At 65.6% G+C, this 55,166-nt stretch carries 56 protein-coding genes and 3 tRNA genes (2 of these 59 cut by a window edge); 41 read left to right on the forward strand and 18 right to left on the reverse strand.

Annotated elements, in window-relative coordinates; translation table 11 throughout:
• Together RIC54_RS26575 and RIC54_RS26580 are read left to right on the forward strand one after the other, a co-directional pair.
• Nucleotides 1–402, forward strand: the 3' portion of a protein-coding gene (locus RIC54_RS26575) for an amino acid ABC transporter permease (RefSeq protein WP_350094442.1). 948 nt of this gene lie to the left of the window's left edge; only the last 402 of its 1,350 coding nucleotides appear in the window; its start codon lies beyond the left edge, outside the window; the stop codon is at nt 400–402.
• Between the two features lie 42 nt (nt 403–444).
• Nucleotides 445–1,236 carry an amino acid ABC transporter ATP-binding protein gene (locus RIC54_RS26580; protein ID WP_350094445.1) on the forward strand — a complete coding sequence of 264 codons (792 nt, stop codon included), beginning with the start codon at nt 445–447 and terminating at the stop codon, nt 1,234–1,236.
• A 131-nt stretch (nt 1,237–1,367) separates the two neighbouring features.
• Here RIC54_RS26580 and RIC54_RS26585 read toward each other — a convergent pair whose 3' ends face one another.
• From RIC54_RS26585 to RIC54_RS26600, 4 genes are all read right to left on the reverse strand, one after another.
• Complete coding sequence (locus RIC54_RS26585) at nt 1,368–2,420, reverse strand: GNAT family acetyltransferase (protein WP_350094448.1); 1,053 nt, start codon at nt 2,418–2,420, stop codon at nt 1,368–1,370.
• A gap of 17 nt (nt 2,421–2,437) precedes the next feature.
• Complete coding sequence (gene sseA, locus RIC54_RS26590; protein WP_350094451.1) at nt 2,438–3,298, reverse strand: 3-mercaptopyruvate sulfurtransferase; 861 nt, start codon at nt 3,296–3,298, stop codon at nt 2,438–2,440.
• The gene (locus RIC54_RS26595) at nt 3,295–4,311 is read right to left on the reverse strand and encodes a cysteine synthase A (protein ID WP_350094454.1); all 1,017 of its coding nucleotides are present in this window, start codon (nt 4,309–4,311) and stop codon (nt 3,295–3,297) included. The genes sseA and RIC54_RS26595 overlap by 4 nt, the downstream gene beginning before the upstream one ends.
• A 132-nt stretch (nt 4,312–4,443) precedes the next feature.
• Nucleotides 4,444–4,989, reverse strand: a complete 546-nt coding sequence (locus tag RIC54_RS26600; protein WP_350094457.1) for a GNAT family N-acetyltransferase — start codon at nt 4,987–4,989, stop codon at nt 4,444–4,446.
• A gap of 43 nt (nt 4,990–5,032) precedes the next feature.
• On the opposite strand from RIC54_RS26600, the gene RIC54_RS26605 reads away from it, so the two are divergent.
• The 3 genes from RIC54_RS26605 to RIC54_RS26615 are packed head-to-tail and all read left to right on the forward strand — an operon-like array spanning nt 5,033 to nt 7,450.
• Nucleotides 5,033–6,259: a bifunctional alpha/beta hydrolase/OsmC family protein gene (locus RIC54_RS26605; RefSeq protein WP_350094460.1), complete on the forward strand. Its 1,227-nt coding sequence runs from the start codon at nt 5,033–5,035 to the stop codon at nt 6,257–6,259.
• A gap of 4 nt (nt 6,260–6,263) precedes the next feature.
• The gene (locus RIC54_RS26610; RefSeq protein WP_350094463.1) at nt 6,264–6,779 is read left to right on the forward strand and encodes a SixA phosphatase family protein; all 516 of its coding nucleotides are present in this window, start codon (nt 6,264–6,266) and stop codon (nt 6,777–6,779) included.
• A 41-nt stretch (nt 6,780–6,820) separates the two neighbouring features.
• Nucleotides 6,821–7,450: a class I SAM-dependent DNA methyltransferase gene (locus tag RIC54_RS26615; RefSeq protein ID WP_350094466.1), complete on the forward strand. Its 630-nt coding sequence runs from the start codon at nt 6,821–6,823 to the stop codon at nt 7,448–7,450.
• A 48-nt stretch (nt 7,451–7,498) separates the two neighbouring features.
• On the opposite strand, the gene RIC54_RS26620 is transcribed toward RIC54_RS26615, so the two are convergent.
• Together RIC54_RS26620 and RIC54_RS26625 are read right to left on the reverse strand one after the other, a co-directional pair.
• Nucleotides 7,499–7,573 (reverse strand) — tRNA-Asn (locus RIC54_RS26620).
• 83 nt (nt 7,574–7,656) lie between these two features.
• Nucleotides 7,657–7,730: transfer RNA gene (locus RIC54_RS26625), tRNA-Cys, on the reverse strand.
• Nucleotides 7,731–7,964: 234 nt separating this feature from the next.
• Between RIC54_RS26625 and RIC54_RS26630 the strand changes: the two genes are divergently transcribed.
• The 4 genes from RIC54_RS26630 (at nt 7,965) to RIC54_RS26645 (ending at nt 13,642) form a co-directional block, all read left to right on the forward strand.
• Complete coding sequence (locus RIC54_RS26630) at nt 7,965–8,621, forward strand: protein-L-isoaspartate O-methyltransferase family protein (RefSeq protein WP_350094469.1); 657 nt, start codon at nt 7,965–7,967, stop codon at nt 8,619–8,621.
• 138 nt (nt 8,622–8,759) lie between these two features.
• Nucleotides 8,760–10,067 (forward strand): TolC family outer membrane protein, encoded by a 1,308-nt coding sequence (locus tag RIC54_RS26635; RefSeq protein ID WP_350094472.1) that lies wholly within the window; start codon nt 8,760–8,762, stop codon nt 10,065–10,067.
• 97 nt (nt 10,068–10,164) lie between these two features.
• Entirely contained in the window at nt 10,165–10,863 is a 699-nt protein-coding gene (locus RIC54_RS26640) for a DUF2497 domain-containing protein (protein WP_350094475.1), read from the forward strand.
• A gap of 112 nt (nt 10,864–10,975) precedes the next feature.
• Nucleotides 10,976–13,642: a valine--tRNA ligase gene (locus tag RIC54_RS26645; protein ID WP_350094477.1), complete on the forward strand. Its 2,667-nt coding sequence runs from the start codon at nt 10,976–10,978 to the stop codon at nt 13,640–13,642.
• 14 nt (nt 13,643–13,656) lie between these two features.
• Here RIC54_RS26645 and RIC54_RS26650 read toward each other — a convergent pair whose 3' ends face one another.
• Nucleotides 13,657–14,271: a LysE family translocator gene (locus RIC54_RS26650; protein ID WP_350094480.1), complete on the reverse strand. Its 615-nt coding sequence runs from the start codon at nt 14,269–14,271 to the stop codon at nt 13,657–13,659.
• A gap of 140 nt (nt 14,272–14,411) precedes the next feature.
• Here RIC54_RS26650 and RIC54_RS26655 point away from each other — a divergent pair, with 140 nt between their 5' ends.
• Both RIC54_RS26655 and RIC54_RS26660 read left to right on the forward strand, forming a co-directional pair.
• Nucleotides 14,412–14,621 (forward strand): hypothetical protein, encoded by a 210-nt coding sequence (locus RIC54_RS26655; RefSeq protein ID WP_350094483.1) that lies wholly within the window; start codon nt 14,412–14,414, stop codon nt 14,619–14,621.
• Between the two features lie 7 nt (nt 14,622–14,628).
• Complete coding sequence (locus RIC54_RS26660) at nt 14,629–16,149, forward strand: M81 family metallopeptidase (protein WP_350094486.1); 1,521 nt, start codon at nt 14,629–14,631, stop codon at nt 16,147–16,149.
• 8 nt (nt 16,150–16,157) lie between these two features.
• On the opposite strand, the gene RIC54_RS26665 is transcribed toward RIC54_RS26660, so the two are convergent.
• From RIC54_RS26665 to erpA, 4 genes are all read right to left on the reverse strand, one after another.
• Nucleotides 16,158–16,598, reverse strand: a complete 441-nt coding sequence (locus tag RIC54_RS26665; protein WP_350094489.1) for a GFA family protein — start codon at nt 16,596–16,598, stop codon at nt 16,158–16,160.
• Nucleotides 16,570–17,448 carry a GFA family protein gene (locus RIC54_RS26670; protein ID WP_350094492.1) on the reverse strand — a complete coding sequence of 293 codons (879 nt, stop codon included), beginning with the start codon at nt 17,446–17,448 and terminating at the stop codon, nt 16,570–16,572. The genes RIC54_RS26665 and RIC54_RS26670 overlap by 29 nt, the downstream gene beginning before the upstream one ends.
• On the reverse strand, nt 17,438–18,217 hold the full coding sequence (locus RIC54_RS26675; RefSeq protein WP_350151594.1) for an exodeoxyribonuclease III: 780 nt from the start codon (nt 18,215–18,217) through the stop codon (nt 17,438–17,440). Before RIC54_RS26675 ends, RIC54_RS26670 begins: the two co-directional genes overlap by 11 nt.
• Nucleotides 18,218–18,298: 81 nt before the next feature.
• Nucleotides 18,299–18,655 carry an iron-sulfur cluster insertion protein ErpA gene (gene erpA / locus RIC54_RS26680; RefSeq protein WP_350094498.1) on the reverse strand — a complete coding sequence of 119 codons (357 nt, stop codon included), beginning with the start codon at nt 18,653–18,655 and terminating at the stop codon, nt 18,299–18,301.
• 239 nt (nt 18,656–18,894) lie between these two features.
• Between erpA and argS the strand changes: the two genes are divergently transcribed.
• The 15 genes from argS (at nt 18,895) to RIC54_RS26755 (ending at nt 32,736) form a co-directional block, all read left to right on the forward strand.
• Complete coding sequence (gene argS / locus RIC54_RS26685) at nt 18,895–20,652, forward strand: arginine--tRNA ligase (protein ID WP_350094501.1); 1,758 nt, start codon at nt 18,895–18,897, stop codon at nt 20,650–20,652.
• Complete coding sequence (locus RIC54_RS26690) at nt 20,649–21,614, forward strand: SPOR domain-containing protein (RefSeq protein ID WP_350094504.1); 966 nt, start codon at nt 20,649–20,651, stop codon at nt 21,612–21,614. Before argS ends, RIC54_RS26690 begins: the two co-directional genes overlap by 4 nt.
• 1 nt (nt 21,615) lies before the next feature.
• The gene (nagZ, locus tag RIC54_RS26695) at nt 21,616–22,644 is read left to right on the forward strand and encodes a beta-N-acetylhexosaminidase (RefSeq protein ID WP_350094507.1); all 1,029 of its coding nucleotides are present in this window, start codon (nt 21,616–21,618) and stop codon (nt 22,642–22,644) included.
• Nucleotides 22,644–23,336, forward strand: a complete 693-nt coding sequence (locus tag RIC54_RS26700; protein ID WP_350094510.1) for a site-2 protease family protein — start codon at nt 22,644–22,646, stop codon at nt 23,334–23,336. The genes nagZ and RIC54_RS26700 overlap by 1 nt, the downstream gene beginning before the upstream one ends.
• 16 nt (nt 23,337–23,352) lie before the next feature.
• On the forward strand, nt 23,353–24,153 hold the full coding sequence (locus RIC54_RS26705) for a segregation and condensation protein A (protein ID WP_350094513.1): 801 nt from the start codon (nt 23,353–23,355) through the stop codon (nt 24,151–24,153).
• Entirely contained in the window at nt 24,150–24,827 is a 678-nt protein-coding gene (scpB, locus tag RIC54_RS26710; protein ID WP_350094516.1) for an SMC-Scp complex subunit ScpB, read from the forward strand. The genes RIC54_RS26705 and scpB overlap by 4 nt, the downstream gene beginning before the upstream one ends.
• A 54-nt stretch (nt 24,828–24,881) precedes the next feature.
• The gene (locus RIC54_RS26715) at nt 24,882–25,997 is read left to right on the forward strand and encodes an ABC transporter ATP-binding protein (RefSeq protein ID WP_350094519.1); all 1,116 of its coding nucleotides are present in this window, start codon (nt 24,882–24,884) and stop codon (nt 25,995–25,997) included.
• A 100-nt stretch (nt 25,998–26,097) separates the two neighbouring features.
• A complete protein-coding gene (locus tag RIC54_RS26720; protein ID WP_350094522.1) occupies nt 26,098–26,340 on the forward strand; it encodes a twin-arginine translocase TatA/TatE family subunit in 243 nt (80 codons plus the stop codon).
• A gap of 60 nt (nt 26,341–26,400) precedes the next feature.
• Entirely contained in the window at nt 26,401–27,033 is a 633-nt protein-coding gene (gene tatB / locus RIC54_RS26725) for a Sec-independent protein translocase protein TatB (protein WP_350094525.1), read from the forward strand.
• Nucleotides 27,034–27,036: 3 nt separating this feature from the next.
• Nucleotides 27,037–27,840, forward strand: coding sequence for a twin-arginine translocase subunit TatC (gene tatC / locus RIC54_RS26730; RefSeq protein ID WP_350094528.1), 804 nt, complete (start codon nt 27,037–27,039; stop codon nt 27,838–27,840).
• A 93-nt stretch (nt 27,841–27,933) separates the two neighbouring features.
• A complete protein-coding gene (serS, locus tag RIC54_RS26735) occupies nt 27,934–29,223 on the forward strand; it encodes a serine--tRNA ligase (RefSeq protein WP_350094531.1) in 1,290 nt (429 codons plus the stop codon).
• Complete coding sequence (gene surE / locus RIC54_RS26740; protein WP_350094534.1) at nt 29,220–30,002, forward strand: 5'/3'-nucleotidase SurE; 783 nt, start codon at nt 29,220–29,222, stop codon at nt 30,000–30,002. Before serS ends, surE begins: the two co-directional genes overlap by 4 nt.
• Before the next feature lie 32 nt (nt 30,003–30,034).
• Nucleotides 30,035–30,652, forward strand: coding sequence for a protein-L-isoaspartate(D-aspartate) O-methyltransferase (locus RIC54_RS26745; RefSeq protein WP_502989695.1), 618 nt, complete (start codon nt 30,035–30,037; stop codon nt 30,650–30,652).
• A gap of 42 nt (nt 30,653–30,694) precedes the next feature.
• Nucleotides 30,695–31,885 carry a peptidoglycan DD-metalloendopeptidase family protein gene (locus tag RIC54_RS26750; protein WP_350094540.1) on the forward strand — a complete coding sequence of 397 codons (1,191 nt, stop codon included), beginning with the start codon at nt 30,695–30,697 and terminating at the stop codon, nt 31,883–31,885.
• The gene (locus RIC54_RS26755; protein WP_350094543.1) at nt 31,882–32,736 is read left to right on the forward strand and encodes an FkbM family methyltransferase; all 855 of its coding nucleotides are present in this window, start codon (nt 31,882–31,884) and stop codon (nt 32,734–32,736) included. Before RIC54_RS26750 ends, RIC54_RS26755 begins: the two co-directional genes overlap by 4 nt.
• Nucleotide 32,737: 1 nt before the next feature.
• Here RIC54_RS26755 and RIC54_RS26760 read toward each other — a convergent pair whose 3' ends face one another.
• Genes RIC54_RS26760 through RIC54_RS26770 form a run of 3 tightly spaced genes read right to left on the reverse strand, consistent with a single transcriptional unit; the run spans nt 32,738 to nt 34,726 of the window.
• Nucleotides 32,738–33,454: an LrgB family protein gene (locus RIC54_RS26760; RefSeq protein ID WP_350094546.1), complete on the reverse strand. Its 717-nt coding sequence runs from the start codon at nt 33,452–33,454 to the stop codon at nt 32,738–32,740.
• Nucleotides 33,451–33,819: a CidA/LrgA family protein gene (locus RIC54_RS26765; RefSeq protein ID WP_350094549.1), complete on the reverse strand. Its 369-nt coding sequence runs from the start codon at nt 33,817–33,819 to the stop codon at nt 33,451–33,453. Before RIC54_RS26765 ends, RIC54_RS26760 begins: the two co-directional genes overlap by 4 nt.
• A gap of 28 nt (nt 33,820–33,847) precedes the next feature.
• Nucleotides 33,848–34,726 carry an ATP-binding protein gene (locus RIC54_RS26770; protein ID WP_350094552.1) on the reverse strand — a complete coding sequence of 293 codons (879 nt, stop codon included), beginning with the start codon at nt 34,724–34,726 and terminating at the stop codon, nt 33,848–33,850.
• A 210-nt stretch (nt 34,727–34,936) separates the two neighbouring features.
• Between RIC54_RS26770 and yajC the strand changes: the two genes are divergently transcribed.
• The 7 genes from yajC to RIC54_RS26805 are packed head-to-tail and all read left to right on the forward strand — an operon-like array spanning nt 34,937 to nt 41,296.
• Nucleotides 34,937–35,359 carry a preprotein translocase subunit YajC gene (yajC, locus tag RIC54_RS26775; protein WP_350094555.1) on the forward strand — a complete coding sequence of 141 codons (423 nt, stop codon included), beginning with the start codon at nt 34,937–34,939 and terminating at the stop codon, nt 35,357–35,359.
• Nucleotides 35,360–35,392: 33 nt separating this feature from the next.
• Nucleotides 35,393–36,955, forward strand: coding sequence for a protein translocase subunit SecD (secD, locus tag RIC54_RS26780; protein ID WP_350094558.1), 1,563 nt, complete (start codon nt 35,393–35,395; stop codon nt 36,953–36,955).
• Nucleotides 36,956–36,970: 15 nt separating this feature from the next.
• The gene (secF, locus tag RIC54_RS26785; protein WP_350151597.1) at nt 36,971–37,924 is read left to right on the forward strand and encodes a protein translocase subunit SecF; all 954 of its coding nucleotides are present in this window, start codon (nt 36,971–36,973) and stop codon (nt 37,922–37,924) included.
• A 4-nt stretch (nt 37,925–37,928) separates the two neighbouring features.
• Complete coding sequence (locus tag RIC54_RS26790; protein ID WP_350094564.1) at nt 37,929–38,315, forward strand: Mth938-like domain-containing protein; 387 nt, start codon at nt 37,929–37,931, stop codon at nt 38,313–38,315.
• A 41-nt stretch (nt 38,316–38,356) separates the two neighbouring features.
• Nucleotides 38,357–39,505: a 2'-deoxycytidine 5'-triphosphate deaminase gene (locus tag RIC54_RS26795; RefSeq protein WP_350094567.1), complete on the forward strand. Its 1,149-nt coding sequence runs from the start codon at nt 38,357–38,359 to the stop codon at nt 39,503–39,505.
• On the forward strand, nt 39,502–40,437 hold the full coding sequence (locus RIC54_RS26800; RefSeq protein ID WP_350094570.1) for a squalene/phytoene synthase family protein: 936 nt from the start codon (nt 39,502–39,504) through the stop codon (nt 40,435–40,437). Before RIC54_RS26795 ends, RIC54_RS26800 begins: the two co-directional genes overlap by 4 nt.
• A gap of 4 nt (nt 40,438–40,441) precedes the next feature.
• Entirely contained in the window at nt 40,442–41,296 is an 855-nt protein-coding gene (locus tag RIC54_RS26805) for a phytoene/squalene synthase family protein (RefSeq protein WP_350094573.1), read from the forward strand.
• Between the two features lie 2 nt (nt 41,297–41,298).
• Here RIC54_RS26805 and trmFO read toward each other — a convergent pair whose 3' ends face one another.
• Complete coding sequence (gene trmFO / locus RIC54_RS26810) at nt 41,299–42,690, reverse strand: methylenetetrahydrofolate--tRNA-(uracil(54)-C(5))-methyltransferase (FADH(2)-oxidizing) TrmFO (protein ID WP_350094575.1); 1,392 nt, start codon at nt 42,688–42,690, stop codon at nt 41,299–41,301.
• 235 nt (nt 42,691–42,925) lie between these two features.
• On the opposite strand from trmFO, the gene RIC54_RS26815 reads away from it, so the two are divergent.
• Nucleotides 42,926–44,191, forward strand: a complete 1,266-nt coding sequence (locus tag RIC54_RS26815) for a hypothetical protein (RefSeq protein ID WP_350094578.1) — start codon at nt 42,926–42,928, stop codon at nt 44,189–44,191.
• Between the two features lie 21 nt (nt 44,192–44,212).
• On the opposite strand, the gene uvrA is transcribed toward RIC54_RS26815, so the two are convergent.
• Nucleotides 44,213–47,095: an excinuclease ABC subunit UvrA gene (gene uvrA, locus RIC54_RS26820; RefSeq protein WP_350151599.1), complete on the reverse strand. Its 2,883-nt coding sequence runs from the start codon at nt 47,093–47,095 to the stop codon at nt 44,213–44,215.
• A gap of 364 nt (nt 47,096–47,459) precedes the next feature.
• Between uvrA and ssb the strand changes: the two genes are divergently transcribed.
• Both ssb and RIC54_RS26830 read left to right on the forward strand, forming a co-directional pair.
• Entirely contained in the window at nt 47,460–48,002 is a 543-nt protein-coding gene (ssb, locus tag RIC54_RS26825; protein WP_350094581.1) for a single-stranded DNA-binding protein, read from the forward strand.
• 11 nt (nt 48,003–48,013) lie between these two features.
• On the forward strand, nt 48,014–48,859 hold the full coding sequence (locus RIC54_RS26830; protein ID WP_350151601.1) for a class I SAM-dependent methyltransferase: 846 nt from the start codon (nt 48,014–48,016) through the stop codon (nt 48,857–48,859).
• Between the two features lie 13 nt (nt 48,860–48,872).
• Here the strand turns inward: RIC54_RS26830 and RIC54_RS26835 are convergent, their stop codons facing one another.
• Entirely contained in the window at nt 48,873–49,589 is a 717-nt protein-coding gene (locus RIC54_RS26835; RefSeq protein ID WP_350094587.1) for a Fe2+-dependent dioxygenase, read from the reverse strand.
• 387 nt (nt 49,590–49,976) lie between these two features.
• Between RIC54_RS26835 and gyrA the strand changes: the two genes are divergently transcribed.
• The 5 genes from gyrA to RIC54_RS26860 all read left to right on the forward strand — a co-directional run bounded on the left by gyrA (nt 49,977) and on the right by RIC54_RS26860 (nt 54,321).
• Nucleotides 49,977–52,757, forward strand: coding sequence for a DNA gyrase subunit A (gene gyrA, locus RIC54_RS26840; protein WP_350094590.1), 2,781 nt, complete (start codon nt 49,977–49,979; stop codon nt 52,755–52,757).
• Nucleotides 52,754–53,338, forward strand: a complete 585-nt coding sequence (gene coaD, locus RIC54_RS26845; protein ID WP_350094594.1) for a pantetheine-phosphate adenylyltransferase — start codon at nt 52,754–52,756, stop codon at nt 53,336–53,338. The genes gyrA and coaD overlap by 4 nt, the downstream gene beginning before the upstream one ends.
• A 72-nt stretch (nt 53,339–53,410) precedes the next feature.
• A tRNA-Lys gene (locus RIC54_RS26850) sits at nt 53,411–53,486 on the forward strand.
• Nucleotides 53,487–53,729: 243 nt separating this feature from the next.
• A complete protein-coding gene (locus RIC54_RS26855) occupies nt 53,730–54,038 on the forward strand; it encodes a hypothetical protein (RefSeq protein ID WP_350094597.1) in 309 nt (102 codons plus the stop codon).
• A gap of 43 nt (nt 54,039–54,081) precedes the next feature.
• Nucleotides 54,082–54,321: a hypothetical protein gene (locus RIC54_RS26860; protein WP_350094600.1), complete on the forward strand. Its 240-nt coding sequence runs from the start codon at nt 54,082–54,084 to the stop codon at nt 54,319–54,321.
• Nucleotides 54,322–54,345: 24 nt separating this feature from the next.
• Here the strand turns inward: RIC54_RS26860 and RIC54_RS26865 are convergent, their stop codons facing one another.
• On the reverse strand, nt 54,346–55,166 hold the 3' portion of the coding sequence (locus tag RIC54_RS26865; RefSeq protein WP_350094603.1) for an aminotransferase class V-fold PLP-dependent enzyme. Its footprint extends 349 nt past the window's final position; only the last 821 of its 1,170 coding nucleotides appear in the window; the start codon falls outside the window, past its right edge; its stop codon occupies nt 54,346–54,348.

Here is a 55,166-nt window from a genome sequence, read left to right on the forward strand (position 1 = left end):
ATCGTAGCGGTGTGCATCTTCGCCGCCGCCTACATGGCAGAGATTGTTCGTGGCGGATTGCAGGCGATCAACAACGGGCAGTACGAAGCGGCGCAGGCCATGGGCCTGAACTACTGGAAGATGATGACGCTGATCGTCATGCCGCAGGCACTCAAGCTCATGATTCCGAACATCGTGGGCAACTTCATCGGCCTGCTCAAGGATACGACGCTGGTCTCGATCATCGGCCTCTATGACATTCTGCTGATGGTTCGGGCATCCGGCCAGGATCCAAAGTGGCTGGGCATGCACACTGAGCCGATGCTGTTTGCGGCAGCGGTGTTCTTCGTAATCTGCTTCGTCATGTCGAAGTACAGCCAGCATCTCGAGCGCACGATCGGTGGCGGCTATGGCCGGCGATAAGCGCGCAGGTATCGAACATCAAAAGGGCATTGGAGACCGGTCATGAGCCTTGAGACTGTCGACTCCGAAGGACAACACATTGCCTCGGCGGTTTCCGATGAGGTGGTGATCAACCTGAGCCAGGTGAACAAGTGGTACGGCGACTTCCATGTCCTCAAGGACATTGATCTCACGGTCTACAAGGGCGAGCGGATTGTGATCTGCGGGCCGTCGGGATCGGGGAAGTCGACATTGATCCGCTGCATCAACCGTCTGGAGGAGCACCAGCGCGGCGACATTCAGGTCAACGGTGTGACGATGGACACCAACCTGAAGAACATCGACGCGATCCGCCGTGACGTCGGGATGGTGTTTCAGCAGTTCAATCTGTTTCCCCACCTGACAGTGCTGGAGAACTGCACCTTGGCACCGATCTGGGTCAAGAACATGGCCAAGTCGGAAGCTGAGAGCGTTGCCATGACCCTGCTGGAACGCGTGCAGATTCCCGAGCAGGCTGCCAAGTATCCGGGACAGCTTTCCGGCGGTCAGCAGCAACGCGTGGCGATCGCCCGGTCGTTGGCCATGAACCCGAACATCATGCTGTTCGATGAGCCGACCTCGGCGCTTGACCCGGAAATGATCTCCGAAGTGCTGGATGTCATGGTGGGGCTCGCCGAATCCGGCATGACGATGCTGGTCGTGACCCACGAAATGGGCTTCGCCAAGCGTGTAGCCGACCGGGTCATCTTCATGGATCAGGGCGAAATCGTCGAGCAGAACACACCCGGCGAGTTCTTCAACAACCCGAAGTCCGACCGCACCAAGCTGTTCTTGAGCCAGATCCTGGCGCACTGACGGGGCTTACGGTTGACCGCACCGCGGGGGCGGGGGGCGGTCCGGGAGAGGCGCGCAGGCTCAGGCCGGCGCGCCTCTCTCTCGTTCTGGAACCCAGTGGCAAGCGCCGCCATTGGCAGCGGCGCCCGCGGCTACGTCACCGGTCGAACGAGCGGGGTGACAGACGCCCCGGACGTTGGCTTGGCATCGCCGGTTGGAGCAGTCCGGTTGGGAAGCGGAAGACCGACGAGCCGTGGATCACCAAGCGTGACGGTATGCTGCCGGAATGGCCGGAAGCCGGCTTTCTGGTACGCTCCGAGCGCCCGCGGATGATCGAGGTTGCAGGTGCGGACCCACAACCGCTCGCACGGCCCGGTCGTCCAGGCGAGGTTGATGACAGCGTCAAGCAGGTAGCGGCCGTATCCCCGACCGATGAACTCCGGCAACAGCCCCAGATAGCTGAGTTCAACCGACTCGGCACCGTTGCGCCGGTCGACCTCACCGTAGCCGGCAGGTACGCCTGCGACGTGAAGGATGTAGATCCCCACCGCCGGATCGGTGATTACCGCCTGCAGGGCGGAATCGGATATCAGGCGTCGGGTGATCCAGGTCGACGACGCCCCGACGCGCTCGTAGAGCCAGCGATAGAACGGCACCGTCGGCGGATTCGCCCGGATCAGGGCGACCGGATGCCCGACAGGTGGATGCAGCGACGGCCGAGACGGACGTTCCAGCATCTCGAGGGACGTCACGGTGGTATCGACCACGCCCAATCCGATTGCCGGAGCATCGTCGAACCGCTTAGCGTGAACCACCACCGGCTCTTCGGTCCAGCCGATGGCTTCGTAGAACCCGCGAACGCCCTCATTGCTCCGACGGATCAACAGTTCGGCCTTGGGTACACCGCGTTGCTTCATCCAGGCTTCGGACTCGGCCATCGCCATCCGGCCCAGGCCTTTGCCACGCCGGTCCGGGTCGGCGGCGACGTAGTAGATCCAGCCGCGGTGCCCATCGTGCCCGACCATGACGCTGGCCACGATCGAACCGTCATCGTCGCCGACAATGACGTCGGCGTTGGTCACCGAGCGGGCGAACGCGATGTCCCGGTGCGGATCGTTCCACGCGACGGTCAGGCCGCAACGCCGCCACAGATCGACCACCGCGTCGACGTCGGCGTCTTGAATGGAGCGAAAGACGACAGCCACGGTGCTGCCCGGAGGCCCTACGCCGGCCCAGTATCGATCGGCGTATCGTCGCGCCCGCCCCAGTCGGACCAGGACCCGTCATAGACGGCCACGCCCGACTGACCCAGGCGATGCGCTGCGAGAGCAATCACGCAGGCCGTCACGCCGGAGCCGCATGAGGCGATCGTCGGCTTCGACAGGTCGAGCCCGGCGGTGTCAAAAGCGGCGCGCAAACTCTCGTTCGGCAGAACCGTCTTGCTGGACGGGTCGAGCAGGTTGGTGAACGGAAGCGATCGGGAGCCCGGAATGTGGCCGGATCGCATGCCCGCCCGTGGCTCGGGATCGACACCGGTGAACCGGCCGGCGGCCCGGGCGTCGACTACCTGCTCGGCGCGCGCAGCGACATTCTTCAAGACGTCGTCGCGGGAACGAACCAGTTCAGGACGGAAGGAAGCAATGAACGTGGCCGGTACAGGGCTGGCAACACCGCTTGCGAGCGGATGATCACCAGCCATCCACCCGGGCAGGCCGCCGTCGAGGACCGCAACGGAATCGTGGCCGAACAACCGGAACATCCACCATGTCCGGGCAGCGCTCTGCAGCCCGTAGACGTCGTAGACGACGACGGTATCGGCGTTGGAGATACCGAGTGCCGAGACCTTCTCGGCAAAACGCTCCGGCGACGGGATCATGTGCGGCAATGGGTCAACGGGATCGCAGACGTCGTCGATATCGAAGCGGACTGCGCCCGGAATGTGCCGCTCGGCGAACTCGGCGTCGGCGTCACGCGGAACCGTCGGCAGGTGATAGGTCCCGTCGAGGATCTTGACCTTCGGATCGTCGAGATGCGCCGCCAACCAAGCGGCAGACACCAAGCCGTCGCGCGCGGGATCGGTCATGCGGCGTCTCCATTGTCGAGCCAGACCGGCACCGGCAGGTCCTTGCTCTTCAGGAATGTGGGATTGAACAGCTTCGACTGGTAGCGGGTACCGCCGTCGCACAGAATGGTCACGATCGTATGTCCCGGGCCAAGCTTCTCCGCCAGCTTGATCGCCCCCATCACGTTGATGCCGGTGGACCCGCCCAGGCAGAGGCCTTCGTTCTTCAACAGATCGAAGATCACCGGCAGCATTTCCTCGTCGGTCACCTGCAGCGGCACGTCGACCGGCGCGCCGTCGAGGTTCTTGGTGACCCGGCCCTGGCCGATGCCTTCGGTGATCGAGTTGCCTTCGGATTTCAGTTCGCCGTTGGCGAAGTGGCTGTAAATGGCCGAGCCCATTGGATCGGCCACGCCGATGACGATGTCACGGTTGCGTTCCTTCAACGCCATGCTGGTGCCCGCGAGGGTGCCGCCGGTGCCGACGGAGCAGATGAAGGCGTCGACCTTGCCGTCGGTCTGCTCCCAGATCTCCGGACCGGTGGTGCGGTAGTGGCCGTCGCGGTTGGCGGTGTTGTCGAACTGGTTGGCCCAGATCGCGCCGTTCGGTTCGGTCTTGGCGAGTTCCTCGGCAGTGCGCTGGGAGACGTGGATGTAGTTGCCAGGGTCGCGGTACGGCAGGGCCGGGACCAGCCGCAGGTCGGCCCCGCACAGCCGCAGCATGTCCTTCTTTTCCTGGCTCTGCGTCTCCGGCATCACGATGACGGTACGATAGCCGCGGGCGTTGCCGACAAGTGCCAGCCCGATGCCCGTATTGCCGGCGGTGCCTTCGACGATGACACCGCCCGGCCGCAGCAACCCCTTCTCCTCGGCATCGGTGATGATGGCGAGGGCAGCGCGGTCCTTCACCGATCCACCCGGGTTCAGGAACTCAGCTTTGCCGAGGATCGTGCAACCGGTGCGTTCGGACGCCGCCAGCAGCTTGATCAGGGGGGTGTTGCCGACGGTGCCGACGAAGCCGTTACGTACGTGCATTTTCGGTCTCCAAGCCTCGCAAGGGGGCATCGTGCGCGGTGCGAGGGCAGGAGACTAACCGGGCCGGTGCCGGGGATAAAGCGCGGTGCCGGGAACGATGCCGTTCCTCCGGCGCGGTTGAAGTGACCGGCCTCAGCGCCGGTAGTCGGGCGGCGGAGCGCCGGCGGCGAGTTCGGCAAGCCGGGGCGACAGGATCCGATAGTAGGTCTTGTCGCTGCGCAACAGTGGACCCATCGCCTCGTAGAATGCCCGCGCCTTCTCGTTCCAGGGGTCGGCTGTCCAGTCCAACTGCCCTATGCCCTGTTCTACGCAGTGCCGGGCCAGTTCCGCCATCATCAGCCGGCCGATGCCGTTGGCGCGCGCCTTGCGGGTGACGAACAGGTCCTGGATGAAAATACTGGTCTGGCAATTCGCCACGGCAAAACTGTGCGAGAATGCCAGGAAACCACGCGGCTGGCCGCGTTCGAGCGCCATCAGGATACGGATGGATGGCGGATCGGTGAACGCCTTTTCGGCGATCACATGGGCCATGTAGGAGCGCTGGTAGCGAACCGGCAGGCCGTAGAAGGCGAGGAGTTCCTGGGACAGCAGCGCCAGCGCTTCGGCATCGGCGGGCGTCGCGTAGCGGATCTCGACCGCGGGCGCCACGGCCGCGGCAGCGTGGTCCTGGACCGCCATGTGCTAGTAACCCGCCCCAACCCGCAAGATCATGAGGTCGACCATGGCTGTGCGCAGTGAAAGTGTCAACTTTACCGGGGCCTTGGGCGATTCGCTCGCCGCCCGGATCGACCGGCCGATCGGGCCGACACGCGGATTCGCGCTGTTCGCCCATTGTTTCACCTGCTCGAAGGATCTGGCCGCGGCGCGTCGTATCTCCGACGGACTGGCCGAACGTGGTATCGCAGTCCTGCGATTCGACTTCACCGGGCTCGGTCACAGTGACGGCGAGTTCGCCAACACGACCTTTGCGTCGAACATCGAGGACCTGGTGGCGGCTGCCGACTGGATGCGCGCCGAGTTGGAGGCACCGACCATCCTGATCGGCCACTCGCTCGGTGGCGCGGCCGTGCTGGCGGCGGCGGAACGGATCCCCGAGGCCAAGGGCGTTGCCACGATCGGAGCGCCGGCTGATCCGGGCCATGTGGTGCATAATTTCGGTGATCGGGTTGCCGAGATCGAGCGCGACGGCGAAGCCGAGGTCGTGCTGGGCGGTCGTCCGTTCCGGGTGCGCAAGGCGTTCCTGGACGCACTGAAGGACCATGGTCTGGAGGCTACGATCGGCCGTCTGCGGCGTGACCTGCTGATCTTCCATGCGCCGCTGGACCAGACGGTGGGGATCGACAACGCGGGCAAGCTGTTCGCGGCCGCCCGACACCCCAAGAGTTTCGTGTCGCTTGACCAGGCCGATCATCTGCTGACCCGGACAGCCGACGCCGCCTATGTGGCGGCCGTGCTGTCCGGCTGGGCGGAACGCTTCCTGCCGACGGCGCGACCCGCTTCGATAGCGGTATCCGAGGGTGAGGTGGCCGTGATTGATGCCGCGGAAGGCGTGTTCCCCCAGTGGGTGGCGGCTGGGTCCCACCGGTTGCGTGCCGACGAGCCGGCATCGGTAGGCGGCGGCGACAGCGGTCCGGCGCCGTACGACTTCCTGCTGGCAGCGCTCGGCGCCTGCACCAACATGACCTTGAAGATGTACGCGAAGCGCAAGGGCTGGCGGATCGAGCAATTGGAGACCCGGCTGCGGCACGACCGGGTGCACGCGGAAGACTGTGCCGATTGTGAAACCAAGGAGGGCATGGTCGACCGTATCGACCGGCGCATCATTATCGAAGGGCCGCTTGACGCCGATCAGCGGGCGCGGCTCGCCGAAATTGCCGACAAGTGCCCGGTGCACCGCACTTTGCACAACGAGATCACGGTGGTGACCGAAATCACCGGAGGAGGTTGAGACAGTGCTGACCCTGCACCTGCTGCGCCACGCCAAATCGAGCTGGGATGACCTCGGCATCCGAGACCATGACCGGCCGCTGACCGCTCGCGGCGAACGGGCAGCAGTCGCCATGGCCGCGTACCTGCGGCAGGAAGGAATCGCTCCCGACCTGGTCCTGTGCTCGACCGCACGGCGGACGGTGGACACGCTTGCCGCGCTTCGGTCCGTGCTGTCGAAGAGCGCGCGCACGAAGATCACCAGGGATCTATACGAGGTCGGATCGGAGGCATTGTTGGATCGGCTGAGAGGTGTCTCGGACGACGTCGATGTCCTGATGGTGGTGGGGCACAATCCCGGGCTTGAAGACTTGGCGAGCCGTTTGGCCGGTGATGGCAGCGATTCCGGTGCCCGCAAAGCGCTCAATCGGAAGTTTCCCACCGGTGCGGTCGCGACTCTGGAGGCCGATGGTTCCTGGGGGTCTCTTGACTGGGGCGGTGCCAGACTCACCCGGTTCGTTACCCCCAAGGAGTTGGTGTAGGGTGCCGCGCTCGGTTCCATGTCATCTGAAGGAAGAGAGCGATGACCGACTGGCTGGAGCGGGTCTATTCCGCCGGCAACGACACCGCAAAACTCGCTGAAGTCTACGACACCTGGGCAGCGGAGTACGATGGCAGCGTCGGAGGATTGGGGTACACCAATCCCTCGGTGGTCTCAGCGCTGTTCGCGCGTCTGATGCCCGACACCGCCGCACCCGTACTGGATGCAGGCTGCGGGACTGGGCTGATCGGCTGGATGCTGAGCGTCGTCGGGTACGAGAACATCTCGGGAATTGATCTGTCTGCCGGAATGTTGCGGCAAGCTGAGAGCCGAGGATGCTACCGGACGCTGGCACCTGCGGTTCTTGGTCAACCGCTGGCGTTGCCGGATGCCGCGTTTGCCGGTGTCGTGGCGTCGGGCGTATTCACCGTGGGTCATGCACCGGCGTCCGCATTCAACGAGATTGCACGGGTGCTGCAGCCGGGCGGCGTGTTCGTGGTCTCGATCACCGACCCGGTCTACGAGTCGGGCGGGTTTCGGAATGCGATCGACGCGTTGGTGAAAGTCGGCGAATGGGAGCGGGCGGCGGTCAGCGGTCCGTATACTCCGCTGCCGGGCGCCGACGACGGCCACCGTCATCCCGGCCGAGTGTATGCGATGCGCCGACTGTAGGCCAAAATGCGAACGGCCCACCTCCGGCGAGGCGAGCCGTTTCGAGAATGGCTCCCGGGGAGGGATTCGAACCCCCGACCAAGCGGTTAACAGCCGCTCGCTCTACCACTGAGCTACCCGGGACCAGTAAGGCGGCCTCTATAGCGCTGCCGATGGGCGTCGCGCAACCGCGAATGTCACTTTGCGGTCACGCAGATTGCGCTCGCTGGAGGCCCCGACCGGAATCGAACCGATGTACAAGGATTTGCAGTCCTCTGCATAACCACTCTGCCACGGGGCCGCCGCCGAGCGAGCCGACCTATTAGCGAACCGGGGGGCGAGGGGCAAGCGCCGATGCGGATCGCGTTCTCACGGGCCGCCACGAAAGCTGCTATACGGGTTGAGTCTATACCGCCAGTTGGCGGTGGATGAAGCGAGAAATTACCGAGCCGCTAATTGTGCCCGGCGGCTGCAATGCCTATAAATCCGGTGCTGGCCGGATCGGCTTGACCCGGGTTTGCTGCCGAGGAATGCGATGGACTATGCCCTTGCCCGCCTTAACATGGTGGAGAGCCAGATCCGGACCAACAAGGTTACGGACGCTGGGCTGATCGATGCTTTCGAGAGCGTCCCGCGCGAACAGTTCGTGCCCAAGGCCAAGCGCGGCATCGCCTATATCGACGAAGCGCTGGAGATCGGTCCCGGCCGTTATATGCTTGAGCCGATGGTGCTCGCCCGCCTCCTGCAGGCGGCGCTACCGGGCCCTGAGGATGTGGCGCTCGACGTCGCGTGCGGCAGCGGGTACGCGACGGCGCTCCTGTCGCGGATGGTCTCGACGGTTGTCGGAATTGACGACATTGCCGAGTTGATCGAACTGGGCAACGGCATTTTGTCGGGTTTGGAGATAGACAACGCAGCCCTGGTCGCTGGAGATTTGTCGACCGGCTATCGCAAGCAGGCACCGTACAACGTCATTCTGGTTGAAGGAGCCGTGGAGGTGCTGCCCTCCCAGCTGTTTGATCAACTCGCCGAGGGCGGTCGGCTGGTGGCGATAGAAGGTGGAACCGCAGTCGGTCCCGGCGTCGCCGTGCTCTACGAGAAGCGCGACGGCCATGTCGGCCGGCGGATACTGTTCGATGCGGGTACCCCGGCGCTTCCCGGGTTTCGCCGTGAACCGGGGTTTGTATTTTGACGATCCGTACAGTCGATTGTCGCTGAGTCCATTATCAAAGGTCTTCCAGCCATGCCGATCAAACGTTGCCGATCCGTCATCGTCGCTGCGCTAACTGCCGGGTGGTTGTGCGGAACAGTGCTTGTCCCAGCGCAGGCGATGACCCTCGAAGAGGCATTGGCGCTGACCTACAGCACAAATCCGACGCTGCTCGCCGCCCGGGCCCAGCTGCGGGCAAGCGATGAGAATGTGTCTCAGGCAATGGCGGGATGGCGGCCGACGGTAACGTCATCCTTCAGCGCGGGGGTTTCCGACACTGAGGGCAAGACCAGCGGCGTGAAGACGACGGATGCGACGAAATTTCCGCGCACCGGTCGGGTATCCGTTACTCAGCCGATCTACACGGGCGGTTCGATCAGCGCGACCATTGCTGGATCGGAGGCTGATGTTCAGGCGCAGCGGGCGTCGATGTTCAACAGCGAGCAGACCGTGCTTCTCCAGGGCGTGGTTGCGTACGTCAACGTGCTTCGTGAGGAAGCCACCCTGGAACTTCAGCTCAACAACCTGACCCGCCTGCAGAAGCAACTGGAAGCGACCCGAGACCGTTTTCGCGTGGGCGAGGTGACGCGAACCGATGTGGCACAGGCCGAAGCGCGGGTGTCGCGCGCGCGCGCCGACCGAACCCAGGCTGAGGGCAACCTGGTCACGGCGCGGGTGACGTTTGAGCGGGTTGTCGGACAGGTGCCCGACGGCGTGACGCGGCCTGGCGAGCCGGGCGGGCTGCCGGTCAACCGCTCCGAAGCGGTGGACATCGCGCTGCGGGACAACTTCACGTTGGTTCAGGCCAAGTTCACCGAGCTGTCGGCCCGCCATGCGATCGACGAATCGGAATCGGCCTTGTATCCGAAGGTCAGCCTGGTTGGACAGGCGCAGCGAACCTACGACACCTCCGGTGGCGACAACGAAGGCACGTCGCTGTCTGCCGAACTGCAGTTGACCATCCCGATCTATCAGAAGGGCTCCGAGTATTCGGTGATTCGCCAATCCAAGGAGTCGGCGAACCGGTCACGTTTGCTGGTCGACAGCACCCGGCGGGAGGTGGTCGATTCGGCGGCAAGTGCGTTTGAATCCTACCAGACCGCCCTGGCGCGAATCGATTCGCTGCTCGCCGAGGTGAAGTCGTCAGAGATCGCCCTTGACGGTGTCCAGCAGGAAGCAACCGTGGGCGCACGAACGGTTCTCGATGTCCTCGATGCCGAACAGGAACTGCTCGATGGTCAGGTGTCCCTGGTCCAGGCCCAACGCGATGCAATCGTTGCCAGTTATCAGCTTTTGCAAGCGATGGGGCGCTTGACCGCCCAGGACCTCGGACTGCCGGTCGAAATCTACGACTACGACTCGCACTACCGGGAGGTTTCAGGCAAGCTCTGGGGCACCGAACCAACAGGGCGGATGCCGGGTAATTGACATACCGCGTGACTACTTGCTGGCCTGACAGGGACTTGTCCGGTAATCTTCAGATTCGAAATCGGCCGTTCCGGGCGAGTCGACGGGGCTTTCGAGCATGAGTGACACCGCGCAAGAACCATCCATGGAAGAGATCCTGGCGTCCATTCGCCGGATCATTTCAGAGGATGGTGACGAAGCGGAAGACGACGCCGCTGCGCCAGAGCCGGCGGCGGAGCCCGAGCCGGAACCAGAACCGGAGCCTGAACCCGATCCTGAACCTGAACCTGAACCGGAGGAAGAGCCGGAAGAGGAAGAGGAGGAGGAAGAAGAAGAGGAAGAGGAAGACGTTCTCGATCTGTCGGACATGGACGACGACGAGGACGATGAGGAAGAAGAAGACGCCGAGCCGCTGTTCGATGAGCAGCGCTATAAGATTCCCGAGCCCGATCCCGAGCCGGAGTACGAGCCGGAACCGGCAATGCCTCCCCCGGCCCGTGAACCGGCGCCTGCCCCGGCCTATGCGCCACCGCCTCCGCGACCAGCGCGCCCTGCTGCACCCGAAGGCTTGGTGTCGCCACCGCAGGCCCAGGAGACAGTCCATTCCTTCGCCGAGCTTCAGGCCAAGCTCAACGAGGACTATCAGGAACTGCCACTCGGCAACGGCGCGGTAACCCTGGAGCGTCTGACTCGCGAGTTGATGCGACCGATGCTGAAGGACTGGCTTGACCAGCACCTGCCGTCGATGGTGGAGCGCCTGGTCCGCGAGGAGATCGAGCGGCTGGTCATGCTCTCCCAGCGCCGCGACCGCTGGTAGGCGGCTTCACGATCCAACTGTAGCCTTTCTGGGCGTCATGCCCTAAACAACCGGGCCGTCGTCCGCGGTCGCGCGGGCGTGCGCGAGCTCCGGAAGTCGAGGACGTGGCGTCATGCTGGACAAGACCTATACCCCCGCCGAGGTCGAGGCGAAGCTGTACGATCGCTGGGAGAAGTCCGGCGCGTTCGCTTGCGACGTCGCCTCGAACGCAGCGCCATACACCATCATGATGCCGCCGCCGAACGTGACCGGCAGCCTGCACATGGGTCACGCCCTGACCTTCACGGTGCAGGATATCCTGACCCGCTACCATCGCATGACCGGCCGCGATGCCCTGTGGCAACCCGGTACCGACCATGCCGGCATTGCCACGCAGATGGTGGTGGAGCGCAACCTGGCGGCGGACGGCGTCGACCGGCGCGACCTGGGCCGTGATGCCTTCATCGAGAAGGTCTGGGAGTGGAAGGCAGAGTCCGGCGGCACCATCGTCAACCAGCTGCGTCGTCTCGGCGCCAGCCCGGATTGGGTGCGCGAACGCTTCACGATGGACGAGGGGCTGTCGGCTGCGGTGCGGCGGGTGTTCGTCCAGCTCTACAAGGAAGGCCTGATCTACCGCGACAAGCGGCTGGTCAATTGGGACCCGAAGTTCCAGACGGCGATCTCCGACCTGGAGGTTGAGGCCAAGGAGGTTGACGGCAACCTCTGGCATTTCCGCTACCCGATCGAGGGCAGCGAGGGTCGCTACATCGTCGTCGCCACAACCCGGCCCGAGACCATGTTGGGCGACACCGGCGTGGCGGTGCACCCGGATGACGAACGCTACAAGGACCTGGTCGGGCGGCACGCGATCCTTCCGCTGGTCGGCCGGCGAATCCCGATCGTCGCCGACGAGTATGCCGATCCGGAGCAGGGCTCGGGCGCGGTGAAGATGACACCGGCCCATGATTTCAACGACTTCGAAGTCGGGAAGCGCCGGAACCTGGAGATCATCAACATCTTCGACGCGCATGCCCACCTGAACGAGAACGTTCCCGATGCGTATCGAGGGCTGGAGCGGTTCGAGGCGCGCAAGCGCGTGATCGCCGATCTCGAGGCGCTCGAGCTGATCGAGAAGATCGAGCCGCACAAGCACACTGTGCCGCACGGCGACCGGTCGGGCGTGCCTGTCGAGCCGTGGTTGACCGACCAGTGGTACGCTGACGCCGCCACCCTGGCGAAGCCGGCGATCGAGGCGGTTGAGACCGGCAAGACGGTGTTTGTCCCGAAGAACTGGGAGAAGACCTATTTCGAATGGATGCGCAACATCCAGCCCTGGTGCATTTCGCGCCAGCTGTGGTGGGGGCATCAGATTCCGGCCTGGTACGGCCCCGACGGTACCGTGTTCGTCGAGGAGACCGAGGAGGCCGCCGCCGCCGCTGCTGCCACTCATTACGGCAAGACGGTCGAGCTGACCCGCGAGCCAGACGTGCTCGACACCTGGTTCTCGTCTGCGCTGTGGCCGTTTTCGACACTCGGCTGGCCGGAAGAAACCCCGGAGCTTGCTCGCTACTATCCGGGCGACGTGCTGGTCACCGGTTTTGACATCATCTTCTTCTGGGTCGCCCGGATGATGATGATGGGGCTGCACTTCAAGAAGGAAGTGCCGTTCCGCACGGTCTACATCCACGCCCTGGTCCGCGACGCCAAGGGCCAGAAGATGTCGAAGTCGAAGAACAACGTCATCGACCCCCTTGAACTGATCGACCGCTACGGGACCGATGCCCTGCGGTTCACGCTGACGGCGATGGCCGCCCAGGGCCGCGATATCAAGCTGGCCGAGGGCCGGGTCGAAGGCTACCGCAACTTCGTGACCAAGATCTGGAACGCCGCCCGGTTCTGCGAGATGAACGGCTGCGCGGTCGATCCGGCGTTCGATCCCGCGGCCTGCACCGCGACCGTCAACCGCTGGATCGTCGGCGAGGTCCGCAAGACCAGCGTGGCGGTCGCCGAGGCGATCGAGGCCTATAAGTTCAACGAGGCGGCGGGTGCGCTGTACCAGTTTTTCTGGGGCTCGTTCTGCGACTGGTACCTGGAGTTCACCAAGCCGATCCTGCAGACCCCGGAAGGGGGCACGGAGCATCCGGACGCGGCCGAGACCCGTGCCGCCACCGCCTGGGCGCTGAACCGGGCGCTGCACCTGCTGCACCCGATCATGCCTTACGTGACCGAAGAGTTGTGGGCCAGCTTCGGCGAAGAAGCCGATACGATGCTGATCCGCCGGGGATGGCCGGCCCTGGCGGCCGAGTTGGTCGATCCGGCTGTCGAGTCCGAGATGAGCTGGCTGATCCGCCTGATCTCTGAGGTCCGGTCGATTCGAAGCGAGATGAATGTACCGCCGGCCGCCCAGATCCCGCTGATCCTGACGGGAGCGGGGCCGGCGACCGAGGCTCGGGTCGAGCGCTACCGGGAGCTGATCCTGCGCCTCGCGCGGCTGTCCGAGGTTCGGTTGGGCTCAGACGTTCCGACCGGTGCGGTTCAAGGCGTCCTCGACGAGGCGACCCTGGTGCTGCCGATCGCCGACGTGATCGACGTTGCACAGGAACGCGCCCGGCTGACCAAGGAAGTCGGCAAGGTCGATGGCGAAATCGCCAAGATCGACAAGAAGCTGTCGAACGAAGCGTTCATCGCCAAGGCGCCGGAAGAGGTGATCGAGGAGAACCGGGAGCGCCGGGCAGACGAGGTCGAGCGCCGTGACCGACTGTCGGCTGCCCTGAAGCGGCTGGAGGCGGTCGCAGGCTGACCGCCTCCAGCCGGCTAGGAACGGGCGGCGATTGCCGCGGCAGCGCTGCCCATGGCGACAGCACCGACCCGGTTGGCGGTCCGCCGCCGTGCCGGATCGGTGATGAACCGGCGCAGCCGGTGGGCCAGCCCAAGATAGAAGAAGTCGATGCCGGCCAGAACCACCAGCATCGTACCAATCAGTTGCGCCCAGGCACTCCACGAAACGTTTGCCAGATCGACGATCGCCGGAAGCAGGGCGAGATAGAACATCATGATTTTCGGGTTGCCCAGGGTAACCGCCAGTCCGGCCGCGAACATCCGCCACGGCCTGTCGCCGGAAGTCACGGGCAGGGAAGGCGCCTCCGTCGGAGCGGTCCACATCTTCCAGGCAAGGTAGCCCAGATAGGCGACACCGGCGTATTTCACGACGACGAACAGCCCGTGCAGCGTCTCGGCGATCAGCGCCAGCCCGAAGACGGCGAAAGACAGCCACACCGCTTCGCCGACCCACATGGCAGCGAGGAATGGCAGAACCGATCGCGCGCCCCGCGCCAGAACCTGCGCCATCAAAGCGGCAATGCTGGGGCCCGGCGAGCCGGCAGCCAGGATCAGGGCGCCAGCAAACACCAGCAGGACGGACAATTCCATCGTACGCTCCACATATCGGGTCGCTCGATCGACGGCCCACACCATGCCGCTCCCGCCGGCCTGCGAAAACCAAAATATGATCAGTAGAACGGTCACGGCTCAGCGTTGCGTCCACTGACCACGGGTGGCTAAACTCCTGCATGCGGATGTCTGAACGCCGCAAGGCACACGGCAAACGACCCGGGCCCGCACCGTCCGCCGGACCCGGCCTCCTCGACGCCCGTGCGACACTGGTCGCCCTGGCTCTTATCCTCCTGCTCGGCCTGGCGGCGTTCCCGCTGCTCAAGGATGGCCGGGTTCTCGACAACCTCGGCGCCGGCCTGCGCTATTGGGCGGGCGCGAACCGATAGGTCCACCATGGCCCGCATTGCGATCGGCGGCTTTCAGCACGAGACCAACACCTTTGCCCCGACCAAGGCGGAGTACGAAGCGTTCACCCGGGGTGGTGGCTGGCCGGCACTGGTGAGCGGCGAAGCGATGTTCGAGGCGGTAGCTGGCATCAACATCTCGGTTGCCGGCTTCATCGAGGGTGCGCGAGCATCCGGGCACGATCTGGTGCCGACCACCTGGGCGGCGGCCTCGCCGTCGGCCGAGGTTACCGACGACGCCTTCGAGCGGATCAGCGGATTGATCGTGGAGGGCCTGCGGGCGGCCCTGGCGGCCGGAAAGCTCGATGCGGTCTATCTCTGCCTGCACGGGGCGATGGTCACCGAGAGCCACGAGGACGGCGAGGGCGAGTTGCTGCGCCGGGTCCGCGCGGTCGTCGGGCCGGATCTGCCGGTGGTGGCGTCGCTGGACCTGCACGGCAACATCACGCGCGCCTGCTTCGACGCTGCGACCGCGATGGTGGCGTACAAGACCTATCCACACATCGACATGGCCGATACCGGTCGCCGTACCGCGGCAATACTTGATAAGATTTTAGTTGAAGGAGTGCCATTCAAAGCATTCCGACAATTGGATTTTCTTATCCCGTTGTCCTGGCAATGCACGATGGCGGAACCGTCAGGGCCGATTTACCAGCGAATGGCTGCGCTGGAAACCGGCGGGGTGTGGACGGCATCCTATCTGCCCGGATTCCCGGCCGCCGACATCGCCGATTGCGGTCCGACGATCCTGGCCTACGGCACGACCCAGGCGGATGCCGATCGGGCGGCGGACGCCGTTGCCGCCGATGTCGCCGGGCACGAGGCGGCGTTCGCCGGCAAGATCTACGATCCAGACGAAGCCGTGGCCGAGGCGCGCCGTCTGTCGGCGGGAGCTTCGAAGCCGGTTGTGATCGCCGACACCCAGGACAATCCGGGCGCCGGTGGAAACAGCGACACCACCGGCATGCTGCGCGCCCTGGTATCCTCGGGTGTCGACCGGGCGGCCATCGGCCTGATCATCGACCCGGAAGCCGCCAAGGCGGCGCACGCGGCGGGGGTGGGGGCGACGATCACGGTGGCCCTTGGGGGGCATTCGAACATCCCCGGCGATTCGCCGTTCCAGGGCAGCTTCGTGGTCGAGGCCCTGCACGACGGCAACACCACCGGGACCGGGCCGTTCTACAGGAATGCCCGCATGGCCCTGGGACCGTCCGCTGCCCTGCGGATCGGCGGGGTGCGGATCGCGGTGGCGTCGCGCAAGGTGCAGATGGCGGATCAGGCGCTGTACCGGTTCGTCGGGATCGAGCCGACCGAGCAGGCGATACTGGTCAACAAGTCATCCGTTCACTTCCGTGCCGACTTCACGCCGATAGCCTACGCGATCCTGGTCGCGGCCGCCCCGGGCCCGATGATTGCCGATCCGGCGCAACTGCCGTGGAGCCGCTTGCGGCCCGGTGTCCGCCTGTCGCCGAATGGTCCGGTCTGGAAAGGTCGGGCCGGCGCGCTGTAGCGGACCGGTCAGGGCAGCTTGGCGCCCTTTGGATGGCCCGGCAGGTCGTCGAGCCGGCAAACCCAGCCCGGCCGGCTGTCGGTCCAGATCTGGCCGGTTGGAACCAGGGTGGATGGATCGTCGAACAGGCCGCGCCACACCGTTATTCGGTCGCGGCTCGGGTCGTCGTAGTGGAATCCGACCGGCGTGCCGCATTGTCGGCAGAAGCTGCGGCGGGTTTCGGGGCCGGACTGCCAGAACGTCAGGGCACCGCTCGGGTCGTCCAGGCGCAGCTGCGACGGTAGGCTGCCGACGGCGACGGCGAAGGCTCCGCCGCTGGTCTTCTGGCAGGTCGTGCAGTGGCACAGCGTCACATCGGACGGGGCGCCCGTCAGCGTTACGCGAACGCCGCCGCACAGGCAGGATCCGGTCAAGACGCTGTCAGCCGCGTCCGCGGAGGAGGGTGTCATCGGGCAATCCTTCGTTCGGCGGCCCCGGCCAGCGGGGCCTCCGGTCGTCCATAGCCAGCCAGGAGGGGGCGTCGGCGGCGAAACCGTGGGCCTCCGGCGCCAGCGCGTGCGGGTCGTCGAGCCCGCCGAGCAGAACCTCGATCAATTCGGGCTGGGCGGTCGAACTGCAGATCACACTTGCGCCGCACGTCGGACAGAACAACCGGTCGCCATACGCCGACGCGGCCCACGCGGCGGTCGGCCCGTCATTGTCACGGTAGCGGTCGCGGGGCCAAATCGCCCAACCCATTGCCAGCCCGCCGGTGGCTCGCCGGCACATGCTGCAATGACAGAGCCCGCTCTCCAGCGGCGGGCCGGTGACAGCGTAGCGGAACGCTCCGCACAGACAACCGCCCTCAAGCCGCTCATCCCGGGTCAGCGGCTGCGGGTTGGCGGTGGGCCGCGTCGGCGCATGGCCGGAGCGGAACGGCAGGTTCGGATCGACCGCCAGCCAGGCCACACGGCTTTCGCCGTGGATCTGGTCGAGCGGGTAGCCGGCCTCGACATCATCCAGCGAGCCCAGGGCCAAGTCGATGTGATCGGGCGAATCGTCGTGTGTGAAGGTCAGCTTTGTGCCGCAGACCGGGCAGAAACTCCGCTCACCCTTGGCGGAAGAGCGGTAGAATGCCGGGCGTTCCCCGGTCCAGGCGAACTCTGCCCGCTCGACGGTGAGCCAGGGAACCAGGATGGCACCCGACCCCTTGCGGCACAGCACGCAGTGGCAATGAACGCGGTGCAGGACCGGTCCCTTGGCGCGCCAGCGCACACGGCCGCACCCGCAGCCGCCCGTCAGTTCGCCGTCACGCGGCATCCCGAATCTCGCACCACACCGGCGTGTGGTCGCTGGCTTTGGGCTTGGCGCGAGGGGCCGTGTCGATGCCGGAGGCGGTCAGACGGTCGGCCGCCTGCGGGGACAGCAGCAGGTGATCGATCCGGACACCCTCGTCGCGCTGCCAGGCGCCGCCCTGGTAATCCCAGAACGTGTATTTGTGAACGGTCTGGTCCAGGGCCCGGAACGCGTCGGTGTAGCCAAGCCACAGGATTTCCCGAAACGCCGCCCGGGTCTCGGGCCGGAACAGCGCGTCGTCGACCCAGGCCGCCGGGTCGTGAACGTCGTCATCGGTCGGGATGACGTTGTAGTCACCGCCGAGAACGACGACACCCTCGGTGCGCAGAAGCTCGGCGGCGCGGGCCTTCAGGCGCTTCATCCAGGCCAGTTTGTAGGGGTATTTCTCGCTGGCGACCGGATTGCCGTTCGGCAGGTAAATGGTGGCCACCCTGACATCGTTGCCGACGGTAGCTTCGAGATACCGTGCCTGCTCGTCGGTATCGTCGCCGAACAGGCGCGGCTGCACGTCCGATAGCCCGACTTTGGACAGGATGGCGACGCCGTTGTAGCTCTTCTGACCGTGAATCGCGCACTGGTATCCCAGCGCTTCAATCTCCAGGCGCGGGAACCCGTCGTCGACGGTCTTGATCTCCTGCAGTAGGACCACGTCGGGGGCGGCTGTCTTCAGCCAGTCCAGGACGTTGTCCAGGCGCGCCTTGACCGAATTGACGTTCCAACTGGCGATCTTCACAAGGCTACCTCCGGTGACGAGGCCCGCATCGTGCCACGCCGTCGTTCCCGGTCAACCGCGGAGGACGCGCCGAACCGGCGTTCAGCCGATTGCGAAGGAGGTGCCGCAGCCACAGGAGGAGGTGGCGTTCGGATTCTCGACCGCGAAGTACGAGCCGATCAACTCGTCCTTGTAATCAAGCTGGGCTCCGGCCAGCAGATCAAGCGACACGTCGTCGACCACGACCTTGACCCCGTCACGCTCGAACACGTGGTCGTCGTCGTTGACGGCATCATCGAAATCGAACTGGTACTGGAAGCCGGAGCAACCGCCACCGAGCACCGCGACGCGCATCATCAGACCGTCGCCTTTCGCCTCGTCCTGCCGCAGCTTGGCAATACGGCGCGCCGCGCTCTCGGTGAACGAGAAGCGGGCCTCTTGGATCCCTGCATCAGGCATATCCAGGCTCCGTTCGGTGGTGTCCCAGCAGCAGCCATACGATATAGGGCGCCGATGCCGGGCATTCAACGCGCTTTCGCGTTGCCGTGGCAAGGCCCAGCAGGTAGGGTCCGCGCGCTTTCCGCTGCCTCCAGGCGTGCGCGTCCGACCGGATTCCCGATGTCCGGGTTTGACCGTGGCCGTGTCGGCGATTCAGACAGGACAGCACCCCGACACCGTGGTATGATCGCTGCACTACGATGAACGTATTCAATCAGTTCCGTGAGAAAATTCAGGCGGCGCTAGAGGAATTGGCGCGCCGCCAGGGTTGGCCGGATGGGCTGCCGTTCGATCGCGTAACGGTGGAGCCGCCGCGCGACCTGAGCCACGGCGACATTTCGACCAACGCCGCGATGCTGCTGGCCAAGCCGGTCGGCACCAACCCACGGGCCATCGCCGCGCCGTTGGCGGAGACGTTGGCCGGGCTGCCCGAAGTCGAGTCGGCGGAGGTCGCCGGCCCCGGTTTTATCAATCTGCGCCTGGCGGCGTCGGTCTGGCTCGCCGAGGTGTCGGCGATCCTGCGGGAGGGGACCGCCTACGGCAGTTCCGCGACCGGCAAGGGCCGGCGGGTCAACGTCGAGTATGTGTCGGCCAACCCGACGGGACCGTTGCACGCCGCTCACGCGCGCGGCGCGGTGTTCGGCGACGCGTTGGCGGCCCTGCTTGTGAAGGCCGGGTTCACGGTCACGCGCGAGTACTACATCAACGACGCCGGTGCCCAGGTCGAGACCTTGGCCCGTTCCGCGCATCTGCGTTACCGCGAGGCGCTGGGCGAGGACATCGGCGCGATCCCGGAAGGCCACTACCCGGGCGAATACCTGAAGGATGTCGGGCAGGCGATCGCCGACAGCGACGGCGACCGCTGGGTCGGCAAGCCCGAAGGCGAATGGCTTGAGGTGTTCCGAGCCCGCGCCGTCGAGCTGATGATGGCCGAGGTCAAGCGCGACCTGCTGGCCATGGGGATCCAGTTCGACACGTTCTCGTCGGAGCGGGCGCTGGTCGAGGCCGGCGCGGTGCAGCGCGCGCTCGATACGCTGGAGGGGCGCGGGCTGGTCTACACCGGCGTTCTGGAGCCGCCGAAGGGCAAGACGCCGGACGACTGGGAACCGCGTCCGCAGCTGCTGTTCAAGGCCAGCCAGTTCGGCGACGACGTCGACCGCCCGCTCAAGAAGTCCGACGGTTCGTGGACCTATTTCGCCAACGACATCGCCTACCACCTGGACAAGTTCCTTCGAGGATCGCCGGAGCTGATCGACGTCCTGGGGGCCGACCACGGCGGCTATGTCAAGCGGATGAAGGCCGCCGTGACGGCGATCAGCGGCGGCGAGGGCAACCTGGACGTCAAGCTGTGCCAGCTTGTCCACCTGTTCGACGGCGGCAAGCCGGTGCGGATGTCGAAGCGGGCCGGAACGTTCGTGACCCTACGCGATGTCATCGATTCCGTCGGCTCGGATTCCGTGCGCTTCATCATGCTGACCCGCCGCAACGACCAGACCCTGGAGTTCGACTACCAGAAGGTCAAGGAACAGAGCCGAGACAACCCGGTGTTCTATGTGCAGTACGCGCACGCCCGGGCGACCTCGGTGATTCGCCACGCCGGCGAGGCATTGCCTGGACAGGACCTGTCGGATGCCGCGCTGGCCAAGGTGTCCCTGGGTTCCTTGACCGACCCGGACGAGCTTGGTCTGATCAGGCTTCTGGCGGGCTGGCCGCGCCTGGTGGAGAGCGCGGCCGACGCGCATGAGCCGCATCGTGTTGCGTTCTATCTGGGCGAGGTGGCGGCGGCGTTTCACAGCCTGTGGAACAAAGGCAAGGACGAGGCGCACTTGCGGTTCATTCTTCCCGACAATACCGAGACCACCCTGGCCCGTATGGCGCTGGTGCGTGCAACCGCGACCGTGATTGCCTCCGGTCTAGGGGTGATGGGCGTGCAGCCGGTCGAGGAGCTTCGGGAATGAGCGACCGTCGGGACGAGGAACTCTATGCCGACCGCGGGTTCCGGCCCGGCCCCCCTCCGGAACTGCGCGAGCCGCCACGACGCCGTTCGCGCGCGCTCGGCGTGTTCGTCGCGACCTTCGCGCTGGCGGCGTTCGCCGGTGTGGTCTGGTACGCCTATGACCAGGGTCTGCAGCGCGGGTCCGAAACCACGGCTCCGCTGATCAAGGCTGATCCGCGTCCGGCCAAGGTCCGTCCCGAGCAGCCGGGAGGGCTGCAGGTCCCCAACCAGGACAAGCTGGTGTACGAGGCGATGCGTCCCGGTGATGGCGGATCGGCGAAGGTCGAACGCCTGCTGCCGCCACCGGAGAAGCCGGTGGATCCTCCGGCACCGCCTCCACCACCGCCGGTGTTGCCGCGAACGAGCCAGACTGTCCCGCCTTCGGCGGAAGTTCCAGTGCCGCCTGCCACCACATCCGAGCCGGCCGACACCGGCATTCCGCCGGCCCGTATCGTGACACCGGCGCCGGTGCCTGTTGTTCCCCAGCAGGAGGCCTCCGCACCTCCGCCTCCGCCGCCACCCGCGCTGGCACCGGCACCAGTTCCGCTGGCGCCCGCACCGCCGCCGGCGGCACCGGCACCGACAACCGTTCAACCCGCCGCTGAGCCTCAGGCTCCGGCACCGACCCAGGCTCCGGCATCGCAGCCGGCGCCTGTCAAAGCCACTCCGTCGGCCGGCAGTTTCCGGATTCAGCTTGGCGCCCTGCGTGACGAGGCGGCGGCCGAGGGCGAGTGGACGCGACTGAAGAAACGCTATGCCGAAGAACTTGGTACGCTGGATCGCCGCATCCAGCGGGTCGATCTCGGCGCGAGCAAGGGTGTTTTCTTCCGGATCCAGTCGAGCGGCGTCTCTGAAGCGTCTGCCGAATCGATCTGCGCCGCGCTGAAGCCCAAGGGGCAGCCGTGCATCGTGGTCCGACCCTAGAATGGCCCAGGCGGCGATCTTCGGCTGTGCCGGTCCGCAGCTTGCGGCCGATGAGGCGGCGTTTTTCCGGGATTTCGACCCTTACGGCTTCATCCTGTTCAAACGCAATGTCGACACGCCGGAGCAGGTGCGTTTGCTGGTCGATGCCCTGCGCCACACGGTGGGTCGGGACGCACCGGTACTGATCGACCAGGAAGGCGGCCGGGTTCAGCGGCTCGGTCCGCCGCATTGGCGCCGTTACCCGGCGGCGGATGTGTTCGTCCGGCTGGACAAGGTCGACCCGGAAGCGGCGGAGGCGGCGCTCCGCCTGTCGGCGGCACTGATGGCGGCGGATCTGATCGATCTTGGCATCGACGTTGATTGCCTGCCGCTTGCGGACGTGCGCCAGGCCGGCGCTCATGACGTGATCGGCGACCGCGCGTTCGGAGGCGACCCGGTAACCGTGGCTCGGTTGGCGAGGATCCAGGTCGACGCGCTGGCATCGGTCGGCGTCACCGGCGTGTTGAAGCACCTGCCGGGGCACGGGCGTTCGATGGTCGACAGCCACGCGGAACTGCCGCGGGTGGACGCTGACCGGGATACGCTGGAGGCGGTCGATTTCGCCCCGTTCAAGGCGTTGGCGGACGTGGTGCCTTACGGCATGACCGGACACCTGCTGTTCCCGGCCTTCGACGCGGACCGCCCGTCAACGCAGTCACCGGTGGTGGTCAACGAGGTTATCCGGGGGGCGATCGGCTTCGACGGACTGCTGATGACCGACGACCTGTCGATGGAAGCCCTTGGCGGGGCGATTGAAAGCCGGGCCTCCGCCTCGCTGAAGGCCGGGTGCGACCTGGTTCTGCATTGCAACGGGCGGATGGACGAGATGGTCGCGATCGCAGGCGAAGTCGGGACGTTGATCGGTCCGGCCGCCGCCCGCGCAGCCCGTGCGGACGCTGAGAGGATGCGGGCGAGGGCGGCGGCGATACCGCCGTCGAAGGACGCGGCCTATCGGCTCGAAACGCTGCTGGCCGGGCTGGGAACTGCCTGATGGACGCTGATTACTTCGTCGGTCTCATCCAAGGCGCAACGGTTTGGATCATCCCGGTCATTCTGGCGATCACCCTGCATGAAGCGGCGCACGGCTGGGCGGCCTCCAGACTGGGGGATCCGACCGCTAGGCTGTTGGGGCGGGTTACACTGAACCCGCTGGCGCACATCGACCCGTTCGGAACGCTGATCCTGCCGGCCATGCTGCTGATCATGAAGGCGCCGTTCCTGTTCGGCTACGCCAAGCCAGTGCCGGTGAACTTCTCCCGGCTGAACAACCCACGCCGGGACATGGCGTTGGTCGCGCTGGCGGGGCCGGCATCGAACATCCTGCTGGCGATTGTGGCAGCGCTGCTGTTCCACACGGTCGACCTCATGCCTTCGGTGGTCGATGAATGGTTCGTGGAGAACCTGCGCAACCTGTTCCTGCTTAATCTGGTCCTGGCGGTCTTCAACATGCTGCCGATCCCGCCGCTGGACGGTGGACGGGTCCTGGTTGCGGTGCTGCCGGACGCGTTGGCGTGGCGGGTGGCCCGGCTGGAACGTGCCGGTCTGGTCGTTGTTATCCTGGTGCTTTTCCTGGTGCCCTTCATCGCCGGCCAGTTGGGCTTTACACTGGACATAGCGAGCGTACTGATCTGGGGACCGGTCGACGCGCTTGCCTCGGTGATCAAAGCGATCACCGGTCACTGAGCTGACGGACGGCGATTTGGCTAACCACGACGCGTTCGAGAGCCCGGATCCGGAATACCGTCGGCGCGAGCCGGTGCAGCTGTCGCTGTTCCTGAACCTGGATGGGTTCGAGGGGCCGATCGACGTGCTGCTGACCTTGGCGCGCGACCAGAAAGTCGACCTGACCCAGATCTCGATCCTTCAGCTCGCCGAGCAGTACATCGTGTTCATCCGCGAGGCCCAGGTTCTCAACCTCGAGCTGGCGGCCGACTATTTGGTGATGGCGGCGTGGCTCGCCTACCTCAAGTCGCGCCTGCTGCTGCCGGTGGACGCAACCGAGGAGGAGGAACAGGACCCGGCCGCACTCGCCGAGGCACTGCGGTTCCAACTGCTCAGGCTGGAGGCCATGCAGGAAGCCGGTGGCCGACTGATGGCCCTGCCGCAGCTCGGCGTCGACCTCCACGCCCGCGGGGCGCCGGAGAACCTGTCGATTCGATACCGGCCGGTCTATGACGTGACGCTGTACGATCTGCTGAGGGCCTATGCCGATCACAAGGTTCGCGAACAGGGGCACACGCTGACCATTGCCGCGACCGAGCTGTATGCCGTCGAGGACGCGATCGAGCGACTGCGCGGGCTGGTCGGAAAGGTGCCGGAGTGGCGCACGCTGTTCAGCTTCCTGCCGGAGTTCCTGAAGGGCTCTTTGATCCTCCGTTCAGCGATGGCATCGACCCTGGTTGCCAGCCTCCAGCTCGTGAAGGACGGCCAGGCCCAGATCCGGCAGGAGGGCACCTTCGGCCCGATCTGGCTACGCTCGCCGACCGGGAACGCGTCATGACCGAAGCCGCGGCCGATTTGCCCGATCTGCTGGCCGATGAGGATTGGCGGCGCTGGCGGCGTTTCGTCGAGGCCGTGCTGTTCGCCAGTGCCGAGCCGATTGATGAAACCCTGCTGCGCCAGCGGGTACCGGAAACCGTCGATCTGACGAAACTGCTGCTCGAACTGGCTGATGCCTACGCCGAGCGGGGAGTGAACCTAGTGCGGCTCGGCACTAGGTGGAGCTTCCGGACCGCGCCGGACCTGGGCGCCATGCTGCGCAGCGACAAGCCGGTGCAGCGCAAATTGTCGCGGGCCGCAGTCGAGACACTGTCGATCATCGCCTACCACCAGCCGGTCACCCGTGCAGAGGTCGAGGAGATCCGGGGCGTTGCCCTGTCGCGCGGGACACTCGACACCCTGCTGGAGGCCAGCTGGATCAAGCCGCGCGGCCGGCGCGACACGCCGGGGCGTCCGTTGCAGTGGGGGACCACCGACGCGTTCCTCGATCACTTCGGCCTCGCCGACATCAAGGAACTTCCAGGCCTCGAAGACCTGAAGGCCATGGGGCTGCTGGAGAAGCGCGCCGGCGTTACCAGCATCGCCATGCAGCAGGACGACTTGTTGGAGGACGACCCCGAGGAACAGGCCGAGCAGCTGGATTTTCTTCCCGATGAGAACATCACGGATGACTGATCACCCAGGGCAGGTGGCTTGCCGTGCTGGATCCATGCCGGTATCTCAACCGGCATGACAATCATCGACCTCGAATCGCGCCAGGGTGCCGAGAGAGCGCCGAATCCCCCCGCGCTTGAGCTGCAGGGGGTGCGGCACAGCTATGGTCGGAGCGTGGCCGTGGATGGCGTGTCGGTCTCGGTAGCGCCGGGCGAGGTGGTCTGCCTGTTGGGACCGTCCGGTTGCGGCAAGACCACGGTGCTGCGGATCGCCGCCGGCCTTGAGGCGCTGCAGGATGGCGAAATCCGGCTTGCCGGTACCGTGGTGGCCGGATCGGGCGTCGACGTCCCGCCGGAGCGTCGCGGCGTCGGGCTGGTGTTTCAGGACTATGCCCTGTTCCCGCATCTCGACGTTCTCGACAATGTCGCGTTCGGCCTGACCGGCTGGACCGCAGCCGACCGCCGGGCGCGAGCAGAAGCGGTGCTGGCATTGGTCGGTATGAACGGCTACTCGGCGGCGTTCCCCCACGAGCTGTCCGGCGGCCAGCAGCAACGGGTTGCCCTGGCGCGCGCCCTGGCACCGCGGCCACGGGTCATGCTTCTGGACGAGCCGTATTCGGGGCTGGATGCCCGATTGCGCGACCGGGTGCGCGACGAAGTGCTGCACATCCTGAAGGCCAGCGGGTCGGCCTGCCTGATGGTGACCCATGATTCGGAAGAGGCCATGTTCATGGCAGACCGGATCGCCGTCATGCGCGCCGGCCGGATCGTACAGGAGGGCACGCCGGTCGAACTGTACTGCGAACCGGCCGATGCGTTCGTGGCATCGTTCTTCGGCGAGGTGAACCGCATCGAAGGTGTGGTGCAGGCCGGGGCCGTCGATACCCCGATCGGCACCATTCCGGCACGCGGTCTGCCGGACGGTGCGCCGGCGACCGTGGTGGTCCGGCCGGAAGCGGTTGCCATTCAGAACTGGTCCCCGCTGTTCTCCGACGATCCCAGCGGTGTGGTCGAGCAGGCCCGGTTGCTGGGGCGCACCAGCTTGATCCACATGACTGTTTCGGCGCCGGCCCGGCCTGACCGGACGGTGCACTTGCACGCCCGGGTGCCCGGCGTGCATCTTCCAAAGCCGGGCGCGCGCGTCAGGATCCAGATCGATCATGCGCAGGCGTTCGTGTTCGCGGGTGAGTAGCGTAATTTAGTCCTTACGGTGTTGGCGTTGCGGCGCGCGGCTATGGTCGCGTATAGTCCGCGGCATCAAACGGGGGCGTAACCGGAATTCGGAGCATACGATGGGTAGCTTCAGCATTTGGCACTGGCTGGTGGTTCTCGCCGTCGTGCTTCTTCTGTTCGGCGGCGGTGGCAAGATTTCCCGGTTGATGGGCGATTTTGGTAAAGGCCTGAAGAACTTCAAGCAGGGTATCAAGGACGGCGGCGATGCCGAACCGGAGGGCGATCAGGCCAACCGTTCGGTCACGGATGACAGCACGCCTGCCAAGCCCGCGTCCAAGTCCGACCAGGCCGTCAACGGCTAAAGGGGCTTCGGCACTTCATTCCGTTTGGTCTGAGGCGCCCTGTCGGGCGCGGGGAATCTGATGTTCGATATCGGCTGGCAGGAATTCATCCTGGTTGCACTGGTGGCTGTAGTCGTGGTCGGCCCGAAGGATCTTCCGCGGGTGATCCGGTCGGTCGGACAATGGATTCGCAAGGCACGTTCGCTGGCATCCGAATTCCAGGGCAGCCTGGAGGAGATGGCACGCGAGTCCGAACTGGACGATGTGCGCCGTGAGATCCAGCAGGTGTCGAGCGGCGGGATCGGGGCATCGATCGAGAAGCACATCGACCCGGACGGCGAAATCCGAAAGAGCGTCGAGAGCGCGAAAGCGTCCAGCGGCGTTGACGAGATCAAGGGTACCCTGGACGAGGCCCACCAGGAGGCCCGCGCACTGACCCGGGAAGGCGACACGCCGAAGGGCGGCAAAGATCCTGTCCAGGACTACGCGTCACTGGCGGAGAGTTCGAAGGCCCCAGGCAACTCAGTGACGCCCCCGCCACCGGCCGCCCCGAAGGCTGCTGATCCGGCCCCGGCTGCCAAAGCTCCGGCCAAGAAGACGGCACCGAAGCGGTCGACAAAGGCGTCGGGTGCCGCCGACACGCCGAGCAAGCCACCTGCCAAGCCGCGGCGCGCACCCAAGAAGCCGACCGACACCGACTCGAAGAAGGCCTGATCGATGGCGGACGGTACTCACGATCCCGATCAGGATCTCGAAGGCGGCAAGATGCCGTTGCTCGACCACCTGGTCGAGTTGCGGCGCCGGCTGGTCATCTCGGCAGGGGCGTTCATCGTCTGCTTCTTTGTCGGCTACGCATTGGCCGAGCCGATCTTCACCTTCCTGGTCCAGCCGCTGGCCGACATCACCGCGGGCCAGGCCGGCCGTCGGATGATCTACACCGCGCTGCACGAGGCATTCTTCACCTACATCAAGGTCGGCTTCTTCTTTGCCGCCTGCGTGTCGTTTCCGATCGTGTCGATGCAGCTGTGGCTGTTCGTGGCACCCGGTCTGTACAAGCACGAGCGCCGGGCGCTGATGCCGTTCCTGGCGGCGACCCCGGTGCTGTTCACGCTGGGCGCGGCGATGGTCTATTACATCGTGGTTCCGCTCGCCTGGCAGTTCTTTCTCGGATTCGAACACCCCGGCGGCAACGGTGATCTGCCGCTCGTCCTGGAGCCGAAGGTCGACCAGTATCTATCGCTGGTCATGCGCCTGATCTTCGCGTTCGGCGTGGCATTCGAACTGCCGGTGCTGATCATCCTCATGGCCAAGGTCGGGATCGTCAGCGTGGAGGGTCTGCGCTCCAAGCGGAAATACGCGATTGTCATCGCGTTCGTTGCCGCGGCGATTCTCACTCCGCCGGACGTGATCAGCCAGGTGCTGCTCGCGGTGCCGATCATCGTGCTGTACGAGATTTCGATCCTGTTCGCGGTGATGATCGAGAAGAAGCGCGCCGAAGCGGAGGCTGCCGCGGAAGACTGACCTCCGGAGGTCGACCGCTGGAGCGTTGCTGGACCCCGGCCGGACGGCTCCGTATAAGGGCGTTCAGCGACAACGGGACCAGACGATCCGGCCATGCATGATATCCGACGCCTTCGAGAGGACGGTGCCGCCTTTGACGCCGCGCTAGCCAAGCGCGGTCTCGCCCCGGTGGCGGAAACGATCCTTGCCCGCGACGCCGACTGGCGGCGGGTCACGACCGAGTTGCAGCTCGCGCAGCAGCGCCGCAACGAAGCCTCCAAGCTGATTGGCACGGCCAAGCGCAATGGTGAGCCGGCGGACGCCCTGATGGCCGAAGTCGCCGAGCTGAAGGACCGCATGGCCCAGCTGGAAGCGGACGAGCGACGCCTCGGCGGCGAGGTCGAGGAACTGCTGGCCGGCATCCCGAACCTGCCGGCCGACGACACGCCGGTGGGCGCCGACGAGGATGCCAATGTCGAGCTGCGCAGGGTCGGGAGCCCGCGGGAGCGGAACTTCCGGGCTCAGGACCACGTCGCGATCGGTGAGGGCCTGGGTCTTATGGATTTCGAGGCCGCGGCCCGGCTGACCGGCGCGCGCTTCGTGGTATTGAAGGCCGAACTGGCGCGCATGGAACGGGCGCTGGCGGCGTTCATGCTGGATATCCACACCGGGGAGTTCGGCTACACCGAGATCGCTCCGCCGGTCCTGGTGCGCGACCAGGCGCTCTACGGTACCGGGCAATTGCCGAAGTTCGCCGAAGATCAGTTCCGCACCACCGATGGCTATTGGCTGATCCCGACCGCCGAGGTTCCGCTGACGAATCTGGTGGCTGACCAGATCCTCGACGAGGCCGAGCTGCCGCTGCGGTTCACCGCCTACACCCCGTGTTTCCGCTCGGAGGCAGGCTCGGCGGGCCGGGATACCCGTGGGATGATCCGTCAGCACCAGTTCGGCAAGGTCGAACTGGTGTCGATCACCCATCCGGAGCGCTCCGACGAGGAGCATGAGCGCATGACAAGCTGCGCCGAGACAGTGCTGAAGCGCCTCGATCTGCCGTACCGCGTGATGGCCTTGTCGACCGGCGACATGGGTTTCGCGGCGCGTCGCACCTATGACATCGAAGTCTGGTTGCCGGGTCAGGACGACGGTGCCGGGCGGTACCGCGAGATCTCGTCGTGTTCGGTTTGCGGCGACTTCCAGGCGCGCCGCATGAAGGCTCGGTTCCGCCGCAAGGGCGAGAAGGCGACCGAGTTCGTCCATACGCTCAACGGCTCGGGGCTGGCGATCGGCCGGACCCTGATCGCGATCCTGGAGAACTACCAGGAGGCGGACGGCTCGGTGACGATCCCGGACGCGCTCAAACCGTATCTCAAGGGCTTGGATCGGATTGAGGCGAAGACATGACGACTTGGCCGATGGAACTCGCCGACGCCCGTATCCTGGTGTCGAACGACGACGGGATCGAGGCGCCGGGAATCAAGGTCCTGGCCCGGATCGCGGCGACGCTGTCCGATGACGTATGGATCGTCGCACCGGAGGTCGAGCAGAGCGGGGCAGGGCACTCGCTGACGCTGCGCCGGCCGCTGCGCATCCGCAAGGTCGAGGAACGGCGCTACGGGGTGGACGGCACGCCGACCGACTGCGTGCTGCTGGCGATCAATGAGATCCTGAAGGATCACAAGCCGACGCTGGTGCTGTCGGGAGTCAATCGCGGGGGAAACCTCGGCGAGGACGTCACCTACTCGGGCACCGTGGCTGCCGCGATGGAAGGCACGGTGCTCGGCGTTCCGTCGATCGCGCTCAGCCAGGAGTATCCCGAGGGCGGGCCGGTGCCATGGGACACCGTCGAGACCTTGGCGCCGGATCTGATTCGCCGGCTGTGCTCGATCGGTTGGCCGCGCAACTCGCTGATCAGCATAAATTTCCCGGCCGTCGGTCCGGACTCGGTGACCGGCGTTCTGGCCGCGGCCCAGGGCCGACGCAAGATCGGCGACCAGATCACCACCGCGCGTGATCCACGCGGCGTGCCGTATTACTGGATCGGCAGCATGCGCACCGAGGATCCGACCGTTGCCGGTACCGATATCAACGCGGTCTACAAGAACGCCGTGGCGGTCACGCCAATCGACATGAACATGACCGACCGCCCAACCCTGACGAAGCTGGCCGAGACCTTCCATTGAGTCACGACGAGGCCCGCAAGATCCGCCTGATCATGAGCCTGCGCGGTCGGGGCATCACCGACCGGGCGGTTCTCGGCGCGCTGGAGCGTGTGCCGCGCGAGATGTTCGTCGACCCGGCGTTCCTCGACCAGGCCTGGGAAGACCGGGCCTTGCCGATCGCCGCCGGCCAGACCGTTAGCCAGCCGTTCATCGTCGCGTTCATGACCCAGGCGCTGGAACTGACGGATCGTACCAAAGTCCTGGAGATCGGTACCGGTTCCGGCTACCAGGCGGCCGTCCTCGCGCGGATCGCCCGGCGGGTCTATACGGTCGAGCGGCATCCCGAATTGCTGCTGGTTGCGGAGAAGCGATTCGCCGCCCTGAAGCTTCACAATCTGCACAGCCGCCACGGCGACGGCTGGAAGGGCTGGGCGGAGCAGGCGCCGTTTGAGGCGATCATCGTTACTGCCGCGGCATCCGAGCCGCCGGCGGCATTGCTCGACCAGTTGGCAGAGGGCGGCCGCATGGTGGCGCCGATCGGCGGGTCCAGCGACGTTCAGCGGCTGGTGCGCTACCGCCGCCGCGACGGCGCGATCGAGGAGGAGAAGTTGCTGGACGTCCGGTTCGTGCCGCTGGTGCGCGGTGCCGCCCGCGCCAGCGAGACGCACTGACCAGATCGCGTTGAGCCCGAGTCCGCTGCCTCGTACACTGTGATGATGATCAGATCGTTCCTCGTTCCGGCCACGTTCGGGTTGCTGCTGTCAGTGGTGCTGACAGCCTGCAGCATGAGCCCGTCGCAGCCGCGACTGGCGAACCCGGACCCCAACGCCAACCCGCCCTCTACCTCGCGTGGATCGGCCTTGCCGTCGGACGGCGTGGTCACTGTCCGGCCGGGCGACACGATCTACGCTTTGGCGCGGCGCTACGGGATCAGCCCGCGCACCATCATCGAGACCAACCGACTGGCACCGCCTTACCTGCTGCATGTCGGAGATCGACTGATGTTGCCGGTACCGCGGGTGCATGTGGTCAAGGCGGGTGACACGGTGTCAGAGATTGCCCGGGACCGCCGGATCAGCATGGAGCAACTGGTTTCGCTCAACGGTCTGCGGCCGCCCTATGCGATCCGGGTTGGCCAGCGTCTCAATCTGCCGTCGGCAGGCGCCGGGTCCGACGGCACGGTCGTGGCGGCCCGCGAGCCGCAGAGGGCGCCGATCGTCAGCCAGCCAGTGCCGCCGCCGCGCGATCCGACCCAGCCATGGTCGTCGGACGGCACCCTCAACTTCCCGGTCTCCGGTTCGGCGCCCGGTCCGGTCGCTGAAGGCGGACCACCGTTGCCGACGGCGCGCCCATCCGGCAGCGCTTCATCCAACCGGGTGACGTTCGTTCAGACACCCGCCCCGCCACCGCCACCGGTGAGCACTCCGGCCGAGACCGCGGCGCGGATGGCGGTTCTGACCCCGGCGCCACGATCCGCGGGGCGTTTCCTGTGGCCGGTGAAAGGCCGGGTGATCGCCGCCTTCGGCCCCCGCGAGGGGGGGCTGCACAACGACGGGATCAACATTGCTGCGAACAAGGGCGAGCAGATCAGGGCCGCCGAGAATGGCGTGGTGGTGTACGCCGGCAACGAGTTGCGCGGCTTCGGCAACCTGCTGCTGATCAAGCATGCCGACGGCTGGACGACAGCCTACGCCCATGCCGACACCCTGCTGGTTCGTCGCGGCGACCGGGTGGCACGCGGGCAGCCGATTGCCACGGTCGGCGAAACCGGCAACGTGGACCGTCCGCAGCTTCATTTCGAGATACGCAAGGGCCAGCGCGCGGTGGATCCGCGCGATGAACTTGCCGCATCCCAAGCGGCGTTGCCGGTGACCTCGAACCAGCGGATGCGGCTGGCCGGATGATCGGCTCGATCGAACTGGAGTGGCGGTTCGGCACGATCGAAGTGCCGGCACCCGATCGCTACATCCGCCAGGCGATCCAGACCACTGGGGAATACAGCGGCGCCGAGATCGACCTGTACCAGTCGCTGTTGCGGCCGGACGACGTGGCGATCGACGTCGGTGCCAATGTCGGCGTGTTCTCCATTGCAATTGGATTGTCCGTCGGCCCGGCCGGCCGGGTGCTGGCGTTTGAGCCGCAGCCCCCGATCTACGAGCTTCTGAAGCGGAACCTCTCGCGTCCGGAACTGAAGCAGGTCCAGGCGGTGCGGGCCATCGTTGCCCGACGGGATGGCGTCGCGGAGTTCATCGAGGTGCAGACGCTTCCCGAGGGCGAGGAAGTGAACTTCGGTGGGCTCGGCGTACACTCGTCGATCCGACGGCGGTATGGCCGGTTCGTGCCGACCGATGTTCGCTGCATCGACGGCCTTGCCCTGAATCGCTGCGACTTCATCAAGATCGACGCGGAAGGCACCGAAGGGGCCGTCGTCGTGGGAGCAACGGCGACCATTGCCAGATGCAGGCCGGTCGTGAGTTTCGAGTGCGATCGACCGGACGTCGCCGGGCCACTTGTGGATACCTTCCTGGATGCCGGCTATCGGCTGTGGCGTTTTCGGGGTTCGAACATGCGGGTGCCGAATCCCAAGGGGGCGACCCTGGAGGGGGTTCCGAACATCTCGATCCTGATGCTGCTGGCTGTTCCGGAGGAGCGGCTCGACCGCTTGGCGGCGGCGGATATGTCAGCGCTTCGAGTTGTGGACAGCAGACGGACCTTCGAGCGGCTTTCGCAAGGGATCGTCAAAGACACGATCTGAGTCAGAAGATCCAGGACCAGAGCAGCGGCAGCAGGATCGCCGTCGCGAGCGCGTTCAGCCCCATGGCGAGCCCGGAGAACGCTCCCGCCACTTCGTTGACCTGCATGGCCCGGGCCGTGCCGATACCGTGGGCCGCAACGCCGATGGCGAGGCCGCGCGCCCGCCAGTCGCGGATGCGAAGCAACGTGAGCAGTGGCGGCCCGAGCATTGCGCCAACCACGCCGGTAAGAATCACCAGAACGGCGGTCAGCGAGGGCAGGCCGCCGAGTTGTTCGGCAATGCCCATGGCAATCGGGGTCGTCACCGACTTCGGCGCGATCGAGGCTACGATTTCAGGCGCAGCGCCAAGCAGAAACGAGATTCCGACCGCGCTGAGGGATGCCGACAGCGACCCCATGACGATCGCCGCCAGCAGTGGACCGGCGGAGCGGCGAACCCGGGCGAACTGGTTGTACAGCGGCACCGCCAGCGCAACCGTCGCCGGCCCGAGCAGGAAGTGCACGAACTGGGCGCCTTCGAAATACCGTTCGTAGGAGGTGCCGGTGGCGACCAGCAATCCGACCAGGATCACGATGGCGATGACCACCGGGTTCAACAGCGGGTTCATACCGAACCGACGGTAGAGCCGGTTGCCGATCAGGTACGCGACCAGGGTCAGCGTCAGATGCAGCAGAGGATTGGTCGCCAGATAGACCCAGAGCTCGTCGACCGGCTTCATGGCTGGTGATCCATGTCCGGTCCCCGCCCCGCCAACCGCTCCAGCCCGAGCATGGTCAGCGCGGTCACGGCTATGGCGATCGCCGTGCTGCCTATCAGCGCCACACCGATGGCGAGCCAAGCGTCCTCAAGCAGCCCGATGTGCAGCATGATCCCGACGCCCGCCGGAACGAACAGCAGCGAGAAGTGCGACAGTAGGGTGGTCGCGGTCGTCTGCATTACCGGCGGGACGCCGCGTCGGGCCAGCAAGCCGATGAACAGCAGGAGCATGCCGAGCACCGGGCCGGGAACGGGCAGGCCGAACAGCCCGACCAGAACTTCACCGACCAACTGGCAGATCAGCAGGAGGGTCAGGCTCTCGATCATGCCGACACCTCCCGTTGTCGCGTCCAGGCTAGCTTACGGTCTTGCCGTGCCGTCCGGCCAGATCCTGGATGTACTGCCACGCGACCCGCCCGGAGCGCGACCCACGCGTCACCGACCACTCGCGGGCTTCGGCATGCAGCTGTTCGCGCGGGATATCGATCCCGAACGCTTGGGCGTAGCCTTCGATCATCGCGAAGAAGGTGTCCTGGTCGCAGCTGTGGAAACCGAGCCAGAGGCCGAAGCGATCGGACAGCGAGACCTTTTCCTCGACGGCTTCAGAAGGGTTGATTGCAGTCGAACGCTCGTTCTCGATCATGTCGCGGGCCATCAGATGGCGGCGGTTTGAGGTTGCGTAGAACAGCACGCTCTCCGGTCGTCCTTCGATACCGCCTTCCAGCACCGCCTTCAGGGACTTGTAGCTGTTGTCGGAATGGTCGAACGACAGATCGTCGCAGTAGACCACCGAGCGACGGTCGGCATCGCGCAGGATGTGCAGGAGTTTCGGCAGGGTCTCGAGATCCTCGCGGTGGATTTCGATCAGCGCCAGCGAGCCTGGATGCTTGGCGTTGATCTCGGCGTGGACCGCCTTGACCAGCGAGGACTTGCCCATGCCGCGCGCACCCCACAGCAGGGCGTTGTTGGCGGGCAGGCCGAGGGCGAACCGCTCGGTGTTCTCGAACAGGGTGCGGCGCTGCAACTCGATGCCTTGCAGCAGTTCGATCGGGATCCGGTTGATCTTGGCGATCGGCTCAAGACGTCCGTGAGCCGCGTCCCAGATGAAGCCGTCGGCGGCGTGCACGTCGGACGCGGCGGTCGGCGGGGGCGCAAGCCGCTCCAGCGCATCGGCTATCCGGGTGAGAACGGCAAGGTTCAGGGCGTCGTTCGGCATGGATGGATCGGCGGTCATGACGTGGGTCTCGGCGCGGCGGAGAGGGGGATCGGCGGATGAGGCCGCGGACGTTACCGGCGCTCCCGCGGAGGGTCAACGCCGCGGCGTAGTGCAAGGCGGGCTGTCGTTGCATTTCGTGGGTGCGTCGCTATAGTCCCGCCACTTCGCGCCGGCCATAGCCGGCACGCATTAAAGCGTAGGGCGGAACCCCTCGGGAGACGGAACGGCATGTTGATTTCACCAGCCTATGCACAGGCAGCGGGCGGACTGGGCGGCGGTAGCGACATGATCATGTCGTTGGCCCCGCTTGTCCTGATCTTTGCGGTTTTCTACTTCCTGCTGATTCGACCGCAGCAGAAGAAGGCCAAGGAGCATCGCGAGATGCTGAACAACGTGCGTCGCAACGACAAAGTCGTCACCAATGGCGGCTTGGTCGGCACTGTGACCAAGGTCAGCGACACCGACGACCTTCTGACCGTCGAAATCGCCAGCGGCGTAAAGGTTCAGGTCGTGCGCAGCATGATCGCTGACGTGCGTACCAAGGGCCAGCCGGTCAGCAACAAGGCGCCGTCGAAGGGCAAGGCTGCCAAGACCGCCGAAGCCGACAACGACGACGAAGACGACGCGGAAGCACCGAAGTCGGCCACTTAAGCCGCCGGACCACCCGACGCAAGGCAACGCACTATGCTTCAGTTTCCGATGTGGAAGATTGCGCTGGTGGCATTGGTGTGCCTGCTCGGCATCGTCTACGCAGCACCTAACATGTTCGCCCGCAACACCTTCGGCGAGGTGCCCAGCGGTGTCCCCGGGCGGCAGATCAATCTGGGTCTCGACCTGCAGGGCGGCTCTTATCTGCTTCTGCAGGTCGATACGGCTGTGGTGGTCCAGGAGCGTCTGGAGTCGATCGTGGAGAGTGCGCGGCGTGAGTTGCGCGATGCCAAGATCGGCTATCTCGGGCTCGGCGTGCACGGCAAGGCCGCGGCGTTCGACGTCCGCGAGGCAGGCGACCTGGAAAAGGCGCGTCAGTTGGCGCGCGGACTCGATACCGGCATTACGGTCAACACCGAAGGCGACCGGGTCACCGTCGAGTTGACCGAGGACGCGGTGGCGGACCTCAGCCGCAACGCCGTGCAGCAGTCCATCGAGATCGTGCGCCGCCGTGTCGACGAGACCGGCACCCGCGAACCTCTGATTCAGCGGCAGGGCAACAACCGCATCCTGATCCAGCTTCCGGGCATCGACAATCCGGAACGGATCAAGGCGCTGATCGGCCAGACCGCGAAACTGACGTTCCATCTCGTCGACACCACCGCTTCGGTTTCCGACGCGATGAACGGTCGGGTGCCGCCGGGTTCCAAGGTGTTGCCGTCGGTCGATAACCAGGGTCCCAGCCACTATGTGGTGAAGCGCCGCGTGATGATCAGCGGCGAGAACCTCGTCGATTCCCAGCCGTCCTTTCAGGACAACCGGCCGGTCGTAAGCTTCCGGTTCGACTCGATCGGCGGGCGGCGCTTCGGGCAGGCCACGACCGAGAATGTCGGTCGGCCGTTCGCGATCGTGCTCGACGACAAGGTGATCTCGGCGCCGGTGATCCGCGAGCCGATCCTGGGCGGGACCGGCATCATCTCGGGTAGTTTCTCGGTTCAGGAAGCCCAGGATCTGGCGCTGCTGCTGCGTGCCGGCGCGCTGCCGGCCCCGCTGACGGTTCTGGAGGAGCGCTCGGTCGGTCCGGGGCTGGGGGCCGACTCGATCGCGGCCGGCAAGGTCGCGTCGATCGTCGGCCTCGTCCTGGTCATCTGCTTCATGGTGGTGGCGTATGGCCTGTTCGGGATCTTCGCCAACATGGCGTTGCTGCTGAACATCGGCCTGATCCTCGGTGCGCTGTCGGCGCTGCAGGCGACCCTGACCCTGCCGGGCATCGCCGGCATCGTCCTGACCATCGGCATGGCGGTCGACGCAAACGTGCTGGTCTTCGAACGCGTGCGCGAAGAGATCGACAACGGTCGTTCCCCGATCAACGCGCTGGATGCCGGCTACCGCCGTGCTTTCACGACGATCGTCGACTCCAACCTGACGACGCTGTTTGCCGCGGTATTCCTGTTTGCGCTGGGGGCGGGCCCGGTGAAGGGCTTCGCGGTCACCTTGGGCATCGGGATCATGACTTCCATGTTCACTGCCGTGATGGTCACCCGTTTGTTCGTGGCGATGTGGGTGCGCTATCGCCGCCCAGCCACCTTGCCGATCTGAACCAAGGAACCCGTGATGCTGAAACCGATCCGGTTCGTTCCTCGGAACCCCAAGCTGCCGATCATCAAGAGTCGGCTGGCTGCGCTGGTGTTTTCGGCGTTGCTGATCCTCGGCTCGCTGGCGGCCGTTGCCACCGTCGGCTTGAATTTCGGGATCGACTTCAAGGGTGGCATCCTGATGGAGGTGCGCACCCCGGGTGTCGCTGATATCTCCGCCATGCGGTCCACGTTGAACAGCCTGAATCTCGGAGACGTCAGCCTCCAGGAGTTTGGCGATGAACGCGAAGTGCTGATCCGCATCCAGCGCCAGGATGGCGACGAATCGGCTCAGATCAAGGCCACCAATGCGGTCCGCACGGCGCTTGGCGACGGCGTCGAGTACCGCCGGACAGAGTTCGTAGGTCCGACCGTTGGCCAGGAACTGATCGAGGCAGGGGTGCTGGCGGTTGGGCTCGCCCTGCTCTCGATCCTGCTTTACGTCTGGTTCCGGTTCGAGTGGCAGTTCGGCGTTGGCGCGTTGGTGGCGCTGGCCCATGACATCATCTCGACGATGGGCCTGTTCGCTATCATCCAGCACGAATTCAACCTGGCGACCGTGGCCGCGGTGCTGACCATCGCCGGGTATTCGATCAACGATACCGTCGTGATCTACGACCGGGTTCGCGAGAAATTGCGCAAGTACAAGAAGATGACTCTCCCCGAGCTATTCGAACTGTCGGTGAACGAGACCCTGTCGCGCACCACGCTGACCTCCGGCACGACCCTGTTGGCGCTGTTCGCTATCTATCTGTTCGGCGGCGCCGTCCTGGCCGATTTCGCGCTGGCAATGATCTGGGGCATCGTGATCGGTACCTACTCGTCGATCCTGATCGCGGTTCCGTTGCTGCTGTACACCGGTGTGCGCCGGGGTGACGACCATCTCGATCCGTCCCAGGTCCCCGAGTACGAGCGGGCCGAGCGCGAGAGCTGAGCCGATGGACGTCACGCCGCTCGTCCCGGAAGGCGTCCAGATCATCCACGGGTACGGCGACGGCGCCTTCCGGATCGCCCAGGTCGTGCACCAGGGACCGGTCCTGGTGATGCCGGAGATGACGGTTCCATGGGCGGTCGAAGTCGGCACCGCGCTTGATCCGTTTGACTTGGCGACGCTTGAGCCGATCCTTTCCGCCGACCGCCGGTTCGACATCCTGCTGATCGGGACGGGCCCCAAGCAGGTGTTCGTGCCGCCGGCGGTGCGCCAGGCCATACGGGACCGCGGGCCGGTCGCGGAAATGATGGACACAGGTGCCGCCTGCCGTACCTTCAACGTGCTGCTGACCGAGGGCCGCCGCGTCGCCGCGGCACTGCTGCCGGTCGGCTGATCGCAACCGGGTTTCGTTTACGGAGAGGTTTGCGTCCGACGATGTCCGCCGACACGACCATCAACGATCACGGCATCCTGCCGATCCAGAGCCTGCGGGCCGGGATCCGCGATGGCTGGATAGCGGCTGATCCCGGAATCATCGACGCCCAGTTGCAGCCCGCCAGCCTGGATTTGCGTCTGGGGTCCACGGCGTATCGCGTCGTGTCGAGCTTCCTGCCTGGTCCGGACCGCACGGTGGAGCAGAAGCTGGCCGAGTTCGACCGGTACCAGGAGATGTACGAACTCGACCTGTCCAAGCCCACGGTGCTGGAGCGGGGCTGCGTCTACATCGTTCCCTTGGCGGAACGGCTGTCGCTGCCGGCGGGCGTATCTGCCGTTGCCTCGCCGAAAAGCAGCACCGGCCGGCTCGACGTGTTCACCCGCTTGATCGTGGACCGGGCATCCGGATTTGAAAAGGTAGCGGCGGGCTACTCCGGGCCAATGTATCTGGAGATTGCACCGCGGACGTTCTCGATCGTGGTGCGGGCCGGGGACCGGTTGAACCAGATCCGTTTCCGGGTAGGGGCCACGGACACCAGCGATGTCCAGCTGCAGGCTGCGCATGACATCGACCCGGTGATCTTCGCCGGCGGGGCTTCGGCCGAGGCGGTGATTGCCGACGGGTTGTGGGTGTCGGTCGATCTGGCGGACCGGGGCGGAGAGCCGATCGCCTACCGGGCCCGGCGGCACGCGCCGCTGCTCGACCTGTCCAAGGTCGCTCATTACGATCCGCTCGACTTCTGGGAGCCGATCGCAGGCGACGGTAACGGCCGGCTGATCCTGAACCCTGACGACTTCTACCTGCTGGCTTCGCGCGAGGGTGTTCGGGTGCCGCCGGGGTCCAGCGCCGAGATGGTGCCGTATGACACGGCCGCCGGTGAGTTCCGGGTGCATTACGCCGGGTTCTTCGACCCCGGTTTCGGCCACCGTGCCGACGGGTCGGGCGGCACCCCCGCGGTTCTGGAGGTACGCTCGCACGAGGTGCCCTTCGCATTGGAGCACGGCCAGCGGGTCGCACGGCTGAAGTACGAGCAACTGCTGGCGGTACCCGACGTGCTGTACGGTAGTGGGCTTGGGTCCAACTACGCCGAACAGCGGCTGACCCTGGCAAAATTCTTCAAGCCGTTCGTTCGGCGTGGAGCGGCGTGACCGATCGGGGTCCCGCGGTCCGGGCCGCGCTCGCCGATTGCGCCGCCATTGCCGAGCGCAACGATTCAACGTTGTTCCACGCCACCCGTCTGCTACCGCGATTCCGCCAGGACCTGTTCGCCGGGGCCTACGCCGCGATGCGGGTGATCGACGACGCGGTCGATGAAGATTTTCTGGTCCGGCCGGAGCGGGATCGGCACGCCGGCCGTACGGCCATGGCGGCAGTGGTCGAGGCTTGGCGACGGCAGACCGCGGAGGGCGCAATCGCCGGGCCGCTGTCGTCGTCGGTTGCGCTCGGGTTCCAAGCCACGGTTGGGTGCAGCGACCTGGGGCCGGAACCCTGGAACGGGCTGGCGGCCGCGATGACCGAGGATGTCGCAGAGGCCGACATGCCGGATTGGGAGGCGTTCGATCGCTACGCCGATGGCGCCACCGTGGCCCCGGCGACCGTGTTCATCTACCTGCTGGCGTGCCGCTTCTCGGATGGGCACTACCGCTGTGACCTGCCGGAGCGTCCGCGTTATTATGCGAGTGATCTCGCAGTGTTCTGTTACTTGGTTCACATACTGCGTGATCTTGCCAAGGACGCGGGATCAAGAGGGCGGCTGGTCACGATTCCCCGAACCGTGCTGGCCGGGTTCGGCCTCGACCGCGATACCCTGGCGGATGCTCTTGCTACGGGCGACCACGCGAAGGTCGACAGGTTGGCCGATGTTCTGTTGAACCGCGCCGACCTCCACCGGTCCCGGGGGCGGGAGCGGTTGACAGAACTCATGCCGCACCTGGATCTTCGGGAGAAGGTGGCTCTCGAGGGGCTGGTACGGGTCTACGAGGGGCTGCACACCGATTTCCGCCAGCGCTATGCCGCCCGCCTGGCGGGCTTGCCGGATCTGGAAGCCGGTCACCGGGTGGCGGCATTCGATCGGTCCTGACACAATGACGGCGACAGATCGGACGATGTTCCACGCCGCCTGTGCGGCAATCGCCCGGGAGCATGACCGGGAGCGTTATCTGGCATGCCTGTATGCACCCGTTGATCGACGCGATGCCCTGTTCGCGCTGTTGGCAGCCAATCATGAGATCGCCAAGACTGCCGAGGTGGTGAGCGAGCCGGCAATTGGCCAGATCCGGTTGCAGTGGTGGCGGGAGACGGTCGAGGGCATCGAGACTGGCCAGCCGCGGACACACGAAGTGGCAATACCGTTGGCCGAAGCGGTGGAACGTGGCGGGCTGCGGCCACAGCGGCTGTACGCGATCATCGAGGCTCGCGAAGCCGATCTGGACGAGGTTCCGCCAGCGGATCTCGACGATCTGGAGCGCTACGCAGGCGCCACGGCGGGCGGGTTGCATGCCGCGATGGCGGAAATACTGTCCGCGGACCCGGCCACGGCATCGCTCACCGGAACCGCCTGGGGGTTGATCGGCCTGATGCGGGCGACCCCGGCGCTTATTGCGATCGGCCGCCGTCCGCTACCTGATGCACTACTTCAGGCGTGCGGCCAATCCCACCAGAAGATAAGGGATCTGGGACGATCAAGCAGGCTTGCCGACGCGGTCCGGCCGGTAGTGGAGAGGGCGCGGCTGCATCTCGTCGCGGCACGCGACTCGGCCGGGTTCCGCGCTCCTGCCTTCCGGCCGCTACGCCTGCTGGCGGATCGTGCTCTGGATCACGCGAACGAACTGGAACGCGCCCGGTTCGAGCCGTTCGATCTGCCTCAGCCTCCACAGCCGTCAGGCGGTCTCGTCTGGCGCCACGGGGCTCGCATGCTGCGGTACCGCCTGGGCTTCTGACGTTACTCGGCAGCTGCGCGGGTCCGGCCGAGCCACAGGTCAAGGTCGCTCAGTGCCCGGCGTGCCTGCACTTTCTTGCGGTCGAGACCCTTCAGCTTGCGGCGCTTGCCGTTGACGGTGATCGTCTCGGCCTCGTCGGGCGGCGGCAGCAGGCCGAAGTTGACGTTCATCGGCTGGAAGGTCTCGGGGTTTGCCTCGCCGGTGATGTGCGCCAACAGGCCGCCCAGCGCGGTGGTGCGCGGTGGCTGCTCGGGCGGCCGTCCAAGTCTCTCGGCCGCGGCGAATCGCCCCGCCAGAAGCCCGATGGCCGAGCTCTCCACATAGCCCTCCACACCGGTGATCTGCCCGGCGAAGCGCAGTCGCGGCTCGACCTTGAGGCGCAACGATCCGTCGAGCAGCCGGGGCGAGTTGATGAACGTGTTGCGGTGCAGGCCGCCCAGCCGCGCGAACTCGGCGTTCTCCAGACCCGGAATCGTGCGGAACACCCGGACCTGCTCGCCATGTCGCATCTTGGTCTGGAAGCCGACGATATTGAACAGGGAGGCGAGCGCGTTGTCCTGGCGCAGTTGAACAACCGCGTGCGCCCGACGTCCGGTGCGCGGGTCGGTCAGGCCGATCGGCTTCATGGGGCCGTAGCGCAAGGTATCCAGGCCGCGGCTGGCCATCACTTCGATGGGCATGCAGCCCTCGAAGTACGGCGTGGTGGCCTCCCACTCGTGGAAATCCATCTTCTCGCTGTCCAGCAGGGCCTGGACGAAAGTCTCGTACTGGTCTTGGTCCAGCGGGCAGTTGATGTAGTCCTTGCCGGTCCCGCCCGGGCCGGGCTTGTCGTAGCGGGACTGGTACCAGGCCACATCGAAGTTGATGGAGTCGGTGTGCACGATCGGTGCGATCGCATCGAAGAACGCCAGGGAGTCCGATCCGGTGCGGCTCTGGATGGCCTCGGCCAGTGCGGGTGAGGTCAGCGGACCGGTCGCGATGATCACGCTGTCCCAATTGGCCGGCGGAAGACCTTCGATCTCGCCGCGTTCGATGGTGACCAGGGGATGGGCCTCGAGTCGCGCCTGGACCATCGCCGAGAAGCCGTCCCGGTCGACCGCCAGTGCCGATCCCGCCGGTACCTTGTGGGCATCGCCCGCTTCGAGGATCAGCGAGCCGCAACGCCGCAGTTCCTCGTGCAGGACTCCGACGGCGTTAGCCTCGTGATCGTCCGAGCGGAACGAGTTCGAGCACACCAGTTCGGCAAGTCCGTCGGTCTTGTGGGCATCGGTGCCACGGACCGGCCGCATCTCGTGCAGGATCACCGGGACGCCGGAATTTGCTAGCGTCCATGCGGCTTCCGACCCGGCAAGGCCGCCGCCGATCACATGGACGGGCACAATGGTCGACGGCATCACAGGTCTCCGGCGTCGGTTAACGGAAGTTTCATTATGTGGCGTTCAGATAGCGGTGGCGAACCCCCGGCGCAACCGCGCGACCATGGCCGCGGACGGTATCGGTTTTGTGCGGCAAGGGTGCCCGGCTCGTCGGCGCGGCTGGATGTGTTTCGGTTTTGCCTAAAAGTTCAGGGTTTTGAGAGCTATCATGATGGGCGCGGGCAGGCGGGGTGCCGCCACCACCGGAGCAGGCATGGACGAGCGATACCAGGACGGAATACCCCGGGAGACCCGCAAGTCCGGCTTCCTTCAGTCATTCGACCGTCAGAAGCTCGACACGGCTGACCCCGCCGATTTCTCGTCCAAGCTGCTGTCGTTCGTGCGGACCAACAAGGTCGCCGCCGACGCGCTCATCGCGGGCAACGTCCAGATGCTGGGATTCGAGGCCCTGAAGGAACGCTTCGGGGATCATTGGCACGGCATCAAGGACAAGGTGCACCTGCTGACCGAAGGCGTGATCAAGAAGCACATATCGGCCGACGATGTCTTCTGCCTTATGAACGACGAGAAGTTCATCGTGCTGTTCGGCAAGGCCAGCAAGGCCGATGCCAGCAAGACGGCGGTCGCGATCGGCAAGGAAGTGAACGCCAAGCTGTCGGGAGCGGGTGCCGGGGGCGACGCGATCTCGGTGCGGCCGATGGTGTTCGAGGTGCCGCGCGAGGATCCGGCGGCCCTGCGGTCGCCGGCCGCGATGGAGGAGACCGTCGAGGAAGCGCAGAAGCGGGCGCAGGCCGCCGAGGCTGCGGCGGTCGAAGCTGCCAAGGATCAGATGAAGATGCGGTTCTGGCCCGTGGCCAACGTCCGCAAGCGTCTGATTTCCTGCTATCATGCCGACCTGTACATTCCCGCCGGCGCCGGGCTGGGATTTGATCCGGATGAGCCGTCCGACACCGGATCGGTTGAGGCAACGATCGATCGCATGGTGCTGCAGAAGGCCGGTGCCGGTCTGGTCGAGGCCGGGTCGCAGCATTGGCGCGCCCTGCTGATCGTGCCGGTGCATTACGAGACATTGGCTGCCAAGGGCTATCGCACTCAGTACATCGAGGTTTGCAAGCTGTTGCCGCGGATCGCCGAGAAGCGGTTGTTTCTGCTGGTGCGGGGGATGGATGACGACGTTCCTCAGGGCCGGTTGCACACCCTGTTCTCGTATCTGGCGCCGTTCGTGGCAGGCTTCATCGGCGATTTCAGCCTGGCGTTCCATCGGGCTGAAAAGCTTGGCGGCGTGCGGATGGTGGCGATCGGCGTTAACGGCCAAGGCATCACCACGCCAAACGCCAAGGATCTTGTCGCACTGAAGAATTTCGCTGCGGCCAACAAGGAGATCCGGATGCGTCGGTACTTCTATGGCGCGACGACCGTTGAAGCCGCCACCGCGGCCCGCAAGGCCCGGTTCGACTATGTCCAGGGCACCGGGGTGGCCCCGGCGATGCCAATGCCGGGCAAAGTGTTTCGCATCTGAATGATAACTCGGGGCGCTGCCCTACGCCGACTTGCGGGTGGGGGCGGCAGCCGGCTTGAGGTAACGCGCGAGATACTGACCGGTGTAGCTGCCGCGGGTCGATGCGACTTCTTCCGGGGTGCCGCTTGCAACGATGTAGCCGCCGCCGTCACCGCCTTCCGGTCCCAGGTCGATGATGTGGTCTGCGGTCTTGATGACCTCCAGATTGTGCTCGATCACGATCACCGTGTTGCCCTGTTCGACCAGAGCCTGCAGCACTTCCAGAAGCTTGCGGACGTCCTCGAAATGCAGGCCGGTGGTCGGCTCGTCCAAAATGTAGACGGTGCGCCCGGTGGCCCGGCGCGACAGCTCCTTGGCCAGCTTTACGCGCTGTGCCTCACCGCCGGACAGGGTGGTCGCCGGCTGGCCGACCTTGACGTAGCCGAGACCGACACGCTCCAGGGTTTCCAGCTTGTCGCGGATCGACGGGACCGCCTTGAAGAACTTCGCACCTTCCTCGACCGTCATGTCCAGGACGTCGGCAATCGACTTGTCGCGGAACCGGATCTCCAGGGTCTCGCGGTTGTAGCGGTGTCCCTTGCAGACGTCGCACTGCACGTAGACGTCAGGCAGGAAGTGCATCTCGATCTTGATGACGCCGTCACCCTGGCAGGCCTCGCAGCGTCCGCCCTTCACGTTGAACGAGAACCGGCCCGGCGCGTAGCCGCGGGCCTGGGCTTCCGGGAGGCCGGCAAACCAGTCGCGAATTGGTGTGAACGCGCCGGTGTAGGTCGCCGGGTTGGAGCGCGGAGTGCGGCCGATCGGGGACTGGTCGATGTCGACCACCTTGTCGACCTTGTCGAGACCGTCCAGCGTTTCGAACGGTGCCGCGTGCTCGCGGGCGTTGTGCAGGCGGCGGGCCAGGGCCTTCCACAGGGTCTCGATCACCAGGGTGGACTTGCCGCCGCCGGAAACACCCGTGACGCAGGTGAAGGTGCCGAGCGGAATGGTTACGCTGACGTCCTTCAGGTTGTTGCCGGTTGCGCCCGTCAGGGTCAGTACACGGCCCTTCTTGGCCTTGCGGCGCTGCTTGGGGATTGCGATCTGCCGAAACCCGGACAGGTACTGGCCGGTCAGGCTCTCCGGCGCGCGCATCACGTCTTCGGGCGTGCCGCTGGCCACCACCGCACCGCCATGGACGCCGGCCCCCGGACCCATGTCGATCACGTAGTCGGCCTCTCGGATCGCATCCTCGTCGTGTTCGACCACGATCACCGTGTTACCGAGGTCGCGCAGGCGCTTCAGCATCGTCAGCAGCCGATCGTTGTCGCGCTGGTGCAGGCCAATTGACGGCTCGTCGAGCACGTACAGCACGCCGGTCAGGCCGGAGCCGATCTGCGAGGCGAGCCGGATACGCTGGCTCTCGCCGCCGGACAGCGAGCCGGAGCCGCGCGACAGGGTCAGGTACTCCAGCCCGACATTGTTCAGAAAGCCCAGCCGCTCGTTGATCTCCTTGAGGATTCGCTGGGCAATCTCGTGGTCCTTCGGGCGCAGCGAACCATCGAGTTCCTGAAACCACGCGACCGCTTTGCCGATCGAGAAATCGGCAACTTGCGAGATCGTCAGCCCGGCGATCTTGACCGCCAGAGCCTCCGGCCGCAGGCGCTGGCCGTTGCAGACCTCACATGGTGCGACCGACTGGTATCGGCCCAACTCCTCGCGCACCCAGGCGCTGTCGGTTTCGCGCCAACGGCGCTGCATGTTGGGGATGACCCCCTCGAACGGCTTGGTGGTCTTGTATGACCGCAGCCCATCCTCGAAGGTCATGGTCACCGGATTGTCGCCGGTGCCCTGCAGCACGCCCTGGCGTGCTTCCTCGGGCAGTTCCTGCCAGGGCGTGTCCATCGACACCCCGAAGTGCTTGGCCAGGCTGACGAGGGTCTGGGTGTAGTATTTAGACGAACTGGCGGCCCACGGACCGACCGCTCCGCCCTTCAACGACAAGGTGGGATTCGGGATCACCAGTTCGGCGTCGAAATACATCCGGGTGCCAAGCCCGTCGCAGGTCGGGCAGGCGCCGAACGGATTGTTGAACGAGAACAGCCGCGGCTCGATCTCGTCGATGGTAAAGCCGGACACCGGGCAGGCGAACTTGGCCGAGAAGGTTCGCCGCTCGCCGGAATCGGCCTCGTCGGCGAATAGCAGGCCGTCGGACAGGCCAAGGGCGGTTTCGATGGAGTCGGCCAGCCGGGTCTGGATTCCATCCCGCACCACCAGCCGGTCGACCACCACCTCGATGTCGTGCTTGCGCTTCTTGTCGAGCGCCGGCGCGTCCTCGATCTCCAGCAGTTCGCCGTCGATCTTCACCCGCTGAAAGCCGCGCTTGCGCAGATCGGCCAGTTCCTTGCGGAACTCACCCTTCTTGCCGCGCGCGATCGGCGCCAGCAGGTAGAGGCGCGTGCCTTCCGGCAGATCCAGGATGCGGTCGACCATCTGGCTGACCGTCTGGCTCTCGATCGGCAGCCCGGTGGTCGGCGAGTAGGGGACGCCGATGCGCGCGAACAGCAGGCGCAGATAATCGTAGACCTCGGTGACCGTGCCGACCGTGGAACGCGGGTTGCGCGATGTGGTCTTCTGCTCGATCGAGATCGCGGGCGACAGGCCCTCGATCAGGTCGACGTCGGGCTTCTGCATCAGTTCCAGGAACTGCCGGGCATAGGCCGACAGGCTCTCCACGTAGCGGCGCTGGCCCTCGGCGTAGATGGTGTCGAACGCCAGAGACGACTTGCCCGAACCGCTCAGACCGGTCAGCACCGAAAGCGCGTTGCGCGGCAGGTCGACATCGACGTTCTTCAGGTTGTGTTCCCGAGCTCCCCGGACGCGGATAAAGCGGAGCTCTTTGTCGGACGCTGGGGTTGGCGCCATGGCCGGCCTCGGTTCGGGATCGGGGAGTGGGTACGACCATCGAATATAGGGTGCACGGCCCCGGTATTGCCACCGCCCATGTCCGGCGCGGGTGTCGGCTGCTGACAAGGGATGGCGCGGTCTGTGGATAACTCCGGGCGTTTGGAGCGGCCGATCCGATTCGGCTATTCGTTTCGGAGTAGCACCGAGATGCCGATTCCGGTATGCCGTGTAACTGCAAAATCGGTTTGTCCCGATCGGGCTTGGAAGCCGCCGGTCGATGTGGGATGGTCCGGCAAATCAGAAACGAGCCCGAATGCATGGGCGGTCCGGCGCCGTGGCGCCGCCAGACAACACCCAGTCGACGAAAAACGAGAGTGAGACGATGGCCGGCAGCGTCAACAAAGTCATCCTGGTGGGGAACCTCGGCCGCGATCCGGAGGTGCGGACCACCCAGGACGGCACAAAGATCGTGAACTTCACACTGGCGACCTCCGAGAACTGGCGCGACAAGTCGAGCGGCGAGCGGCGCGAGCGCACCGAGTGGCACCGGGTGGTGATCTTCAACGAGAACCTGGCGCGGATTGCCGAGCAGTACCTGCGCAAGGGCAGTTCGGTCTATGTCGAAGGCGCGTTGCAGACCCGCAAATGGACCGACAAGGACGGCCAGGAACGCTACACCACCGAGGTGGTGCTGCAGCGCTTCCGCGGCGAGATGACCCTGCTCGGCGGCCGCGGTGACGGCGGCGGTGGCGGTCAGGGTGGTGGCGACTACGACCGCGGCGACGACTACGGTGGCTCAAGCGGCGGTAGTTCGTCAGGCGGCGGTGGTTATGGCGGCGGCTCCTCGAGCGGCGGCCGCTCCGGTGGCGGCGGTCCGGCCCCGATGGGTGGTCCGTCCGACCTGGACGACGAGATCCCGTTCTGACGGATGACTAGATGCCCGACAACACGCATTTCCTCGAAGCCAACCGGGTGCACTGGGACGAGTTGGTGGGTATCCACCTCGGTTCGAGCGGGCCGGACGGCTACAACGTCGAGGCGCTGAAGCGTGGCGCCCGGCCGCTGCATGCCATCGAGGAAGCCGAACTCGGGCCGGTCGACGGGTTGGACGTGCTGCACCTGCAGTGCCATTTCGGGGACGACAGCCTGATCCTGGCGCAACGCGGTGCCAGGATCACCGGGCTGGACTATTCACCGGCAGCCGTCGCGGCGGCCCGAGGTCTGGCGGCCGAGATCGGGCTGGACGCCCGGTTCGTCGAGGGCAATGTCTACGACGCCCCGAGCCTGATCGATGGCCGCTTCGACCTGGTGTTCGTCACCTGGGGCACGATCTGCTGGCTGCCCGACCTGCCGGCGTGGGCGCGGGTGGTGGCGCATTTTCTGAAGCCCGGCGGCCGGTTCTATTTCTGCGACGCCCATCCGGCTGCCCGGGTGTTCGACGATTCGGCGGAAGCTGCGGCGCTGCCGCTCGGCACCCTTCGCGTCCACTATCCGTATTTCCACCGCGCCGAGCCGACGGCGAACACCGCAAGCGTGGATTATGCCGACCCGGAGGCCGAAATCCGCAACCAGCGGACCTATGAGTGGGAGCACAGCGTGTCGGACGTCGTGAATGCCGTGATCGGCGCCGGTCTACGGCTCGACTGGCTGCATGAGCACGACGAGATCGCCTGGAGCCTTCTGCCGGTCCTGGTGCCGGGAGCGCAGGGCCAGTACCGGTGGCCCGACGGGTTCACCCCGAAACTGCCTCTCAGCCTGTCGCTGTCGGCTCGCAAGGTCTGACTGGCGGCACCGGTCAGCCGGTATGCCGCTTGACCACGTTGCTGCGGACCTTCTCCAGCTTGGTGACAACCGATTCGCGGATGTCCGGAGCGCAGGCGCCGTCCCGCGTCAGCACGCTCATCACCTGCAGCAGGTCGGCATTGATCTGGCGGGCGATCGGGTCGGCAATCCGGCTCTCGATCCATGTCACGGCGACCAGCCGCTCGCCGGCGGTCACTTCGGCAACCCGGTGAATGGCGTCGGTGGCGTACAGGACCGCTCCCCCGGCGGCCATCTTGAAGGTCGGGGCATAGGCCATGTCGCTGTCGACCACCAACTCGCCGCCCTGGTAGGTGTCGGGCTCGGTCAGGAAGATGGTCATCGACAGGTCGGAGCGCATCTCTTCCGGCGCGCCGCGAAACATCACCGCACTGTCCATGTGGTCGCGGTAGCCGCCGCCCGGTCCAGTGCGCGAGAACAGGAACGGGCTCCACCGCCGCGGGTCGCATAAATGCCGGAACGCCAGCGTCTCGCTGGTCAGAGGGCCGCGCAGGTACGCCGAAATCTTGTCCGACAGTTCCAGGCGCAGTGGTGAGTCGGCGGCGATCTCGTGATTGCGTTTCTTGGTGCCATCCCGCCCGACGGTCTGTCGGCCGTCGACCCAGGGCGTGGCCTCGGCCTGCAACGCGGTGCGGAGCTCGGCGACCAGCCCGGGCGCCAGCAGGTTTCGGATCGGGTAGACCTGGGCCATCGCCTGCCTTGCTTCCGGTGAATGGCCGTTAACGGCCGGTTGGCGATGGTATCGGCCGTCGCTGCGTTCGGCTAGCGATCGAGGCCGGTCAGTGGATCAGGCGCTCGGTCGGATTGCCGCGGGAGTTGGATGGAGGTAGTGCGGCGGCAACTCCACGGACGGTGTTCGGCCCTCGCTGTCCGCGTTGAGTTCTACCGTATTCACCGGCTCCAGGCCGGACTCGCGCACCGATCGGAGTTGCCCTCTCCCGATACCAAACCTTCGGCACTGCAACATTGCCGCATGGGTGCCATTCTGCTAAGTTTTCACGAAGCATAGCCGCGCCTGATTCGGCGCCGCAAAGGCCATTCCCGGCCCCTTGCAGCCACCTGCTCCGGAACCCCTCGGTTGTCCGACATCTCATCCGCTCATCACGACATCGCCCCGGTCTCCATCGAAGACGAGATGCGGCGTTCGTACCTCGATTACGCCATGAGCGTGATCGTGTCGCGCGCATTGCCCGACGTCCGCGACGGCCTCAAGCCGGTGCATCGCCGCATCCTCTACGCCATGAAGGTCGGCGGTTACGACTGGACGCGTCCGTACCGTAAATCGGCGCGCATCGTCGGCGACGTGATGGGTCAGTACCACCCGCACGGCGACAGCGCGATCTATGACGCCATGGTCCGGATGGCGCAGGACTTCTCGATGCGCCTGCCGCTGGTCGACGGCCAGGGCAACTTCGGTTCGATGGACGGCGATCCGCCGGCGGCCATGCGCTACACCGAGGCGCGTCTCGCCAAAGCGGCAGAGGGACTGCTGCGCGATATCGACAAGGAAACCGTCGACTACATCCCGAACTACGACGAGACGACCGAGGAGCCCTCGGTTCTTCCCGCCGAATACCCGAACCTGCTGGTCAACGGCGCCGGCGGCATCGCGGTCGGCATGGCGACCAACATTCCGCCGCACAATCTCGGCGAAGTGGTCGATGCCTGCCTGGCGATGCTGGACAATCCTGGCATCACCATCGACGAGTTGATCGCCCTGGTTCCGGGACCGGACTTCCCGACCGGTGGGCTGATACTCGGCCGCTCCGGGATCCGCGAGGCCTACCACACCGGCCGCGGCTCGGTGGTCATGCGCGGCCGGGCCGAGATCGAGGAGATTCGCAAGGACCGCTTTGCGATCGTCGTCACCGAGATCCCGTACCAGATAAACAAGTCGAAACTGATGGAGCGGATCGGCGAAGTCGTCCGCGACAAGGTGGTCGAAGGCATCTCCGACCTGCGCGACGAGAGCGACCGGGATGGCGTGCGCGTGGTCATCGAGCTCAAGCGTGACGCAATCGGCGAAGTCGTGCTGAACCAGCTGTACCGCTACACGCAGCTGCAGACCAGCTTCGGTGTCAACATGCTGGCGCTGAACCGCGGCCGGCCCGTGCAGATGAACCTGCGCGACGTGATCTTCGCGTTCGTCGAGTTCCGCGAGGAGGTGATCACCCGGCGGACCCGCTTCCTGCTGCACAAGGCGCGGGAACGCGCCCATGTGCTGGCCGGGCTGATGGTCGCGATCAACAACCTCGACGCGGTGATCGCGCTGATCCGCGCGGCGCCGGACGCCGGCGAGGCCCGGCGCAAGCTGTGCGAGGCCGCGTGGCCGGCGACCGATGTCGTCGATTTCATCGCGATCATCGACGATCCGGGGCACCGGGTGACCGAGGACGGCACCTACCAACTGTCCGACGCCCAGGCCCGTGCGATCCTGGACCTGCGGCTGCAACGCCTGACCGGCATGGAGCGCTCCAAGCTGGTCGACGAGGCGACGGACATTGCCGCCCGGATCAAGGACTACCTGGAGATCCTGACGTCGCGGCCACGCCTGATGGGCGTGCTGCGCGACGAGCTGCTGCAGACCCGCGAGGCTTGGGCGAACGATCGCCGCACCGAGATCATGGAAAGCGAGTTCGAGCACGACATCGAGGATCTGATCGCCCGCGAGGACATGGTCGTCACGGTCAGCTACTCCGGCTACATCAAGCGGGTGCCGCTGGCGACCTATCGGGCGCAGAAGCGCGGCGGCAAGGGCCGCGCCGGCATGGCGACACGCGACGAGGACTGGGTGCACCGGCTGTACGTGGCGAACAGCCATTCGCCGATCCTGTTCTTCACCTCGCGTGGTCAGGTCTATCAGCTGAAGACCTATCGGCTGCCCGAAGGCACGCCGCAGTCGCGCGGCCGGCCGATGGTCAATTTGCTTCCGTTGGAAGAAGGCGAGTGGATCCAGACCGTCATGCCGATGCCGGCCGACGAGTCGAGCTGGGACGGCCTGCACGTGATGTTCGCGACCGCGGCCGGCACGATCCGGCGGAACGCGCTCAGCGACTTCACCAACATCAACCGTGCCGGTAAGCGAGCGATGAAGCTCGACGAGGGCGACCGCCTGATCGCGGTGATGCCGTGCAACGAGGGCGACGATGTCCTGTTGGCGGCGCGTTCCGGCAAGGCGATCCGATTCCAGGTTGCCGACGTCCGGCTGTTCCGTGGCCGGGATTCCCTCGGCGTCCGTGGCATCCGGCTGGCCAAGGACGACGAGGTGGTCTCCATGTCGATCCTGCGTCACGTCGACTATGAAAGCGTCGACGGCGAGCAGAACGAGCGTGAGATCTACCTGCGCCAGGCGGCGTGGATCCGGCGCGGCAGCGGCGAGGGGGACGAGGACGCCTCGGCTCCGGAGGTCATGCTGCGCGAGGACCGCTTCATCGCCCTTGGCGCCGCCGAGGAGTTCGTGCTCTCGGTAACCGAGAAGGGCTACGGCAAGCGGACATCGGCGCACGAGTATCGGGTCACGGGGCGTGGGGGCCAGGGAATCGCGTCGATGGACGTGACGGCCAAGAACGGGCCGGTGGTGACCGCGTTCCCGGTCACGCCGACCGACCAGATCATGCTGGTCACCGACGGCGGCCAGATCATCCGGTGCCCGGTCGACGATATTCGGGTGGCAGCCCGCAAGACCCAGGGCGTGGTGCTGTTCCGGGTAGGCGAGGACGAGAAGGTGGTTTCGGTGTCCCTGGTGGGCGAGAACGGCGACGACGAGAGCGTCGATGCCGTTGATGACGCTGCGGACGAGGCGGCTGGCGGCGGGTCGGCGGAGGCCGGGCCCGAGGATCAGGGGGACGCGACGCAATGACCGAGGCTGCGCAGGCGGAGGATGAACGGATCGGTGTCTATCCGGGCACCTTCGATCCGATCACCAAGGGCCACATCGACATCATCCGGCGGGCCAGCAAGACCGTCGACCGGCTGATCGTCGCGGTCGCGCGCAACGCCGGGAAGGGGCCACTGTTCAGCCTCGACGAACGGGTCGAGATGGTCAAGGACGAGATCGACGACATTCTTGCCCAGAACCGCAAGGATGGCTTTGTCGGCACGATCGACGTCAAGCCGTTCGGCTCGCTGCTGATGCACTTTGCCGAGAATCAGGGGGCGTCGGTCATCATCCGCGGCCTGCGCGCGGTGTCCGACTTCGAGTACGAGTTCCAGATGGCTGGGATGAACGCCCGGTTGAATCCCAAGATCGAGACGCTGTTCCTGATGGCGTCGGACCGTCACCAGTTCATCTCGTCGCGTTTCGTCAAGGAGATCGGGCGTCTCGGCGGGCCGATCATCGAGTTCGTCACCGCCAGGGTCGCCGAGCGGGTGATGAACCGGTTCGATCGAGACCCGTCCCAGGCCGGTCAGGCGAAACAGACCGGGCCGTTCGACGATTGAGAAAACGGCCGATAATGAGTTGACCTGATGCGGCGGCCTGCCTAGGTTCCGCCCGTCGTAAAGACCCCCTGGGGGCGCGTAGCTCAGTTGGTAGAGCAGCTGACTTTTAATCAGCGGGTCATGGGTTCGAGTCCCGTCGCGCTCACCACTCCTCCGAGGCAATACGAGAGCCTATAACGGCCGTTCCGCCGGTCTGTTCGTTGGGACAGGATCGTCTGTGCGTTCGGCTTGGTAGACGCGGTGCTTGAGCAACCTTGAGCAAGGTTACTTGATAGTTTTAGATAAAATTAAGCATTGTATCTTTCCGTTTATTTTGCACCGATTGAAACTGCCCCGTCTCCGATCTATAGTTATCCCCAGGTGATTGGATACAGGTGGGGACATCGCGGCGATGTTCGATTTTCTCAAGACGGCGAGCCGGAAGCCGCCTGCACGGGCGGTTCCGCGCGGACGACCGGCGGAACCGCAGTCCAAGGGCACGGTCAAGATCGACCGGCACGTGTTCAACGTCCGGGAGTTGAACCGCAAAGGGTTCATCCTGCAGCCATATGACCGCGACGTGATCATCACCGGTCAACGGTTCCGGTTCGAAATCGATGCTCAGGATGGGGATGACGTCTACAAGGGACGGGCGGAAGCCGTGGTGACCAAGGTGGTCGATGGTGCCCTGGCAGCAGCATTCCTGACCAAGTTCTTCTGACGCTCGAGTTGTCCGGGATTTGGTTTTCCGACATACTCCCAGCATGTCCGAGCGTGAAAAAGCCCTGCGATTGTTGCGTGCGGTCCGCAAGCGGATCGACCCCGAGGTCCTGGCCCGGGCCCAGAAGGCAGCGATGATTCAGATTGGCCAGGCTCCGGCGGCGATGAGCGACGCCGATAACGAAGCGTCCCGGCTGTTCAAGCAGGCCCTTGCCAACGGGGGTGCCCGTCGGGTCGAGATCCTGCGGCATCTTGAACGGAAGTTCCGACACAAGCTGAACTGAGACCGGCCGAACGACAGGCTTGGGCTACTGTGCGTTGCGCCGTTCCACCAGGATGGCTTCGGCCAGGGCATCGATCTCGCTGGTCTGGTTGTAGATCTGGCCGGACACCCGCGCCCACAACCGACCGGCCAGTGCGTTGATCGGTACCTGGATCCTGTACTCGTCGAGCAGTCGCCGCCGCAGTTCAAGACCATCCGCCTGGGTTGTACCCAGACCATCCGGCAGGCGCACGGTGATCATGGAACCCGTCAACGCCGGCGGAGATCCGACCTCGGTACCCCAGGCAGCCGCCAGGCGCTGTCCGGTTTCAACCGCGAAGCGGTGATTGTGTTCTCGAACGCGCTTGGCACCAAAGCCGGCAAGAAACGACAGGGCGTCCGGTAACGCGAGCTGTGCAGAGGCGTCGCGGGTTCCGACCCAGTCGAATTCGGCCACGAAGCCCTGGCCGAAGCCGTGGCTGATCACCGTTGGGTGCAGTCGGTCGCGGACCGGATCGGCAGCCCACAGGAACGCGCAGCCCTTCGAGGCGAACAGCCATTTATGGCAGTTTCCTGTGTACCAGTCGGCACCCAGCGACCGCAGGTCGAGCGGAAGCATCCCGGGGGCATGCGCGCCGTCGACCAGAGCCAGGGCGCCGGCATCCTTGACCGCTGCGACCATGCGCGCGACCGGAAGCACGACAGCCGTCGGCGAGGTCACATGGTCGATCACCGCCAGCCGGGTGCGCTTGCTGATGCCAGACGTGAACCCCTCGACGATGCTGTCGTCGGAGTAGACCGGAAACGGCAGGTCGACCTGAACGACCACGGCACCGCTGCGCGACGCGATCCAACGCACGGTGTTCT

This window comes from Thalassobaculum sp. (genome assembly GCF_040219215.1).
Lineage (GTDB): Bacteria > Pseudomonadota > Alphaproteobacteria > Thalassobaculales > Thalassobaculaceae > Thalassobaculum_A.

Excerpts from the sequence above, each read along its gene's own strand:
- RIC54_RS26580 (WP_350094445.1), top strand. The coding sequence starts at position 445 with ATGAGCCTTGAGACTGTCGACTCCGAAGGACAACACATTGCCTCGGCG.
- sseA (WP_350094451.1), bottom strand. The coding sequence starts at position 3,298 with ATGACCGATCCCGCGCGCGACGGCTTGGTGTCTGCCGCTTGGTTGGCG.
- RIC54_RS26595 (WP_350094454.1), bottom strand. The coding sequence starts at position 4,311 with ATGCACGTACGTAACGGCTTCGTCGGCACCGTCGGCAACACCCCCCTG.
- RIC54_RS26600 (WP_350094457.1), bottom strand. The coding sequence starts at position 4,989 with ATGGCGGTCCAGGACCACGCTGCCGCGGCCGTGGCGCCCGCGGTCGAG.
- RIC54_RS26605 (WP_350094460.1), top strand. The coding sequence starts at position 5,033 with ATGGCTGTGCGCAGTGAAAGTGTCAACTTTACCGGGGCCTTGGGCGAT.
- RIC54_RS26615 (WP_350094466.1), top strand. The coding sequence starts at position 6,821 with ATGACCGACTGGCTGGAGCGGGTCTATTCCGCCGGCAACGACACCGCA.
- RIC54_RS26630 (WP_350094469.1), top strand. The coding sequence starts at position 7,965 with ATGGACTATGCCCTTGCCCGCCTTAACATGGTGGAGAGCCAGATCCGG.
- RIC54_RS26635 (WP_350094472.1), top strand. The coding sequence starts at position 8,760 with ATGACCCTCGAAGAGGCATTGGCGCTGACCTACAGCACAAATCCGACG.
- RIC54_RS26640 (WP_350094475.1), top strand. The coding sequence starts at position 10,165 with ATGAGTGACACCGCGCAAGAACCATCCATGGAAGAGATCCTGGCGTCC.
- RIC54_RS26645 (WP_350094477.1), top strand. The coding sequence starts at position 10,976 with ATGCTGGACAAGACCTATACCCCCGCCGAGGTCGAGGCGAAGCTGTAC.
- RIC54_RS26650 (WP_350094480.1), bottom strand. The coding sequence starts at position 14,271 with ATGGAATTGTCCGTCCTGCTGGTGTTTGCTGGCGCCCTGATCCTGGCT.
- RIC54_RS26655 (WP_350094483.1), top strand. The coding sequence starts at position 14,412 with ATGCGGATGTCTGAACGCCGCAAGGCACACGGCAAACGACCCGGGCCC.
- RIC54_RS26660 (WP_350094486.1), top strand. The coding sequence starts at position 14,629 with ATGGCCCGCATTGCGATCGGCGGCTTTCAGCACGAGACCAACACCTTT.
- RIC54_RS26665 (WP_350094489.1), bottom strand. The coding sequence starts at position 16,598 with ATGACACCCTCCTCCGCGGACGCGGCTGACAGCGTCTTGACCGGATCC.
- RIC54_RS26670 (WP_350094492.1), bottom strand. The coding sequence starts at position 17,448 with ATGCCGCGTGACGGCGAACTGACGGGCGGCTGCGGGTGCGGCCGTGTG.
- erpA (WP_350094498.1), bottom strand. The coding sequence starts at position 18,655 with ATGCCTGATGCAGGGATCCAAGAGGCCCGCTTCTCGTTCACCGAGAGC.
- argS (WP_350094501.1), top strand. The coding sequence starts at position 18,895 with ATGAACGTATTCAATCAGTTCCGTGAGAAAATTCAGGCGGCGCTAGAG.
- RIC54_RS26690 (WP_350094504.1), top strand. The coding sequence starts at position 20,649 with ATGAGCGACCGTCGGGACGAGGAACTCTATGCCGACCGCGGGTTCCGG.
- nagZ (WP_350094507.1), top strand. The coding sequence starts at position 21,616 with ATGGCCCAGGCGGCGATCTTCGGCTGTGCCGGTCCGCAGCTTGCGGCC.
- RIC54_RS26700 (WP_350094510.1), top strand. The coding sequence starts at position 22,644 with ATGGACGCTGATTACTTCGTCGGTCTCATCCAAGGCGCAACGGTTTGG.
- scpB (WP_350094516.1), top strand. The coding sequence starts at position 24,150 with ATGACCGAAGCCGCGGCCGATTTGCCCGATCTGCTGGCCGATGAGGAT.
- RIC54_RS26715 (WP_350094519.1), top strand. The coding sequence starts at position 24,882 with ATGACAATCATCGACCTCGAATCGCGCCAGGGTGCCGAGAGAGCGCCG.
- RIC54_RS26720 (WP_350094522.1), top strand. The coding sequence starts at position 26,098 with ATGGGTAGCTTCAGCATTTGGCACTGGCTGGTGGTTCTCGCCGTCGTG.
- tatB (WP_350094525.1), top strand. The coding sequence starts at position 26,401 with ATGTTCGATATCGGCTGGCAGGAATTCATCCTGGTTGCACTGGTGGCT.
- tatC (WP_350094528.1), top strand. The coding sequence starts at position 27,037 with ATGGCGGACGGTACTCACGATCCCGATCAGGATCTCGAAGGCGGCAAG.
- serS (WP_350094531.1), top strand. The coding sequence starts at position 27,934 with ATGCATGATATCCGACGCCTTCGAGAGGACGGTGCCGCCTTTGACGCC.
- surE (WP_350094534.1), top strand. The coding sequence starts at position 29,220 with ATGACGACTTGGCCGATGGAACTCGCCGACGCCCGTATCCTGGTGTCG.
- RIC54_RS26745 (WP_502989695.1), top strand. The coding sequence starts at position 30,035 with ATGAGCCTGCGCGGTCGGGGCATCACCGACCGGGCGGTTCTCGGCGCG.
- RIC54_RS26750 (WP_350094540.1), top strand. The coding sequence starts at position 30,695 with ATGATGATCAGATCGTTCCTCGTTCCGGCCACGTTCGGGTTGCTGCTG.
- RIC54_RS26755 (WP_350094543.1), top strand. The coding sequence starts at position 31,882 with ATGATCGGCTCGATCGAACTGGAGTGGCGGTTCGGCACGATCGAAGTG.
- RIC54_RS26760 (WP_350094546.1), bottom strand. The coding sequence starts at position 33,454 with ATGAAGCCGGTCGACGAGCTCTGGGTCTATCTGGCGACCAATCCTCTG.
- RIC54_RS26765 (WP_350094549.1), bottom strand. The coding sequence starts at position 33,819 with ATGATCGAGAGCCTGACCCTCCTGCTGATCTGCCAGTTGGTCGGTGAA.
- RIC54_RS26770 (WP_350094552.1), bottom strand. The coding sequence starts at position 34,726 with ATGACCGCCGATCCATCCATGCCGAACGACGCCCTGAACCTTGCCGTT.
- yajC (WP_350094555.1), top strand. The coding sequence starts at position 34,937 with ATGTTGATTTCACCAGCCTATGCACAGGCAGCGGGCGGACTGGGCGGC.
- secD (WP_350094558.1), top strand. The coding sequence starts at position 35,393 with ATGCTTCAGTTTCCGATGTGGAAGATTGCGCTGGTGGCATTGGTGTGC.
- secF (WP_350151597.1), top strand. The coding sequence starts at position 36,971 with ATGCTGAAACCGATCCGGTTCGTTCCTCGGAACCCCAAGCTGCCGATC.
- RIC54_RS26790 (WP_350094564.1), top strand. The coding sequence starts at position 37,929 with ATGGACGTCACGCCGCTCGTCCCGGAAGGCGTCCAGATCATCCACGGG.
- RIC54_RS26795 (WP_350094567.1), top strand. The coding sequence starts at position 38,357 with ATGTCCGCCGACACGACCATCAACGATCACGGCATCCTGCCGATCCAG.
- RIC54_RS26805 (WP_350094573.1), top strand. The coding sequence starts at position 40,442 with ATGACGGCGACAGATCGGACGATGTTCCACGCCGCCTGTGCGGCAATC.
- trmFO (WP_350094575.1), bottom strand. The coding sequence starts at position 42,690 with ATGCCGTCGACCATTGTGCCCGTCCATGTGATCGGCGGCGGCCTTGCC.
- RIC54_RS26815 (WP_350094578.1), top strand. The coding sequence starts at position 42,926 with ATGGACGAGCGATACCAGGACGGAATACCCCGGGAGACCCGCAAGTCC.
- uvrA (WP_350151599.1), bottom strand. The coding sequence starts at position 47,095 with ATGGCGCCAACCCCAGCGTCCGACAAAGAGCTCCGCTTTATCCGCGTC.
- ssb (WP_350094581.1), top strand. The coding sequence starts at position 47,460 with ATGGCCGGCAGCGTCAACAAAGTCATCCTGGTGGGGAACCTCGGCCGC.
- RIC54_RS26830 (WP_350151601.1), top strand. The coding sequence starts at position 48,014 with ATGCCCGACAACACGCATTTCCTCGAAGCCAACCGGGTGCACTGGGAC.
- RIC54_RS26835 (WP_350094587.1), bottom strand. The coding sequence starts at position 49,589 with ATGGCCCAGGTCTACCCGATCCGAAACCTGCTGGCGCCCGGGCTGGTC.
- coaD (WP_350094594.1), top strand. The coding sequence starts at position 52,754 with ATGACCGAGGCTGCGCAGGCGGAGGATGAACGGATCGGTGTCTATCCG.
- RIC54_RS26855 (WP_350094597.1), top strand. The coding sequence starts at position 53,730 with ATGTTCGATTTTCTCAAGACGGCGAGCCGGAAGCCGCCTGCACGGGCG.
- RIC54_RS26860 (WP_350094600.1), top strand. The coding sequence starts at position 54,082 with ATGTCCGAGCGTGAAAAAGCCCTGCGATTGTTGCGTGCGGTCCGCAAG.